The organism is Paraburkholderia sp. J11-2, from assembly GCF_905220185.1.
GTDB lineage: Bacteria > Pseudomonadota > Gammaproteobacteria > Burkholderiales > Burkholderiaceae > Paraburkholderia.
On sequence record NZ_CAJMYY010000028.1, the window covers coordinates 54981 to 111530 of the forward strand.

Annotated in this window: 55 protein-coding genes and 3 pseudogenes (2 of these 58 running past the window's edge); 17 read left to right on the forward strand and 41 right to left on the reverse strand. The window is 64.2% G+C overall.

The genetic code is table 11. From position 1 onward, the window contains the following. The 8 genes from U5A57_RS31880 to U5A57_RS31915 form a co-directional block, all read right to left on the reverse strand. On the reverse strand, window positions 1–398 hold the beginning of the coding sequence (locus U5A57_RS31880) for an LOG family protein (RefSeq protein WP_321915664.1). It extends 538 nt beyond the left edge of the window; only the first 398 of its 936 coding nucleotides appear in the window; the start codon lies at window positions 396–398; the stop codon falls past the left edge of the window. Between the two features lie 6 nt (window positions 399–404). Continuing rightward, window positions 405–1442, reverse strand: a complete 1038-nt coding sequence (locus U5A57_RS31885) for a zinc-dependent alcohol dehydrogenase family protein (RefSeq protein WP_321915665.1) — start codon at window positions 1440–1442, stop codon at window positions 405–407. 125 nt (window positions 1443–1567) lie between these two features. Further along, a complete protein-coding gene (locus U5A57_RS31890; RefSeq protein WP_321915666.1) occupies window positions 1568–2902 on the reverse strand; it encodes a nitrate/sulfonate/bicarbonate ABC transporter ATP-binding protein in 1335 nt (444 codons plus the stop codon). Window positions 2903–2927: 25 nt separating this feature from the next. Beyond that, window positions 2928–4670, reverse strand: coding sequence for an ABC transporter permease (locus U5A57_RS31895; protein WP_321915667.1), 1743 nt, complete (start codon window positions 4668–4670; stop codon window positions 2928–2930). Between the two features lie 67 nt (window positions 4671–4737). Further along, the gene (locus tag U5A57_RS31900; protein WP_321915668.1) at window positions 4738–6528 is read right to left on the reverse strand and encodes a PHA/PHB synthase family protein; all 1791 of its coding nucleotides are present in this window, start codon (window positions 6526–6528) and stop codon (window positions 4738–4740) included. A 135-nt stretch (window positions 6529–6663) separates the two neighbouring features. Next, window positions 6664–7491 (reverse strand): potassium channel family protein, encoded by an 828-nt coding sequence (locus tag U5A57_RS31905; protein ID WP_321915669.1) that lies wholly within the window; start codon window positions 7489–7491, stop codon window positions 6664–6666. 65 nt (window positions 7492–7556) lie between these two features. Then, window positions 7557–8384, reverse strand: coding sequence for a polyphosphate kinase 2 (ppk2, locus tag U5A57_RS31910; RefSeq protein WP_321915670.1), 828 nt, complete (start codon window positions 8382–8384; stop codon window positions 7557–7559). Window positions 8385–8473: 89 nt separating this feature from the next. Continuing rightward, window positions 8474–9505 carry a hypothetical protein gene (locus tag U5A57_RS31915; RefSeq protein ID WP_321915671.1) on the reverse strand — a complete coding sequence of 344 codons (1032 nt, stop codon included), beginning with the start codon at window positions 9503–9505 and terminating at the stop codon, window positions 8474–8476. Between the two features lie 426 nt (window positions 9506–9931). Between U5A57_RS31915 and U5A57_RS31920 the strand changes: the two genes are divergently transcribed. From U5A57_RS31920 to U5A57_RS31935, 4 genes are all read left to right on the forward strand, one after another. Continuing rightward, window positions 9932–10756 carry an NAD(P)-binding protein gene (locus U5A57_RS31920; RefSeq protein WP_321915672.1) on the forward strand — a complete coding sequence of 275 codons (825 nt, stop codon included), beginning with the start codon at window positions 9932–9934 and terminating at the stop codon, window positions 10754–10756. Further along, complete coding sequence (locus U5A57_RS31925; protein ID WP_321915673.1) at window positions 10753–11592, forward strand: universal stress protein; 840 nt, start codon at window positions 10753–10755, stop codon at window positions 11590–11592. Before U5A57_RS31920 ends, U5A57_RS31925 begins: the two co-directional genes overlap by 4 nt. 45 nt (window positions 11593–11637) lie before the next feature. Further along, the gene (locus tag U5A57_RS31930) at window positions 11638–12357 is read left to right on the forward strand and encodes a Bax inhibitor-1/YccA family protein (protein ID WP_321915674.1); all 720 of its coding nucleotides are present in this window, start codon (window positions 11638–11640) and stop codon (window positions 12355–12357) included. A 556-nt stretch (window positions 12358–12913) separates the two neighbouring features. Further along, window positions 12914–13591: a lipocalin family protein gene (locus U5A57_RS31935; RefSeq protein WP_321915675.1), complete on the forward strand. Its 678-nt coding sequence runs from the start codon at window positions 12914–12916 to the stop codon at window positions 13589–13591. Between the two features lie 146 nt (window positions 13592–13737). Here the strand turns inward: U5A57_RS31935 and U5A57_RS31940 are convergent, their stop codons facing one another. Then, the gene (locus tag U5A57_RS31940; protein ID WP_321915676.1) at window positions 13738–13929 is read right to left on the reverse strand and encodes a DUF2964 family protein; all 192 of its coding nucleotides are present in this window, start codon (window positions 13927–13929) and stop codon (window positions 13738–13740) included. 327 nt (window positions 13930–14256) lie between these two features. On the opposite strand from U5A57_RS31940, the gene U5A57_RS31945 reads away from it, so the two are divergent. Beyond that, complete coding sequence (locus U5A57_RS31945; RefSeq protein ID WP_321915677.1) at window positions 14257–14757, forward strand: universal stress protein; 501 nt, start codon at window positions 14257–14259, stop codon at window positions 14755–14757. A gap of 37 nt (window positions 14758–14794) precedes the next feature. Here U5A57_RS31945 and U5A57_RS31950 read toward each other — a convergent pair whose 3' ends face one another. Continuing rightward, complete coding sequence (locus tag U5A57_RS31950; RefSeq protein ID WP_321915678.1) at window positions 14795–16096, reverse strand: divalent metal cation transporter; 1302 nt, start codon at window positions 16094–16096, stop codon at window positions 14795–14797. A 51-nt stretch (window positions 16097–16147) separates the two neighbouring features. Next, window positions 16148–16390, reverse strand: a complete 243-nt coding sequence (locus U5A57_RS31955) for a hypothetical protein (protein WP_321915679.1) — start codon at window positions 16388–16390, stop codon at window positions 16148–16150. A gap of 847 nt (window positions 16391–17237) precedes the next feature. Between U5A57_RS31955 and U5A57_RS31960 the strand changes: the two are divergent. The 4 genes and pseudogenes from U5A57_RS31960 to U5A57_RS31975 form a co-directional block, all read left to right on the forward strand. Then, window positions 17238–17432: pseudogene (locus tag U5A57_RS31960) on the forward strand (hypothetical protein); the annotation flags it as partial. A 27-nt stretch (window positions 17433–17459) separates the two neighbouring features. Next, on the forward strand, window positions 17460–18725 hold the full coding sequence (gene phaZ / locus U5A57_RS31965) for a polyhydroxyalkanoate depolymerase (protein WP_321915680.1): 1266 nt from the start codon (window positions 17460–17462) through the stop codon (window positions 18723–18725). Between the two features lie 115 nt (window positions 18726–18840). Continuing rightward, entirely contained in the window at window positions 18841–19641 is an 801-nt protein-coding gene (locus U5A57_RS31970) for an ATP-binding cassette domain-containing protein (RefSeq protein ID WP_321915681.1), read from the forward strand. Then, window positions 19598–20458, forward strand: coding sequence for an ABC transporter permease (locus tag U5A57_RS31975; protein WP_321915682.1), 861 nt, complete (start codon window positions 19598–19600; stop codon window positions 20456–20458). Before U5A57_RS31970 ends, U5A57_RS31975 begins: the two co-directional genes overlap by 44 nt. Before the next feature lie 77 nt (window positions 20459–20535). On the opposite strand, the gene U5A57_RS31980 is transcribed toward U5A57_RS31975, so the two are convergent. The 19 genes and pseudogenes from U5A57_RS31980 to U5A57_RS32070 form a co-directional block, all read right to left on the reverse strand. Further along, window positions 20536–21498 (reverse strand): acetyltransferase, encoded by a 963-nt coding sequence (locus U5A57_RS31980; RefSeq protein ID WP_321915683.1) that lies wholly within the window; start codon window positions 21496–21498, stop codon window positions 20536–20538. Between the two features lie 35 nt (window positions 21499–21533). Continuing rightward, entirely contained in the window at window positions 21534–23849 is a 2316-nt protein-coding gene (locus U5A57_RS31985) for an FAD-dependent oxidoreductase (protein ID WP_321915684.1), read from the reverse strand. Window positions 23850–23869: 20 nt separating this feature from the next. Next, the gene (locus U5A57_RS31990) at window positions 23870–24394 is read right to left on the reverse strand and encodes a flavodoxin family protein (RefSeq protein ID WP_321915685.1); all 525 of its coding nucleotides are present in this window, start codon (window positions 24392–24394) and stop codon (window positions 23870–23872) included. Window positions 24395–24566: 172 nt separating this feature from the next. Then, window positions 24567–24899: pseudogene (locus tag U5A57_RS31995) on the reverse strand (CBS domain-containing protein); the annotation flags it as partial. Continuing rightward, on the reverse strand, window positions 24881–25111 hold the full coding sequence (locus tag U5A57_RS32000; protein ID WP_321915686.1) for a hypothetical protein: 231 nt from the start codon (window positions 25109–25111) through the stop codon (window positions 24881–24883). The gene U5A57_RS32000 and the pseudogene U5A57_RS31995, both read right to left, overlap by 19 nt. 16 nt (window positions 25112–25127) lie before the next feature. Continuing rightward, complete coding sequence (locus tag U5A57_RS32005) at window positions 25128–25778, reverse strand: BON domain-containing protein (protein ID WP_321915729.1); 651 nt, start codon at window positions 25776–25778, stop codon at window positions 25128–25130. A gap of 37 nt (window positions 25779–25815) precedes the next feature. Then, complete coding sequence (locus U5A57_RS32010) at window positions 25816–26421, reverse strand: NAD(P)H-dependent oxidoreductase (RefSeq protein ID WP_321915687.1); 606 nt, start codon at window positions 26419–26421, stop codon at window positions 25816–25818. A 115-nt stretch (window positions 26422–26536) separates the two neighbouring features. Beyond that, window positions 26537–27187 carry a BON domain-containing protein gene (locus U5A57_RS32015; protein ID WP_321915688.1) on the reverse strand — a complete coding sequence of 217 codons (651 nt, stop codon included), beginning with the start codon at window positions 27185–27187 and terminating at the stop codon, window positions 26537–26539. Between the two features lie 79 nt (window positions 27188–27266). Next, a complete protein-coding gene (locus U5A57_RS32020; RefSeq protein ID WP_321915689.1) occupies window positions 27267–28133 on the reverse strand; it encodes a FoF1 ATP synthase subunit gamma in 867 nt (288 codons plus the stop codon). Next, the gene (locus tag U5A57_RS32025; protein WP_415774293.1) at window positions 28130–29653 is read right to left on the reverse strand and encodes a F0F1 ATP synthase subunit alpha; all 1524 of its coding nucleotides are present in this window, start codon (window positions 29651–29653) and stop codon (window positions 28130–28132) included. Before U5A57_RS32025 ends, U5A57_RS32020 begins: the two co-directional genes overlap by 4 nt. Further along, complete coding sequence (locus U5A57_RS32030; RefSeq protein WP_321915691.1) at window positions 29640–30389, reverse strand: F0F1 ATP synthase subunit B; 750 nt, start codon at window positions 30387–30389, stop codon at window positions 29640–29642. Before U5A57_RS32030 ends, U5A57_RS32025 begins: the two co-directional genes overlap by 14 nt. Before the next feature lie 12 nt (window positions 30390–30401). Beyond that, entirely contained in the window at window positions 30402–30647 is a 246-nt protein-coding gene (locus U5A57_RS32035; RefSeq protein WP_321915692.1) for a F0F1 ATP synthase subunit C, read from the reverse strand. Beyond that, window positions 30644–31342: a F0F1 ATP synthase subunit A gene (locus tag U5A57_RS32040; RefSeq protein ID WP_321915730.1), complete on the reverse strand. Its 699-nt coding sequence runs from the start codon at window positions 31340–31342 to the stop codon at window positions 30644–30646. Before U5A57_RS32040 ends, U5A57_RS32035 begins: the two co-directional genes overlap by 4 nt. Next, entirely contained in the window at window positions 31342–31614 is a 273-nt protein-coding gene (locus U5A57_RS32045; protein WP_321915693.1) for an ATP synthase subunit I, read from the reverse strand. Before U5A57_RS32045 ends, U5A57_RS32040 begins: the two co-directional genes overlap by 1 nt. Then, a complete protein-coding gene (locus U5A57_RS32050) occupies window positions 31607–31912 on the reverse strand; it encodes an AtpZ/AtpI family protein (protein ID WP_415774292.1) in 306 nt (101 codons plus the stop codon). The genes U5A57_RS32045 and U5A57_RS32050 overlap by 8 nt, the downstream gene beginning before the upstream one ends. Then, on the reverse strand, window positions 31909–32364 hold the full coding sequence (locus U5A57_RS32055; protein ID WP_321915694.1) for a F0F1 ATP synthase subunit epsilon: 456 nt from the start codon (window positions 32362–32364) through the stop codon (window positions 31909–31911). Before U5A57_RS32055 ends, U5A57_RS32050 begins: the two co-directional genes overlap by 4 nt. 10 nt (window positions 32365–32374) lie before the next feature. Then, window positions 32375–33841, reverse strand: a complete 1467-nt coding sequence (gene atpD, locus U5A57_RS32060) for a F0F1 ATP synthase subunit beta (protein ID WP_321915695.1) — start codon at window positions 33839–33841, stop codon at window positions 32375–32377. A gap of 17 nt (window positions 33842–33858) precedes the next feature. Next, window positions 33859–34509, reverse strand: a complete 651-nt coding sequence (locus U5A57_RS32065; protein ID WP_321915696.1) for a BON domain-containing protein — start codon at window positions 34507–34509, stop codon at window positions 33859–33861. 45 nt (window positions 34510–34554) lie between these two features. Beyond that, window positions 34555–35043, reverse strand: coding sequence for a hypothetical protein (locus U5A57_RS32070; protein ID WP_321915697.1), 489 nt, complete (start codon window positions 35041–35043; stop codon window positions 34555–34557). Between the two features lie 260 nt (window positions 35044–35303). Between U5A57_RS32070 and U5A57_RS32075 the strand changes: the two genes are divergently transcribed. Together U5A57_RS32075 and U5A57_RS32080 are read left to right on the forward strand one after the other, a co-directional pair. Beyond that, entirely contained in the window at window positions 35304–35510 is a 207-nt protein-coding gene (locus U5A57_RS32075; protein ID WP_321915698.1) for a ChaB family protein, read from the forward strand. A 22-nt stretch (window positions 35511–35532) separates the two neighbouring features. Then, window positions 35533–38424, forward strand: coding sequence for an AMP-binding protein (locus tag U5A57_RS32080; protein ID WP_321915699.1), 2892 nt, complete (start codon window positions 35533–35535; stop codon window positions 38422–38424). A gap of 120 nt (window positions 38425–38544) precedes the next feature. Here U5A57_RS32080 and ppsA read toward each other — a convergent pair whose 3' ends face one another. Next, a complete protein-coding gene (ppsA, locus tag U5A57_RS32085) occupies window positions 38545–40980 on the reverse strand; it encodes a phosphoenolpyruvate synthase (protein ID WP_321915700.1) in 2436 nt (811 codons plus the stop codon). Between the two features lie 58 nt (window positions 40981–41038). Continuing rightward, on the reverse strand, window positions 41039–41491 hold the full coding sequence (locus tag U5A57_RS32090) for a universal stress protein (RefSeq protein WP_321915701.1): 453 nt from the start codon (window positions 41489–41491) through the stop codon (window positions 41039–41041). Between the two features lie 214 nt (window positions 41492–41705). On the opposite strand from U5A57_RS32090, the gene U5A57_RS32095 reads away from it, so the two are divergent. Further along, window positions 41706–42197: a carboxypeptidase regulatory-like domain-containing protein gene (locus U5A57_RS32095; protein WP_321915702.1), complete on the forward strand. Its 492-nt coding sequence runs from the start codon at window positions 41706–41708 to the stop codon at window positions 42195–42197. Between the two features lie 118 nt (window positions 42198–42315). After that, on the forward strand, window positions 42316–42492 hold the full coding sequence (locus tag U5A57_RS32100; protein ID WP_321915703.1) for a hypothetical protein: 177 nt from the start codon (window positions 42316–42318) through the stop codon (window positions 42490–42492). A gap of 145 nt (window positions 42493–42637) precedes the next feature. Here the strand turns inward: U5A57_RS32100 and U5A57_RS32105 are convergent, their stop codons facing one another. Continuing rightward, a complete protein-coding gene (locus U5A57_RS32105; RefSeq protein ID WP_321915704.1) occupies window positions 42638–43288 on the reverse strand; it encodes a BON domain-containing protein in 651 nt (216 codons plus the stop codon). A 337-nt stretch (window positions 43289–43625) separates the two neighbouring features. On the opposite strand from U5A57_RS32105, the gene U5A57_RS32110 reads away from it, so the two are divergent. From U5A57_RS32110 to U5A57_RS32125, 4 genes are all read left to right on the forward strand, one after another. Beyond that, window positions 43626–44132: a lecithin retinol acyltransferase family protein gene (locus tag U5A57_RS32110; RefSeq protein ID WP_321915705.1), complete on the forward strand. Its 507-nt coding sequence runs from the start codon at window positions 43626–43628 to the stop codon at window positions 44130–44132. A 197-nt stretch (window positions 44133–44329) separates the two neighbouring features. Then, window positions 44330–45439, forward strand: a complete 1110-nt coding sequence (locus U5A57_RS32115; RefSeq protein WP_321915706.1) for a lysylphosphatidylglycerol synthase transmembrane domain-containing protein — start codon at window positions 44330–44332, stop codon at window positions 45437–45439. A 152-nt stretch (window positions 45440–45591) separates the two neighbouring features. Further along, window positions 45592–47142: an NAD(P)/FAD-dependent oxidoreductase gene (locus tag U5A57_RS32120; RefSeq protein WP_321915707.1), complete on the forward strand. Its 1551-nt coding sequence runs from the start codon at window positions 45592–45594 to the stop codon at window positions 47140–47142. A 210-nt stretch (window positions 47143–47352) separates the two neighbouring features. After that, a complete protein-coding gene (locus U5A57_RS32125; RefSeq protein ID WP_321915708.1) occupies window positions 47353–47934 on the forward strand; it encodes a hemerythrin domain-containing protein in 582 nt (193 codons plus the stop codon). A gap of 186 nt (window positions 47935–48120) precedes the next feature. Here the strand turns inward: U5A57_RS32125 and U5A57_RS32130 are convergent, their stop codons facing one another. The 8 genes and pseudogenes from U5A57_RS32130 to U5A57_RS32160 all read right to left on the reverse strand — a co-directional run. After that, window positions 48121–48342, reverse strand: coding sequence for a glycine zipper domain-containing protein (locus U5A57_RS32130; RefSeq protein WP_321915731.1), 222 nt, complete (start codon window positions 48340–48342; stop codon window positions 48121–48123). A gap of 11 nt (window positions 48343–48353) precedes the next feature. Then, the gene (locus U5A57_RS32135) at window positions 48354–48731 is read right to left on the reverse strand and encodes a hypothetical protein (RefSeq protein WP_321915709.1); all 378 of its coding nucleotides are present in this window, start codon (window positions 48729–48731) and stop codon (window positions 48354–48356) included. Window positions 48732–48771: 40 nt separating this feature from the next. Continuing rightward, a complete protein-coding gene (locus tag U5A57_RS41720) occupies window positions 48772–48912 on the reverse strand; it encodes a Myb-like DNA-binding domain-containing protein (RefSeq protein WP_415774684.1) in 141 nt (46 codons plus the stop codon). A 451-nt stretch (window positions 48913–49363) separates the two neighbouring features. After that, window positions 49364–52297 (reverse strand): EAL domain-containing protein, encoded by a 2934-nt coding sequence (locus U5A57_RS32140; protein ID WP_321915710.1) that lies wholly within the window; start codon window positions 52295–52297, stop codon window positions 49364–49366. 655 nt (window positions 52298–52952) lie between these two features. Beyond that, window positions 52953–53081 (reverse strand): annotated as a pseudogene (locus U5A57_RS32145) (IS481 family transposase); the annotation flags it as partial. Between the two features lie 17 nt (window positions 53082–53098). Beyond that, a complete protein-coding gene (locus U5A57_RS32150; protein ID WP_321915711.1) occupies window positions 53099–54652 on the reverse strand; it encodes a methyl-accepting chemotaxis protein in 1554 nt (517 codons plus the stop codon). Window positions 54653–54869: 217 nt separating this feature from the next. Then, window positions 54870–55466, reverse strand: coding sequence for a DUF1269 domain-containing protein (locus U5A57_RS32155; protein ID WP_321915712.1), 597 nt, complete (start codon window positions 55464–55466; stop codon window positions 54870–54872). Window positions 55467–55723: 257 nt separating this feature from the next. Next, window positions 55724–56550: the 3' portion of a porin gene (locus tag U5A57_RS32160; RefSeq protein WP_321915713.1), read on the reverse strand. 322 nt of this gene lie beyond the right edge of the window; 827 of the gene's 1149 nt are visible here — the last part of the coding sequence; its start codon lies beyond the right edge, outside the window — the gene reads right to left on this strand; the stop codon is at window positions 55724–55726.

Genomic DNA, 56550 nt, shown 5'->3' on the forward strand with positions numbered 1-56550 from the left:
AGCGATTGCGCCACACGCAGTTCGCGTTGCGGTTCGGCTCCGGTGTCGGCCAGGGCGAGACGGCGCGCCGCGGCGAGGCGCTTGCGCGCGGCCGCCGGACTCGCGACGCGTGTGCTTCCGTAGACGACCACGGTATGCGCGATGCCGAGTTGCTGCAGTCGCGCTTCGGTTTTCCAGTAGTCGAGTTGAAGGCGCACACCGCACATTTCCGGGCGCCGCAGAAACGCAGCGTCCTCGTCGGCCTGAACGTAGCTCTGGCTTTCGATCAGCTGGCGCACGCGCGGTGCCAACCCTAGTGCTTGCTTATGTGCCGGCAGGCGCTTGCGCCGCGATGGGCGCGCCGCGCGACCCTCGACACGGCCGGCGCGCACTGCTGTGGGAACCCCACGGGTGCTCATGGAACGTCACATCTCAATGATGACTTTCAGCGCCTGCGTGCTCGCCGCGTGCGAGAACGTCTCATAGGCCTTGAGCACGTCCTCGAACGCAAAGCGATGCGTGATCAGGCGGCTCGGGTCGATTCGTCCGGCGCACACGGTCTTGAGCAACATGGGCGTGCTAACCGTATCGACGAGGCGTGTCGTGATCGCCACGTTGCGGTCCCACAGCTTGTCGAGGAAGATCGACGCCGGCACGCCATGCACGCCGACGTTCGCAATCGTGCCTCCCGGTGCGACGAGTTGCTCGCAGAGTTCGAACGTCGCAGGCACGCCAACGGCCTCGATGGCGCAATCCACGCCCACGCCTTCGGTGAGCTTCATCACCGCCTCCACGGCGTCGCCCGCGCGCGGATCGATGCACGCCGTCGCGCCGAATCGCTTCGCACATTCCAGACGGTTGGCATCCATGTCGATCATGATGATCTGCGCGGGCGAATAGAACTGCGCGGTCAGGAGCGCGGCCAGCCCGATCGGTCCCGAACCGACGATGGCGACCGTGCTGCCCGGTTCGACCCGGCCATTGAGCACGCCGCACTCGAAACCCGTCGGCAGGATGTCCGAGAGCATCACGAGCGCCGCCTCGTCGAGGCCGTCGGGAATGCGGTAAAGGCTCGTTTGCGCATGCGGGGTGCGCACGTATTCGGCCTGCGTGCCGTCGATGCGGTTGCCGAGAATCCAGCCGCCCGTCTTGCAGTGCGAGTACATCCCGCGCCGGCAGTATTCACACTGCCCGCAGCTCGAAATGCACGAGACGAGCACGTGATCGCCGACTTTCAGCGTCGACACGCCGCTGCCGATTTCATGGACGACGCCCACGCCTTCGTGGCCGAGAATGCGGCCCGGCTCGCAGCTCGGCACGTCGCCCTTGAGAATATGCAGGTCGGTGCCGCAGATCGTCGTTTTCGACATCTTGACGATGGCATCGCCGGGTCCCTGCAAGGCGGGCATGGGCCGCGATTCGACCGCGAACTTGCCCGGTCCGTTGTAGACCAGTGCTTTCATGGTTCCTCCAGGAATTTTTGGAACGACGGCCACTGTGGCCGCGACGGTATAAACGCCTGTCTCATGATGAAGGGCGGCGAGGCTACGCATTTGATATCGATCAAGCGTTTGCCCGCCCGCCAGATTCAATCGCCAAACGTACGCGTGTGGTCGTCGTAGCTGAACAGACCCGCGTACCGGCCCCAGTCGATCGCGGTGCGCAACGTCGTTTCGGCATCGGTGCGATGGAGGTGGTCCTCCAGTTCGAGCTCGAAGCGCGCACGCGGCGCGCGGTGCCCTTCCCGTTCGTCAAGGACCTCGCGGATGTGGGCCAAGAGCGGCACGAACTGCACCACATGTTCGCGAAAAAGCTGTTTGCGCTCGCTGTCGTCGGCGTGGGCGAACATGCGTCCGGCCGCCGTGAGCTTGATCGCGCGCTCCTGCAACTCCGCGAAGGCCAGCAGGTGCAACGCCGCAGCCACGGGAAAGAGCTCATCGGGTTTGAGCATCAGCGCCGCGGCCATCGAAGCCAGTTCAGCGTGGCCATCGTGCGTGGCCGCCGCGAGCGTGTCGAGGAAGCCGACAAGACGGTGGCTCGACACCGCCGGCAGTCGCAGGCCAAACGCGCCGCGCACGGCGCCTGCGCCGTTGGCCGCTTCGGCAAGACGAGCGGTCAGGATTCCGTAAAGCGTGTCGACGATGGCGCGAAACGCCGGGTCGAGCCGGTTGCGCGGGCGCGACAGCGGCACATTCAGCGTTGCCACGACATGGCCCGGATGGCCACCAAGCACATGGATACGGTCGCACATCAGCACCGCTTCCTCGATGTTGTGCGTAACCATGAGCACCGCCTCGATCGGTGTTTGCCGCTGGGTCCAAAGGTCGAGAAAGTCGCTGCGCAGCGTTTCGGCGGTGAGAACGTCGAGCGCCGAAAACGGTTCGTCCATGAGCAACAGTTTTGGTTCGCTCACCAGCGCCCGCGCAAAACCCACACGCTGGCGCATGCCTCCCGAGAGTTCGCGCGGAAACGCGGATTCGAAGCCGTCGAGCCCGATCATTTCGATAGCGGCCATCGCGCGCTCGCGCACCACGCCGGGCGCGAGTCCAGACGCGTCGAGCCCCAACTCGACGTTGGCGAGCACCGTGAGCCACGGGTAGAGCGCGAAGGTTTGAAACACCACGGCGATACCCTCTGCAGGGCCCTCAAGCGGCGCGCCCTGATACAGCACGCCGCCCGACGTGGGGCGCGCGAGGCCTGCGGCCACCCGCAAGAGTGTTGACTTGCCTGAGCCCGAGCGCCCGAGCAGCCCGAGGATTTCGCCCTTGCCCAGCGTTATGTCGATATCCACGAGCACCGGCAGGGGTTCGCCGGAGGGACGCGCGAACGCCATGCCTACGCGGTCGAGTTTTAGTATTGGCGCAGCAGGGCCATGCGGCTTCGCGCCGTCGAGCGCCATTGCGGGATGTGCGAGAACTGGCATTGCAGTGATTTCCATGGCGACAGGTTCAGGCGAGCCGCGTGCGGCGTTCGGCGAAAGCGTAGAGAGGCCGCCAGATCAAACGGTTGGCGGCGACGACCATGATCGACATGACAGCAATGCCGAGGGCGATGCGCGGGTAGTCGCCTCTTGCCGTCATCTGCGCGATGTAGGCGCCGAGGCCGCCTGCGCTCAGGGTGGTCGTCCCCCAGCTGACGGTTTCAGCCACGATGCTTGCGTTCCAGGCGCCGCCGCTCGCCGTGATCGCGCCCGTCACGTAATACGGGAAGATGCCGGGCAGCAGGACCTGCAGCCACCGCGCGCGCCGCCGCAGCCGCAGGCTCGTCGCCGCCTCGCGCAGATCGCTCGGCAAGGCTGTGGCGCCGGCTATCACGTTGAAAAGGATGTACCACTGCGTACCGAGGATCATCAGCGGGCAGAGCCAGATCTCCGGGGCGAGCCTGAAGCGCACGATGCAGAACGCGACGACGGGGAACAGCAGATTGGCCGGAAAGGCAGCGAGAAATTGCGCAGCCGGTTGGACCCAGGCGGCCAGCCGCGGACGCAGCCCGATCGCCACGCCTACGGGAACCCAGATCACGGAGGCGAGCGCAATGAGCACCGCAACCCGCAGCAACGTGAGCAAGCCGCTGCGCACCGCCTCTACCACGTCGGCCCACGCGAGCGCCGGCGCCGCGAAGCGCAGCACGGCTATACCCGCAGCACCGACGGCCGCAGCGCACAGCGCGAGCCAGAGTACGTCGCCCGCGCGCCGCGAGGAGGCGCGGTGTGCCCATGCGAAGCCGCCCCAACGGGCGCCGGGCGACAGCCGCAGGTGTGCGGCGCGCGTGAGCGCCGCGCCAGTCGGGCGGCACGCGCTCTGCATCCACGGAGAACGATGAAAGAGGTCGAGCAGCCAGCTGCGCGGACAAGCCTGGGCCGCGATATCGCCATAACGAAACCGGTCGGCCCACGCCACCAGCGGGCGAAACAGCAACTGGTCGTAAAGCAGGATCGCGAGGCTCATCGCGAGTATTGCCCAGCCCACTGCCGTCAGATCGCGTTTCATGATCGCCTGCGCGACCCACGAACCTACGCCAGGCAGCGCGACCTGCACGTCGCCCACCGAGATGGCCTCCGACGCGACTACGAAGAACCAGCCGCCCGACATCGACATCATCGCGTTCCATATGAGCCCCGGCATGGCGAACGGCACTTCGAGCCGCCAGAACCGTTGCCAGCCGGAGAGGCGAAAGCTGCGGCTCGCCTCGTCCAGATCGGAGGGCACGGTGCGCAGCGCCTGGTAGAAGCTGAACGCCATGTTCCACGCCTGACTCGTGAAGATCGCGAATATCGAGGCCAGTTCGGCGCCTAGCACGTTGCCCGGACAGAGCGACATGAAGAACACCACCGTGAACGACAGGTAGCCGAGTATCGGCACCGACTGCAGCACGTCGAGCAGCGGGATGAGGATGCGTTCCGCCCGGCGGCTCCGCGCCGCGAGCGTCGCGTACGTGAACGTGAAAATGAACGAAGCGACGAGCGCGATCAGCATGCGCAGCACAGTGCGCAGCGTATAAGCCGGCAGCGCCGCAGGCGAGAGCGAGATGGCCGCGCCGTGGCCACCGGTCAGCGGGCCGGACATCTGGCGCGCGCCCTCCCCCAGTAACACGATCGTGCCGAACACCAGAACCACGGCTGCCACGTCGCGCCAGCCCGGCATTCGTGGGTACCAGCGCAGTCCTCTCAGCACTTCGGCATGGTGTTCCACGGCATTCCTCCGCTTACCCGGCTGCGTTTGACCTCGATCCGCCGGTCCGCGAGCCCGCTGCGCCCGCTCACGGTTCGAGCACGTATTCGCCCGGCGCGGGACCGAGCCCGGCCTCCGGCGTGCGTGCCGGCACTTCGCCCGTCGAGTGCTCGCGCAGCCAGTCGCACCAGCAGGTCCACCACGATCCGCCGGTTACTGGCGTGTCGCTTACGTACTCGTGACGGCTGCGGTATGGCGCGTCGGGTTCGCGCGTCGCGCACCGGAAGTAACGCCGCGCATGACCAGGCTCGGACACGATGCCGGCGTTGTGTCCGCCCGCCGTGAGAACGAACGTGAGCGCGTTGTGCGTGAGCAGATGCAGCTTGTAGACCGAACGCCACGGCGAAACGTGATCGCGCTCGGTCCCGACGACGAACATCGGAACTTCGATGTCCGAGAGCGCGATGGGCCGTCCGTCCACGCAATAGCGTCCCGCCGCGAGATCGTTGTCGAGAAAGAGATGCGTGAGGTATTCGGTGTGCATGCGGTAGGGCATGCGCGTCGTGTCTGCGTTCCACGACATCAGGTCGTTCGGCTTCGTGCGCCGGCCGAGCAGATACTCGCTCATCATGCGGGACCAGATCAGGTCGCGCGCATTGAGCAACTGGAACGCCGCCGACATCTGCGCGCCATCCAGGTAGCCCTGGCGCCACATCAGCGCATCGAGCGCGGCGAGTTCGCTTGCGTCGATGAACAAGCCCAGCTCGCCGGGTTCGCTGAAATCGGTGAGCGCGGCCAGCAGCGTGACGGAACGCAATGTATCGTGCGGCGCGTCTCGCGCCAGCGCCGCCGCGCCGATCGAGAGCAGCGTTCCGCCGAGGCAGTATCCGACCGCGTGGACTGCCTCGCCGCACCGCGCACGAGCCGCTTCGAGCGCCGCAAAGAAGCCGTCGCGCAGGTAGTCGTCGAGGCCTAGATCGCGCGCTTCGGGGCCCGGGTTGCGCCACGATATCGCGAACACCGTGTAACCCTGTTCGACCAGAAAGCGGATCAGCGAGTCGTGCGGTTGCAGGTCGAGGATGTAGTACTTCATGATCCACGACGGCACGATCAGGATCGGCTCGCGTGCGACGCCGGGCGTCATGGGTGCGTACTGCAGCAGTTCGCACAGCGCGTTGCGCCAGACGACCCGGCCCGGTGTCACTGCGACGTCGCGACCAGGCAGCCAGGCCTGCGCCACGCGCGCTCGCGCGCCTCGCATCGTGTCGGCCATGGCGCTCGCGTCCTCTAGCCAGTTGCGCATGCCCGCAGCGAGGTTGGCGCCGCCAGTGCGCCACGTGGCCTGCAGCACCTCGGGATTGGTCGCGATAAAGTTGCCCGGCGAACACGCGTCGAGCCACTGGCGCGCGGCGAAGCCAACGAGGTCTTCGTGGTGCCGCTCGACGCCTGGAACGCCATGGGTCGCCTCGCGCCACCAGCGTTCGGTCGCCAGAAATGCGTCCCGGTACATCCGGAATGGCCAGTTCGACCATGCAGTGGCTGTGAAACGAGGGTCGGCATGACCGGCGTACACCGTCGTCCCGCCTCCATCTGCATCGACATCGGGGCGGCGGCGTGGCGCAAGCCATGCATGTGCAGCAAGCTCGAAGCATTTTCCGGGCGAGACTGTGAGGTGCCCGGCCCAGTCGAGCGCCGCCAGCGTGAGCGCCAGCGGCGAAAGCCCGAATGTCGCCGCAGCCAGACTGGCATGCGCCGCCCGGTTCCATTGATCGGCGGGAGCGTCGTCCGGCCGCCGTCCGCACTCCACGGCGCGCACAGGCGCCCCGCGAATTGCGCGGCTCGCATGCAGGGGTTCAACGCTAACGGCGGAATCGGTCATGATGGGCGCGCTCTTCGTTCGTCAGGCCGTCCGTGCGCGGTATGGCGCGGCGGCGTCAACCGCATCACTGTGCGTTGGAGACGCGCGCGTGCGATTGATCTGAATCAAGTACGACGAGCAAGGCCAGCCCCGCTGTCATGCCGCCCTGTGGCCACCGCCCTGCGAACCGCTGTGCGCGGACGCGGGCCGATCGCGCAGCCCTTCGAGTTCGCGATGCAGCAATAGAATTTCCGCATGCAGCGCCTTGATATCCCGATGCATCTCGCGCCTGAGCCGCCGCTCCTCCTTGCCGATGATCCAGGCGGCGATACCCGCAAATGCCAGCGAAAGCATCCCGTAGCCGAGCAACACGACGAACACGGCAAAAACACGCGAGGCGGGCGTTGTAGGCGCGTAGTCGCCGTAGCCGACGGTGGCGCTGCTTTCGAAAGCGAGCCACAACCCTTCCGCGTAGCTGTGCACATGCGGCTCCAACGCGTAAAAACCCGCACCGCCCAGCAACACGACAATCGCGCCCACGAGCGGCAGCAGCACAAGCCGGTTTGGCTCGAAATACGCACGCAGCGCAAAGACGATACGTAGCGCGATCATCCCCATGAACGCGAGTCTGAGCGCCCATTCAAGCGAAGACCAGGGATTCGCTCCGCCGATCATGCTGACGAGCGCGCCACAAGCGATCGCTACATCGAATGCATTGCGATCCAGAAACCGTGTGGGTTGTCGGCTTGACCAGGCCGTTCGCGCAATGGCGCCCGCACACGCCGCCGCCATGCCGCCGTACAGCGCCCGGGCGGTCAGGAGCATGGAATTCGAAGTCGCGAGGAGTTCGAGATAGAAGGCCGGTATGGCAATCAGGCAGCCCGCAAGCAAAATCCAGCGGGCGTGTGACCACGCGTGAAGCGCTGCCGCTCCGTCGTGTGAATCGACTCCACCGAGTCCTGCCTTGTGCCAGCCGACACTCATTTGCCCTGTTCCTCTTCATGCAAGACCTGGCGTGCTCCCGCTCGCTTTAGCGCTCAGAACGCCGGTCAGAACCGCTCCTCAATGAAGCGAAACGGGTAATCCGGATCCTTATACCCCACCGCCATATCCCGTTCAGGCAGCGTCACCTTGGCGCGCGGCACCGGCTTGTAGGGAATTCTGCTCAGCAAGTCGCTGATGAGATTGAGCCTCGCACGCTTCTTGCTGTTCGAGTTCACGACCAACCATGGCGAACACTCCGTGTCCGTTGCGGCGAACATGTCATCGCGCGCTTTCGAGTACGCGTACCAGCAGCGATAGGACTTCAGATCCATGGCCGAAAGCTTCCATATCTTGCGCTCGTCGTGAATGCGCGCCTCCAGACGCCGCGTCTGTTCCTCCTGGCTCACTTCGAGCCAATACTTGAGCAGGATCACCCCGGAATCGATGATTGCCTTTTCGACGAGCGGCACATCTTTCAGGAACGCCTTGACCTGCTTGTCCGTGCAAAACCCCATGACCCGCTCGACACCCGCGCGGTTGTACCAGCTGCGGTCAAAGATCACCACTTCCCCCGCAGCCGGCAGATGCGGAAGGTAACGCTGCACATACATCTGGGACTTTTCGCGCTCTGTCGGCGCCGGCAAGGCGATCACCCGAAAGATGCGCGGACTCACGCGCTCGGTGATCGCCTTGATGGCCCCGCCCTTGCCCGCGCCGTCGCGCCCTTCAAAGACGATGCAGATCTTCGCCCCCGTGTGCACAGCCCACTGTTGAAGCTTCACGAGTTCCACGTGCAGTCGCGCAAGCTCCTTCACATAGTCCTTGTTGCGCAGGGTGCCGCTCTCGTCGCGTTGTGCACCAGCGGCTCGTTTTGCTTTTCGGGAATCGTTCATGATCTCTCCAGCGCGGCCAGAATCGGCGTAGTGGGCCGACCACGCACTTGCCGCATGGCGCGTCGCGTGAATGTCTCCTCGCTCGAAAATCAGATGAGCGGGCGGTTTGCCTGATCGGCCAGGCGCGGCGCGGGCAGCAGGTCGCGTCGTGCAAAGCGGATGAGATCGAAGGCCTTGTATTGCGCGGGCAACGCCGGAATGCGCGCCACACGCAGATCCAGCACATGCGCAGGCGCCGACGACGTTGCGTCGACGACCACGTTCATTGCGTCGAGCCGCACCTGTCGGATCGTCACATCCATGTGCGCAGCGGGATCGTCCAGCACCTCGCCGATCTGTTCGAGCTCTTTTTGCAGCGCGTCGCTGCGCAGACCCAGCTTCGCAAGATGCTGTGCGTTCTCCTCGATCTGGGCCTTCAGCCGCGCTCGTTCTGCAGGGTCGGCGCTCGCCGCGCTTCCCACCACCAGCCCCATCCCTACGCCCTGTCGTTCGAGCAGGTGCAGCCGCGTTTTCAGGAGCGCGCGTTCCTGTTCGAGTGCGTCGCGTCGCGCGGTGGAGGCTGCGATGCGCGAAAGCCCTTCCAACGCAAGCTGTTCGAGCATGCGCAGCACGATTTCCCGCCTGAGCCTCGCGTCCGTGGCCCCGCAGATGCGTACCTGGTGGTCCGTGAAGCTGACGGTGGTGCGCACCGCATCCATGCGCACCATCTCGCCTTCCTGCTTTGCACCCAGCGTGCTTCGTTCAAGCATTGCCATGCCCAGCACCGCGAACGCCTCGTCCGCGCCGGGATTCTCCTCGAAGAAGCGTCGCAGATCTTCCGGACGGCTCAATGCCTGCGCCACGTCGTCCGGCGCAGCAAAATAAGCGTGGATACAAGGATCCGACGACCAGGTCTCGCGACTGGCTTTGCGCGCCGGCGGCAACTTGCCGATCAGATCGTTCAGATGGTGCAGCGAATCGCGCACAGCGCGCGATAGCCGCCGCTCGAATCCGGCAGCAAGGCGCAACGGTGGGTCCAGCCTGATGACGCGTTCAATTCCTTCGCGTATTAGCTCGCTGTCAATCGCGTCGTCCTCAGTGCCCGCCTCCTTGCGAGGCGTCAACCAGCTCAATATGCCCATGTCAGCGATCTCTCAAACGTGCAATGGCAATCGGATCAGGAAAGTACAGAGCGCTTGTGTGCCCAGTTTTCCCACTGGCGGCGCACGCTCCTCTCATTGCAGAGACATTAGCGAAGGAAATATTGTTAATGATTGACCTGGATCACATCCCCGAGAACGCGATTTCTATGTGCGCTTCATAAGCGGCACGAACAATGGCGGTATGCGACAACCAGGTCGCTCATTTCGTCAGACGAGCAAGAACCCCCACTGGGCCGCTCATCCTCCGGACGGCTTGTGGTGCTGACCTCCAACCGGTGCTTGACCTATATCAATCTGGGCTTCGCCGGCGGCCCTAGCCTTCACACAGGCTCCGCGATTTCTGAGCTGGGGGACGGCGCGACCGGGCTTCCTTTCCAAATCTGCACTGCTTGACGCGAAGCCGCGTTGAGCACGCCTGAAGAAGCCGATATGTGGATCTACCGTGTCAACGAACCGCGCCTCGGCGCGGTTCGCGTGCGTGAATGGCGTCGTCGTGCCCGGCACGCCATTGTCATGCTCGTGCTGCTGCTCGCGGCCGCCACCGCGGGCCTCATGTTGCTGGACCAGTCCGCGGCCCCTCTTCATACGCGCCTGTTCAATGCGCTGTGGGACGCGGCCAACCTGACGACGACGCTCGGAGACTTTTCGGATTTCGACGAGCGCCAGAAGATTTTTATACTCGCGGCCATGTTCGTGACAATGTTCGTCGCTGCGTTTGCGGTATCGAAGTTGACCGGGATTCTGTCCGGCGACGATGTGATCGCATACAGGGAGAATCGAGCCATGGAACGACAATTCGAACGGCTTGCCGGACATATCGTGGTCGTGGGCTACCGCTCGCTCGGGCAACGCATCAGCGCGAAACTCCGTGAGGCGGGTGAAACCGTCCTGGTGCTCGTAGCCGACGCGTCACTCGCTGACAAGGCCGCGGAACGCGGCAACCTCGTCATCCTGGGTGCCCCCGACGCATTTGACGACGGACTCCGGCGCGCCCGGCTCGACAGCGCGAAAGCACTCGTTGCGACGAGCCCCGACGGCGACGCCAATCTGGCCATCACGCTATTGGCGAATTCGCTGAACCGGTCGCTGCCGATCATCGTCCCTGGCGAAAACAACTTGAGAAAGACACTGCTGGAGAATGCCGGCGCGACCGCGGTTGTCATTGGCGATGAGATTCTCGCGAACGCATTGATCGGAAAACTCAGTGCTCACGCGGAGACCGCGCCATGACCTACAAGACCATGATGGTCCACCTTGACACCAGCAGAGGCACCCAAACCCGGCTCTCGTTCGCGCTAAAGCTCGCCCACAAATTCGACGCCCATCTCGACGGCGTGTTTGCCATGTTCGATCCGCATCCGGTGGGGTTCTACGCGATGACGGGCGCAGCCGACTTGTACAACGCTCATCGCACATTCCTGGCGCAAAAGCGCCGTGAAGTAGAAGGGCTGTTTCGTGCGGAACTGACCCGTGCCCAGGTGCCGGGCGGATGGAATGCACCGGACGGTTATCCCGTTACCACGGTCCTGCAGCGCGGCAGAACGTCTGACCTTGTGGTCCTCGGGCAATCCCGACCGCAGGACCCCGAATCCTGCGTGGCCGATAATTTTCTGGAGACGGTTCTGCTGGGTGCCGGCAGCCCTGTTCTTTTGATACCGGAAACCGGCTACTTCGAGGCGGTCGGCGACCACGTGCTGATCGGCTGGAACGGCAGCCGCGAATCCGCACGCGCCATTCACGACGCGATTCCATTTATCGCGCGGGCGGCGCATGTGACGGTCGCCGCCATTTCCACGGTGTTCAAGCCGGGGCCGACCGAAGCATCATGCGCCGACTTCGTGAGGATGCTCAGGCGACACACTACGTGCCCAGTGGACGTTGCCCGCTTCGAACGACCGTTGACGGTATCGACGGGTGACGCGCTGCTCAAATTCGCAATCGATGGCGAATATGACCTGCTCGTCACCGGCGCCTACGGTCACGCCCGGTTTCGGGAGTTCGTCCTGGGCGGCGTCACGCGCGCGATCCTTGCTTCGATGGCGCTACCGGTATTGATGTCTCATTGACCGGCCGTGCTCTAATGGGTCGCCGCCCACGAAAGGAGATGGACGATGGGAAATGACTTCGCTGGCCGCACGGGGCCAGGAAACTTGCCACGCGGGTGGGAGCAAGGCGATTGCGGCCTCAGGCGCCACTTGCTGCGCGTCTACAACTACATGGCCGGTGGCCTCGTGCTGACCGGCGTCATGGCCTATGTCGGGGCAGTGAGCGGAGTCTATGTCTCCATCGCCGCAACCCCCCTCTTCTGGATCGTTCTGCTCGCGCCGCTGGCCGTGGTCGCATTGTTGAGCTGGCGGATCGAGCGCATGACCGAGGCCGCGGCGCAGACAGGGTTCTGGGCCTATGCCGCCCTGGTCGGCCTGTCACTTTCCGGCATATTTCTTGTCTACACCGGGGAGAGCATCGCGCGCGTGTTCGTGATCGCTGCCGCTACCTACGCCGCAACGAGTGTCTACGGTTACACCACGCGAGCGGACCTTTCACGCTTCGGCTCGTTTCTGTTCATGGGGCTGCTCGGCATCGTGACCGCAGGTCTCGTGAACCTTTTCCTCGCTTCCACTGCACTGCAGTTCACCGTTTCCGTGATCGGCGTGCTTGTTTTCACAGCTCTCACCGCATACGACACGCAGCGAATCAGGAACCTGTATGTCGCGGACGAAGACGATGTCATCGCTGGCAAGACGGCTATCATTGGCGCGCTCGCGCTCTATCTCGACTTTCTCAACCTATTTCTGATGCTGCTACGCCTGTTGGGTTATCGGCGACGCTAGGCCTCTCTCATGCGCAAGGCCGCGGTGATCAAGGAGTGCCTCGTAAAACACGTCCGCCACATACTTTCCGCGGCGGTGCAGCGGGCTATAACGACTACCCCAGTCTGGCCGCACAGCACGCGCTCACATGACAATGCGCTACACGATTGACCTGGATCAGTTCATGCGCCGCGATCTGATCCATCCTGATACCAAGCGCCACGTTTCTGCGCATTCAAGCGGTCCCGGCAGCGGCAAGTTACGGGAACGCGCGTTCGCTGGCCGCGTGGGGCCTGACATGCCTGAGCACCGAAGGATGCACCCGTCACACTGTGCTCGAAGCGCGGTTGTGAGGCGGTCCTTCCGCTTAAGACGTGCGGCCCGGCCATGAGACACGCGTACCGATCGGGCCTGCAACCGCGTCGCGGAGACCCACCAGACGGTAGTCCGATCGTGAAACGTGGCGCCCCCTTCTTTTCGGAACCCGCCGTGTGCGTATCGTGCGCGGTGGCCGCTGAGTGTGCATTGCACCTCGCGCGGCCGACCTTCCTCGCGCAACGGCCACGATCGCAATACGATGCCAACGCACAGCGAATCTTCAGGCGAGCGAAGCATTGCCGGCACCGCAGCCGGGTCCAATGCCGGTACCGGCTATCTCCTGCGCGTTGCGGCAATAACAGGACTCGCTTTTCTCCTTGCGGCTTGCGCAACCCAAAGCACGGGCAACGCTCCGCAAGCGATCTTCGAAAAAACGCCGCCGCCGGTGCTGCAAGCCGTGCCGGTCGACCTGACGCGTTACATGGGGCGCTGGTACACCATTGCCACCGTGCCGTACTTGAACGAACGTGAGTACGTTGGCAGCTACGCGGACTGGGAACTGCGCCCGGATGGCAGGATCGACGACAACTACTACGGCAGGCGCTACGGCTTCGACCAGCCGTTGACCGGCGGCACACTGGTCGCGCACACCGTGCCAGGCAGCGGCGGCGGGAAATGGCGAGTCACGATCTTGTGGCCGTTCGATGTGGTCGTCCTCACGGTCTACGTGGACCCCGACTACCGCTACACCGTGCGCTGCGCAGAGGATGGCAGCCCGATCTGGATTCTGTCCCGTACGCCGGACATGGATGACGACGTGTACGCCAGCCTGGTACGCCGGCTTGCCGCAATGGGTATCCACACTGAAGGCCTGCGGCGCGTTCCGCAACACCCCGAACAGGTTGGTTTGCCGGGATTCATGGCGCCCAGCCAATAGCGCGAGTCAAGCGCGAACGGGGCGCTGCCGCGCGGCTATTTCCCTTCGACCATGATCACCTTGCATTCAGACGTTCCGACGTTCTGCACAGAACGCTTAAACATGGACGCGATCCGAAGTGCAGACCGCCGGCCGGGCGCGGCTGGCTATGCATGGTCGGTCGGGCCGGGATTGAGCAGCACGACGAAGCCAGCCACACCGGAAATCAGCATTGCGGCCCCATAGCGAAACTTCGCCCAGGCGTCGAACACGAGACCGTCGAGAACCAGATAGAGCCCAACTAGCGCAGCGAAGACGGCAATCGCGGCGAGCGCGATCCTGAATTCCGAGCGGATCATGATTTACCCTCTTTCACACGGGAACTGTGGGAGAAAAGTGCCGGGCATCTCGCTCTCCGGTTAGAACGTACCGATCTACGCAGCCAGGTACGACTGCACGTCTGGCACAGGCAAACCCATTTTCGGGCGCGCGAACGCCTGCCGGTTGATATACGTCAAGCACCAACTTGCGCGCGGCGACAAGATTCCTGGCATGCATTGCGCCCCGGCCGTGTGCGACGGAACTGCATGTCGGCACGTCTGACGGGTCACGCTCGATCCTCGCTCACGCTTGCCTGGCGCAGCGAGCAACCGCACTACCCACCCGCATTGAGTCAGGAGGACACCATGTATTCTCGAATCCTTGTCCCGCTCGACGGTAGCGAGACGGCCTGCGCCGCGCTCGATGCCGCCATGGATCTCGCTCACGCTACCGGCGCAGAACTCCAGCCGCTTTACGTGATCGACATCCCCGTTATCGTGTACGAGGTACCGGGCTTTGATCCGTCCGTCGCGCGGGATGCGTTCATCGAACAAGGCCGCATCGTCTGCACCGATGCTCAGGCGCGCATGACAAGCGAGGGGGTAACCGGCACGCCCCGTACGGCCGAAGTCGAACTGGGTGCCGAAGACGTCGCGGAGTGCATCGAGCGGGTCGCCGCAAACTGGCATGCAGACCTGATCGTCATGGGCACCCACGGTCGGCGTGGCGTGCGTCGGCTGATGCTCGGCAGCGTAGCGGAGCGCGTGCTGCGCCTCGCCCGTCGCCCCGTGCTCCTCGTGCCGTTGCGGGCGGCGCAGCTGCAGCATGAAACGCCAGCGAATCGCGCGGCGACCGTGTCGGCCTGACTCGCCTCGCGAGCGAGCGCGCCGACCACGGCATCCGCTAACGCGGAATGAACATTGAGAGGGCCGCGACGCCCATCACGGCGGTCGCGGCCCAACCGAGCGCGAGCACCGGCCGGCTTGCGGTGAACGGACCCATGACCGTGCGTTTCGACACGAGGACGATGACCACGACCATGAGCGGCACGGCGACCATTCCATTGATGACCGCACTCCAGAACAGCGCGCGCATGGGGCTGATTGGCGAGTACTGCAGGGCGAGCGCAACGAGCACGCTCACCGCGATGATGCCGTAGAAGCCGCGCGCGTCGGCCACACGGCGCTCGAGTCCCTCCTTCCACCCCACCGCCTCGGAGAGCGCGTAGGCCCCCGATCCGGCAAGCACAGGCACGCTGATCAGCCCGACTGCGAAAATGCCCACCGCGAAGAGGAGATACGCGAAGTCGCCGGCAAGCGGGCGCAGCGCGCTCGCTGCCTGTCCCGCCGTGTTGATGTCGGTTACGCCGGCGATATGCAGCGTCACACCCGTGGCGAGAATGATGAACCATGCCGTGATGTCCGAATAGAACATGCCGCTCCACGTATCCCAACGAATGCGCCGCAATTCGGTGGAAGCGGCACCGGGATCGGTCACGAGCGGCGCACTATCGCGTTTTGCCTGCATGTCCTCGACTTCTTCGGATGCCTGCCAGAAAAACAGGTACGGGCTAATGGTGGTGCCGAACACGCCGAGCACAACGGCCGCCGAAGACGCATCGGGCGTGAAGTGCGGCCACACGGTGCGTAGTGCCACTTGTCGCCAGGGCACGTGAACCGTAAATAGCACTGCGGCGTAGGCGAGCAGCGAAAGCGTCAGCCACTTCAGGAAGAACACGTAGCGGTGATAAGGCACGAACACCTGAAGCAGCAGCGTCGCCAGAACGAAGGATGTCGTCATCAGGCGGCGGTCGACGCCGGTCACCAGTTCAGCGGCTTCGCCCAAGGCGGCCACGTCGGCTGCGATGTTGAGCGTATTGGCGGCGAGCAGCAGCGCCACCACGCTGTAAAGCACGATCGGTGGAAACACGGCCTTGATGTTGGCGGCCAGCCCCTCGCCCGTAACACTGCCGAGATTGGCGCACATTGACTGAACCGCCGCCATCAACGGGAAGGCGAGCGGCATCGTCCACAGCATGCCAAGACCAAACTGCGCGCCAGCCTGGGAATACGCGGCAATGCCACTGGGGTCGTCGTCCGCCACACCGGTGATCAACCCCGGCCCGACCCGCGCGAGCGGGTGTTCCTTCAGGCGGCCGAGCCATTGCATCAAGATGTCGGACCGTGTCCTGCTTTCGACGTGCATCGGTTCTCCTCGGCCATTTCGTGCCGCGAATGGCGTACGACGTGTGTGATCTCAGCGCAGATCGTATTCACGCATCATTTGGGCGATCACCGCCTTCAAAGGCGCCATGCACTCCTGCGCAATCCCGCGAAACTCGTCGATGACCCAATTGCAGCCACCGTTCTCCACCGGATCGACTCTGCGCGGAATCGGGATCTCACAATCACGGCACCTATCGCCGAGATCCGCGTTTTCCTGAACTCGGCGCAGTATCTCCGTGCGGATTTTTTCAGCTGTATCAACGTTCTTGATCATGTCTACCTTCATCGGTCCACGAGCGTGTCTTTCTCGATATTTCACGGATGGGAAAGCGACGCGAGGCGTAGCCGCTCCGCCACCTGCTGCTCCATTCTTTCCCTGCGGAGACCCGGAGCGTTGATGCACGTCAATCGACACGCCCCTTCCCGGGATAAGGTTGGCCTACATGCAGGGTCTGGACGTCAAGCGAAGCCGCGGCGATTGAATTGATGCAGGTCAAGCGCTCGCCTGCTTCCCGGCGGTCGAATGACATCGAACGCCGACACGGCCGCGCTCGAAATGGCTACAGCAAACACGGAGAACGCACCATGAGCCGTGGATGGCGATGCAGTTTCCTTCTTGGCGCGGCGGCGCTCGCAATAGCCACGGCAGGCACGCCACAAGTGCAGGCTGAGCCAGGCGACAAAACCGCGCCGAACGCCGAGTCCGCGAACGCGTTTTCCGGCACCAGCGTCAAGCATGCGAAAGCGGTCGTCATGCCAATCGACACCGGACGCAACAGCATCACCCTGCTCGAAGGCAATGGCGAGTCGTACGAAGTGATGGTCGACCGCAATATCGGCAATGTCGGGAACCTGCAACTCGGCGACATGGTGTCCGCAACGTTCAGCCGTGCGCTGCTGCTACGCGCCGACAAGTCCAGTTCGAGTGGCATTCGCGAGCGCATCGACAAAGGGTACGCAACGGGCCCGTCCTTGCGGTCGTCACTGTCCATGTACCGCGTCGAAGCGGTGACGACCGCGGTTGAGGTCGATCGCGACAAACGCCTGCTCACCCTGCGCGGCCCAACACGCACGGTCGTGTTGCAGGCATCGTCCGACAGCCTGCTCGACGGCCTGATCATGGTGTTCTGGTTTCGATCGACTCCGACGCGCATCGCGTGGCCGAACTCGACAATTTGCGCTACGGCGTCAACCAGGCACGCCGTGGATGGCTGGGAAAACCTGACGTGCTGAACACGCGCTCGCTTGCGAGGCTGCGGCCGCTGCTTGCACGTACGATGCGCTCGTGTGTTCACGAAATCCCGGAAAGTCGGTAATCGGGATCGGATGGTCCGAGGCCAACAATGTGGTACGCCCTTCTCGAACAACAGCGTGAATGGCTGCGTGCATGGCGCGCCGCGGCGCAGTACGCGCGCCATGCGTGCGAGGCGTGGCCTGCGCCGCCGCTCGCGCATGCCGCCTCGTCCTGCTATGCGGATCTGTTCGAACCCCTGCTCGGCCTCGTGGAGGAGCCGCCGCCGTTTGCGATCCGCTCGATCGCGATCGATGGGCGCCATTGCGAAGTTGACGAACGTATCGTCGCGCATACGCCGTTCTGCGACCTGCGGCGGTTTGCGCGCGCGCGGTCCGCGCGCACCGTCCTGCTGTGCACGCCGCTGGCCGGCCACGCGGCCGTCATGATGCGGGAGACCGTTGAGACGCTGCTTGCCGACGGCGACGTCTACCTCACCGACTGGATCAATGCACGCGACGTACCGCTGTCCGCCGGCCGTTTCGGCCTCGAAGAATACGTGGCGATGCTCGACGCCTTCATCGACACGCTTGCGCGGGACTCCCGGCCCCTGCATATCGTGGCCGTGTGCCAGTCCACGTTTCCTGCGCTCGGCGCGCTGGCGCTGCGCGCGCAACGCGCTTGTGCGCCGCCCGCGAGCGTCGCGCTGATAGGCGGCCCGCTCGACGCGCGCGTCAATCCGAGCACGCTCGGCATCGCGGCCGCATCGCATTCGCTCGACTGGTGCCAGCGCCACCTGATCGATATCGTACCGGCCGCGTTCGCCGGGCATGGCCGGCGCGTGTTTCCAACCTACCTGCAGCGGGCCGAGATCGCGATCGTCTACCCGCATCGCTATGTGGCGCTGGTCGACCGCTATGCAAAGGCCACCGCGCACGGCGACGCCGGCGCGCTCGCCGAGGCACGCCGCGCATTGATCGAGTACACCGCGCTGCTCGACATGCCCGCCGAATATTTTCTCGATACCGTGGACATCGTGTTCCATCGCGCCATGCTCGCACAGCGCGCATGGCGTGTAGGCGGTACGATCGTCGACCCCGCCGCGCTGCGGGACCTCGAGTTGCTGACCGCCGAAGGCACGCGCGATGCCGTCACGGGCGCCGGACAAACGCATGCGGCTCTGCGGATGTGCAGTGGCATCGCGGCAGCAGCGCGCCAGCGGCTTGATGTAGAGGGTTGCGATCATTACGGACTCTTTACGGGCGATCGCTGGCGCGACGATGTGCATCCGGCGCTGCTGGCGCTGTTCATGCATGCGGAGGCGGCCCGGCTGCGGCAGCGCGCCATGCCGCGCAATTCCGGCGTCGTATCGGGGTGAGGCCGCACACGCGCCGCAGAGGTGGCTCGCGGTTGAGCCAGATCAACTGGCGCGCACCGGCGACTGCCACCATGCAAGCACCGTAGCCCTACACCGCCCGGCGCGCCAGCGAGCCATGTCCCCTCCCGTCATCGAAACCCACGCGCTTTGCCGCCGCTTCGGCGAGGTGACTGCGGTCGATGCGCTGACGCTTTCAGTCGACGCCGGCGAGACCTTCGGGCTCCTGGGCCGCAACGGCGCCGGCAAATCGACGGTCATCAAGATGCTCACCACCTTGCTGCCGCCAAGCGCCGGCTCGGCAACGGTATGCGGCTTCGACATCGTGCGCCAGTCCGCCCGCGTGCGGCAGATGATTGGTTACGTTCCGCAGGCCCTTTCCGCAGACGGCGATCTCACCGGCTACGAAAACCTGCTCGTGTTTGCCCAGCTCTACGATATTCCGCGCGCCGAGCGGGCCGAGCGTATTGGTCGCGCCCTTGCCTTCATGGGGTTGAAGGAAGCCGCGCACCGGCTCGTGAAGACCTACTCGGGCGGCATGATCCGCCGGCTCGAAATTGCGCAGTCCACGCTGCACCGCCCGCGCGTGCTGTTCCTCGACGAGCCGACGGTCGGGCTCGATCCCGTCGCCCGGCAGTCGGTCTGGGAGCAGGTCGAGCGCCTGCAGTCGCGCTTTAACGCCGCGATCTTGCTCACCACGCACTACCTGGAGGAAGCCGAGCACTTGTGCCGGCGCGTCGCCATCATGAGCCGTGGGCGCGTGGCCGCCATCGGCACGCCTGCCGCGCTACGCGCAGCGATCGGTCCGAACGCGAGCTTCGAGGACGTGTTCGAGCACTACACGCGCGACGAGGCACCCCTCATCGGAGCTTACGATGAAGTCTCCCAGACCCGCCGAACCAGTCAACGCCTCGGGTGACCCGATGCAAGCCAGTGTGGGCGACGCGCCACGCGCGCCGCTGGTTTCGTTCGTGGCCAAGACCCTCGCGATCGGCGCGATGGAGGTGCGCAAGCTGCGCCATGATCCGACCGAACTGGCGACACGCGCGGTGCAGCCCGTTCTGTGGCTGCTTGTGTTCGGGCAGGTCATGAGCCGGGGCCGCGTGATCGACACGGGCGGCGCGCCCTATCTCGACTTCCTCACGCCGGGCATCCTCGCGCAAAGCGTGTTGTTCATCGCGATCTTCAACGGCATTTCGGTGATCTGGGAGCGCGATCTCGGTATCGTTCACAAACTGCTCGCCAGCCCCACGCCGCGCGCGGCGCTCGTGCTCGGCAAGTCGCTAGGCGGTGGCGTGCGCGCGCTCGTGCAGGCCGCGGTCGTCATGCTGCTTGCGCTCGCGATCGGCGTGCATTTGCGTGTCGGCCCGGTTTCGATAGCAGGCGTCGGGTTCTTCGTCGTGCTCGGGGCGGCGGTCTTTTCCAGCTTCTCGCTCATCATTGCCTGCATCGTGAAGACGCGCGAGCGCTTCATGGGCGTCGGACAGGTCCTCACGATGCCGCTCTTTTTCGCGAGCAATGCGATCTATCCGACCTCGTTGATGCCGCGCGCGCTGCAGATCGTCTCCGAGGCAAACCCGCTGAGCTATCAGGTCGACGCATTGCGGCGGCTATTGCTGCCGGGCTTTGCGAGCGTCGCAGGTCCAGGACTCGTCCTGGACGCCGGTGTGCTCGCGGCCACCCTTGTCGTGCTCGTCGCGGTGTGCGCGCGGCTCTACCCCGATCTGGCGCGCTGACGCCCGCACGCGCGCAGCCACGCATTGCGCGTGCGGCCAGAGGATCAAGCGTGCCGGTCACGTCGACCCACGCCGACTCACGCTGACATTTCGTATGCCTGATGAAACGCGGCAACGAACGCATCGAACGCCACGTAAGGCAAGCGGCCTATGCCTGCAGCCCCCGCGCGCCCCGCTCCGCCAAAACGGCGGCAAAAACTGTCCGCGCCAAATGCCGTCGCAAGTGGCGCGCGCACGCTCACGGTCCAATAGCCCTCGGCTGTGGGTGTGAGTACCGCATGCGCGCGCTGGGGGGCCGCCAGCGCAAGCTGATTCGCGAAGGCGCCACGCACCCGGCGCGCCCAGCGCTCGCCCGGCAGCGTAAAGACCTCGATACCCGCCGATGTTGCCGCCGGGCGCTGCGCGCACGCGAGTGTCAGGTCCTCGCGCCGCGCTTGCCCAAGCGTTGCGAGCAGCGGGCAGGCCCCGGCGAAGTCGAGCGGCTGCGCGTACGGCTCGAGCAGCGTGTAGAGCGCCGCAGGTTCAATCAGCAGATCGCCGATCGAGTCTCCGTAGCCCGCGTAATTCACGTTCTCACCCAGTTCGCGCAGGGTTGCTTCGTCGTCCGGATCGATGCCCGCGAGCTGTGCGAGCCGGTGGGCCGCGCCCGGCAGATTGTCGCCGAACGTCGCGGCAACCGCCCACGCGCGATAGCGCCCGCGCAACCGCCGGTCGACGAGGACGCTCGTGCAGACGTCGGACGCCGTATCGATATCCGTATGCAGCAACGGGTGCCGCGGCAATTCGCGGGCGACGTGATAGTCGATATAGTCGATCGTCACGCCGCGCGCCAGCAGCGCGAGTACGGCGGCGCGATTGGCATCGAAAGAGAGGTCGAGGGCAGTCACATGGTCGCCGGGGCTCGCGGTGACCCGCGCTAGCAGCGCGTTGTCGCGCTTTGGCCCCGTGATCAGCACCGCATTGCGCGGTGTTGCGAGGCGCAGTTGATGCAGCGCGAACAAACCGTCCGCGTCGCCGTTGCACACGTCGAAATATTGCATCGGGTGCCTCGCATGCTCGTGCGCGTTGGCGCGCGCTATTGGCACACCTCGTCTTCGTAGTCCGAGGCCGCCTGCCCCATGCGCAACTCAGGTTCGTCCAGGTCGAGCACCGCCAGCGCCGCCGCGCGGCCAAGCGCCTGCAGCGACGCGATCGACTCCGCCGAAAAATCGAAGTCGCGCGCAAACGTCGATCTGTCCAAGGCCGCGCCATCGAGCGATATACGGTGGATTTGGCCCGGCGCGTGGTTGCCCATCAGACGGATGTACTCGGGCGACTGCCGCACGCGCGCGGCAGCCGCAGCGTCGAGCTGGGCGGTGACACGCTCGACGAGATCGCGGAAGTCATTGGCGTTCTCTTCGAAGCGCAAATCGTTGCGCACGCGGTCTGCATAGACAATCTCGTCGCGGCGCAGCATCACCTCGAAGAGATTCGACGGCAGCGGCCGCGCCCCGGAAAACAGATCGACGACGAATACGCGTCCCGCGACCTGGCCGCAGCGCTCGATCACGAGGTCGAGCGGCGAGTTGCTGACGACGCCACCGTCCCAGTATGCGCGGCCCTCCACCGTCGTCCACGGCATGGCAGGCGGCAGGCTGCCGCTTGCGAGCAGATGCTCGGGCGTCAACCGGTCGACGTAGCTGTCGAAAATGCGCCGCTCGCCGCTTGCGACATCCACGGCGCCAAGCAGCAGGCGCGTCGGGCTCGCAGCCAGCGCATCGAAGTCGACGTAGCGTCGCAAGAGCGCGAGCATCGGCTGCGTGTCGTAGTAGCTCGTCCACCACGGCGAGATGCTGCCGATGCGAGGCGCCCCCATCCACCAGCGCGGGCGCATGAAATTCGGTACGCCAAAAAGCGCGAGATGCCAGGCCAGTTCGGTCTGTCGCAGATGCGCGCACGTGCGCGGCGCGGCGAGCCCCTCGATCGACAGGTCGCGCCAGAAGGCATTGAGCGCCGCCACCGCCTCGCCAGGATGGCTTGCGACGATTGCGCCGTTGAACGCGCCAATCGACACAGCCGATACGATGTCGGGGCGAACCCCCTGCGACTCCAGTGCACCGATCGCCCCGCTTTCGAACGCGCCGAGCGCACCGCCGCCCTGCAGGATAAGCACGGTCTGCGAAGGTAGCGCACCGAGACGCGAGTCCGCATGCGCCAGCACCGCGCCGCAGTTCGCGAGATTGCGCCGGTGGCGGATCATCTCTTCGGCGGCGACCGCGTCGTCGGCCGGCGCGCCGATCGAGAACATCGCCCGCAGCACATTGTGCTTCATGAATAACAGCAAATATGGCGGCCGCGCAAACTCGCCACGCTCGACAACTGCCTGCGCATCGGACGGGTCGCCGATAAAGTTATAGGGCACGTCGAAAACGTCCCCATAGAAGATCGAAACATCGCGGTACGGCATACGTGCGCCGCGCATGTTGCGAGCGGCGACGCGTCCCTGACGCACCGCATTGTCCCAGTGCTCGACACGCCGGCGCGCACCTCGCACCGCATCGGGGAAGTTCGCCACATCGCCCGCGGCATAGATGTCCGGGTCGGACGATTGCAGGCACTCGTCGACGATCACACCGTCGTTCAGCTCGAGGCCGCTGCCCGCAAGAAATCCGCAGTTCGGCTCCACGCCCGTCGCAACTACGGCCAGTTCACACGCGAGCGCGCGGCCGTCGCTGAGCACCGCGCCCGCGAGTGTGTCGTTGCCCGTAAAGCGCTCCACGGTGAGCCCGGTCAGCACCTCGATGCCGTGATCCGCGCAGAGTTGACTGAAATGCGCCGAGAGCAAGGGGGAATGCAATTGCGGCAGCATCTGCCCGCCGCGTTCGATGAGCGTGACCTCGAGGCCCAGCTCGCACAACGCCGCCGCGGCCTCGACGCCCACGAATCCCGCGCCGACCACAAGCGCCCGGCGTTTTCCCGCCGCGTCCGTTCGCAACGCCGCTGCGTCCCCGATATCGTGCAGGCCGTGCACGCCCGCAAGCGCGGCACCGGGAACATCGAGCACGTGCGGGGAGGCACCCGTCGCGATGAGCAGCTTCCCGTAGCCCACCGTGGTGCCATCTTCGAGCTGCACGAGGTGCGCGTCACGATCGAGCGCCACGGCCCGCGCGTGCAGCAGCACGGCAATGTTCTGTTTCTCGTAGAAGTCCGCCGGGTGTATGGTGACCCGCGCGGCACCGGCCTTGCCCGTGAGGAAGCCCTTTGTGAGCGGCGGCCGCCGGTACGGGAGCACGGGTTCGCCACACAGGATCGCGATGCTCGCACCCGGCTCCTCATGCCGCAACGAGCGAGCAGCGGTCACGCTCGCAATGCCGCCGCCTGCCAGCACATAATCGAAACGCTGCTCGCGCATACCTTGCTCCTAAGCACGGCTCATCTGGGCACCGCCTCATGCTCGTGCGCGGCGAGTGCGTCCTTGATCGCCAGCACGAAGCCGGAAACCTTCTCGACTGCCGCGTCGGTCTGCAAGTCTCGCGTGGAGATCGCACAGGTTGCAATCGGCGCACGCCGCGCGAGCTGCGCCATCTGCGCGAATGCCTCTTCACTGCCGCGGCCGCCCATCGTGCAAAAGAACGCCACCGTGCGCATCTGGTGCCAGTGCAGCGAGAGCCACGTCGCCACCGGCGTTGAAGCGCGCGCCGCCCATACCGGCGTACCGACCAGGATGACGTCGTAGTTGGCGAGCGTATGGCTCATCGGTTGCAGGTGCGCGGGGCGCTTGCGAACCACGTCGAGGATCGAAAGCAGGAAACCCAGGGGACCGGCACGGCGCCGGACTTCGACTTCGTACAGCCGTTCGTAATCCCCTTCGAGTTCGGCAGCGAGCCGCCCGGCAATCTCCGCCGTCGTCTCGCTGCGCGAATAGAAGACCACGAGTATGCGAGATGGTGCGTTCAAGGCGACCTCCATCATGTTTCACCGATGCAAACCACGAGCACAACGTGCGGCGCTTCACTTCGAGATGAGGCTGGCGCGCCGAAATGAGGCGCAGCTCGTCAAACAGGCTGGCGGCCGCGTGCATCAGATCGTCGAGCGAAACGATGCCGATCAGTTCGCCGCCTGCGCCGACCACGGGCAACCGGCGCACCCCATGAAGGCGCATTCGCCTGGCGAGCAGCCAGATATCGTCGCCGTCATCGGCGACCAGCGCAGGCGTCGACATCACGTCGCCGGCGTACAGCTTGTCCGCGGCCGCGTCAGGGCTCACCACCGCCAGCACGATGTCCCGATCGGTCAGCACACCAAGCGGCACGCGCACGCCCCCGTCATCTCGCACGACGACCAGATCGCCCGCGTGCAGCGCGCGCATTCTCGCCGCGGCTTCGACGATGGAGGTGTGCGGGTCGCAGGTGGCGACTTCACGTGTACACAGCGTGGCGGCGTTCATTGCACCTCCGTCCATACGGCAAGCAACTGTTCGCACGAGCCAGCGTGACGCCCCTCTTTACACACGAGCGCGAACGGGCCGTCCGCGCTCGTCGCGTGCAAGGGCTCGAAGTCCCGCACCAGCGCGTCGCCGAACCGGTGGACCAGAAGAACGGCGGTACAGACGACGGCCGCGGCCGTTACCACGCCGAACGCGAGGCGCTCGAATCGGCGGAAGAAGCGTTCCATGCGAGTGTTTCCTCGTTCATTCGACGTTCAGGAGGTCAACGATCGTATGCACGCCCGGCGTGGCTTTGGCCGCTCCGTAGACGAGCTTGCGCTCCGCGTGCGAGGCGACTTTGCCGCTCAAGGTGACCGTACTGCCATCGATCTTGATCTCGACATGTTTCGCCTCCCGCTCCCCGTGCCGACTGATCGCGGCGCGAATCCCCCGTGCGATGTCTTCTGCCGACGTTTCGCCGCGGATGCGTATTTTGTCGTTCACGGCCCTCACACCGCGCAAATGTGCGATCGCTTGCTGCGCGGCATGGCTCTGGTACCCCCAGTCACACTCGCCGAGCAACGTGACACAACCCTTTTCGACCTCCAATTGAACATCCTGATTGTTCAGGCCAACGGTCCATTCGAGGATCGAGCGCGCCGTGCCGGCGATCTCTTCATCGCTGCGTTCGTCGTGCCGAGGCAGGCGCACTTCCATCTCCACGACGATGCCGCGCACACCCGCAACCCGGGCGGCCGCCCGTTGCGCGGCGAGCTTCGCCGCGTAGCTCGCCGGATGGCCCGACAGCGTCACCAGGCCATTCGAGACCTCCACGCCGATCGTCGCCGGTTGGATAGACCGATCGCACGCGATCTCAATCTCGACTTCACGCTTCAATTCCATATCTGATTTCATTGCATTCGACTCCTGATTGCTTGCCGCTGCGGTTTCACTACGCCGGTACCGAAGCGAAATGCCCGCGCACAAATTCACGCACCCGCGCGAGGTTGGCGGAGGCCGTAGCGGGAGGCATTGCCGGCCCGACTTCGTCGAAGTGCAGGTGTCCGATCACGTCGAAACCGTACGCACGAAAAACATGCGTATCCTGCAACAGCTGCATCGCCTGCCACCGGCCGTCCGCCACGAACGAGGCCAGCGGCGCGGCCGAGACCGTCACCACGACGGCACGGCGTCCCGACAGCAAGCCGTGCACGCCGTCCGGCTGGGTCTCGTACGCGAAGCCGCGGCTGAACACGCGGTCGATATAGCCCTTCATCATCGCGGGCATCGCCATCCACCAGAGCGGATAGACGACCGTCACGACGTCTGCCGCGAGCACGTCTTTCTGCGCGATCACGACGTCGGCCATGCGAACCCGCACATCGCTTCCCTCGGTCAGCTCCTCGGCGGAGAGCACGGGATCGAACCCCATCCGGTACAGGTCATGAACGCGCACGTCATGGCCAATGCGGACCAGTTCGCCAACATAGTCACGCGTCACGTTCATCGTGAAGCTGTCTTCCACCGGGTGCGCGACCACGATCAGGTGTTTCTGCATGGCGGTAGCTCCTTCTAAAAAAACCGCAGCACGAACAGGTTCATCCTGCGCGCGCCCGCCGCCATCCGATTGACACACGTCAACCATGCGAGGATCGCCGCGCGCGCGCTCCAGTTCACTCGACGACCAGTTCGTCCACTACGCGCCGCACGCCACGCGTCGCCCAGGCAGCGCCACATGCGGCGCGACGGTCGCGCAGCGAAGACACCTTGCCGCTGAGCGTCGCCACGCCGTCTTCGACCGTGACATGAATGCCGGCGAACTCCCGCTGTGCGCGGCGCGCGAGCGCCGCCGAGATGTGCCCCGCAACATCGGCCACGGCGTCGCTGTTGCGCACTGAGATCCGGTTGACCACGCCCATCACGCCGCGCATTCGGCTAACGACCTTCTCGGCCAGATTGCGCTGATAGCCCCAGTCCACTTCGCCCACGAGCGTCACGCATCCGCGATCCACCTCTATGTGAACCTGGCTTTCGGCAAGACCCGCCTGCCAGCGCAGTGCGACCACGATGGCTTCGGCGAGATCGATATCCGAATGCTGAAGCTTCGGCGGCGGCGCAACCGTAAGCTCGAAGACGATCGCGCGGCAACCCGCCACCCGCTCGACAGCTCGCCGGACGGCCATTTTTTGCGCGTAACCGGGCACCGTGCCCGACAACGTCACGATACGGTCCTGTACGCTGACATCGACGCGCGAGATATCCACCTCGGGGTCCCACGCGAGTTCGCGTGCCACCTCGTCTCTCAGTGCTTCATCGGATTTCATTGCGACCTCCTCTCGAGCTTTCCGACCGGTTGCTCCGCCTCAAGCATCGCTCGGCGCGACGCCGCGCGGCTGATATCGATCAATCCATTGCGCGCCGCGCCGCCTTGCGTCCGGTGGTCAGTTCGACGATTTCCGCGGTGATCTCGTCCTGACGCATCGCACGATACTGTTGCGAAAGGCTGGTGAGCCGCGCTTGCACGTTCGTGCGCGCAGCAAGCATGGCGCGTACGCGTGCCTCGTTCTCGGCCGCGAACGCGAGCATCAGCGCCTCGCACAGTTCGAACGACACATAAAGTCCGACGAGCCTCGCAAGAATCCGCGCGGGCGCCACGTTGACGAGCGGCGGCAACGCACGCGGCGTGACGTGAAAGCGCGCGAAATCGAACGGAATGAGTGTGCGCTGCACGACGTGCACGCGCGACTCGCCAGGCAGTGCGTGCGTGAGCGTGACGCATGTCGCGCGCTCGCCATCGGCAAGCCGGGCGTAAAGCGCATCGGACACGCGGGCCGCGAGATGGGGAACGGCTGCCGGATGCGCGGCCATCGGCGCCGACCAGGCCTGCGCGAGACCACGCTCCGCGCAGGCGCTCACGAGCCGGGTGCCGACCAGCAGCCAGTGACTGACGCGTTCGCGATGGCGGAGCAGGGCTTCATCCGCTATCCGGTCGTTGAGGCCGCCGACGAAGCCCTGCTCCGCACCGATGACGATGCGCACCTCGGTGCCGTCGCCCGTGTTCGCGGCGCCTGGCAACGCGCTCGATGGGTCAAACGCAAGGACGTCCCCAATCGCTGCACCCGCCGCTGCAGCGCAAGCGCGGATACCGGCGAGCCGTGCGTGCGCGTCGCGCGAGCGCGCCGCGGCAATCCCGCGCATGGCGCCGACCACGGCTTCGAGCTGATGGGTCGCGCCGATCCGGGCTTCGACCTCGCCGAGCTTGCCGCTCATATCGCCTCTTCGCCAGGCGCGATTCGGCCCGCGCTTGCTTCGTCGCCTGCAATGCCCGCGATGCATTCACGCACCCGTTCACGCAACGCGGCAACGTTTTGGGATGATTCGCCATCCGAATCGTCAACTACAAGACGCTCGCGGATCTTTGCAACGGCGCTCACGGGCAGCGCATCGAACTCGCCATCGGCGAGCGCTCCGAGCAGCGCGACCTGCCCGGCAGTGCCAAGCGGGTTGAAGCGCGGCTGCGCGAACAACGCGCGAATGCGCTCGCCGCGCGCAATCTGCGCACTCACACGCGCGTCCGTGAGACCGCCAAAGCGCGCGAACACCTCCAGCTCGAGAAACTGCGCGTAGTCGATCCTCAGCTGCCCCGCCACCTGCCGCAGTGCGCTCACTTGCGCCTTGCCGCCCACGCGGCTCACGCTCAATCCCACGTTGACCGCAGGGCGCTGGTTCGACGCGAACAGCGCCGCATCCATCACGAGCTGGCCATCGGTAATCGAAATCAGGTTCGTCGGAATGTACGCCGAGAGATTGCCCGCGTCGGTCTCGGCAATCGGCAGCGCGGTGAGCGAGCCGCCGCCCAGTTCGGAGTTCAATCTCGCCGCACGCTCCAGCAGCCTTGCATGCAGATAGAAGATGTCGCCGGGGTAGGCCTCACGCCCAGGCGGCTCGCCGGTGAGCAGCGCCAGTTCGCGGTGTGTCGCCGCGTGCTTCGAAAGATCGTCGATGACGACCAACGCGTGCTCGCCACGGTCGCGAAAATACTCGGCGACCGAAAACCCTGCGAACGGCGCGATCCATTGCATGCCAGGCGAAGCCGAAGAAGGTGCCACCACGAACACGCACCGCTGCGGCGTGCCGCGCGCACGCACGGCGTCGATCACGCGCTGCACGGCCGTGGCGCGCTGACCCACGGCGACGTACACGCAGATCACGTCGCTCGCGCGCTGGTTGACGATCGCGTCGACGGCAAGCGACGTCTTGCCAGTGGCTCGGTCGCCGATAATAAGCTCGCGCTGACCGCGCCCGATCGCGAACAACGCATCGACGATCAGCACGCCGGTTTCCAGCGGCTCGCTCACAGCGGCCCGCTCGACGATGGCGGGCGCGGGGCGTTCCACCGGCAGCCACGCCTCGGCGGCGAGCGGCTCGCCGCCGTCGAGCGGCCGCCCAAGCGGATCGATCACGCGCCCGAGCAGCGCCTCGCCCACCGGCACCTGAAGCACGGCGCCGGTACGCTCCACTCGCTCGCCGGCCTCCACACCTGTCGCGCCGTCGAGCAGCACCACATGCGCCAGATCCGCATCGAGTGTGCGCACATAGCCTGTCGCGCCGCTCGCGAAGCGCACCGTTTCGTCGAGTGCGACATCGGCGAGCCCCGCGACGCGTGCAACGCCGTCGGCCACGCTCGCCACGCTGCCGTTGGTCTGCGCCTCGGCCGCGATGTGCACGCGAGCGAGCGCGTCTTGCGCTCGCGCTAGCCAGTTCCGCGCGCCGGACTCAGCCGCGCACACCACCCTGCTCCAGCAATGTCTCGCGAATGGCGTCGAGATCGTGTCGCAGATGGTTGCGCACCGCCGCGTGCGCGCCCGTGAGTTCGAGCCCGGCAATCAGCGTGGGATCAGCGCGCACGCGCAGCGTGACGTCGCGCCCGAGCACCGCGCCGAAAGCTGCCTCGCAGGCTTGCTGTTCGGCGGCGCTCAGCGCGCGCGGCGCAGCCAGCGCAAGCGGCTCGCCCTGGGCGCCAAATTCGGCGCGCGTTTCGGGCGACAGTGTCGCCAGGGCCTCGGCGGTCGCGCCAATGAAGCCCTGCACGCGCGCCTCCGGTGGCATGCGATCGAGAAGACGGCCCGCAATCTCGACGGCAAGCCGTACGGCGTCGTCCTCGATGTCGCGCGCCTGCGCAGCGCGCCCGCGTTCGATTTCGCTCTCAGCTTGCGCGCGCAGTTGCGCGGCTTCGGCCCGCGCCTGCACGAGCAGGGCCGCCTTGTGCGTTTCGGCGTCCGCTTGCGCGGCCCGAAGCGCCGCGTCACGCGAGGCCGCGAGCCGCGTGGTTTCGTCACGTGCGGCGGCGTGCTCGGCCTGCGCTGCCCGGCGGTTTGCCTCCGCATCCGCAAGCAGCGCCTGCGCCGCTTTCTGACGCGCTGCAACGATATCCGCCACCGGGCGGAACAAGAATCGCGCGAGCAGCCAGACCAGCACGAGGGCATTGATCGTCTGCAGCGCGAGCGTCGACCAGTCGATGTGCATGGTGCTGCCCCGCTACTTGACGAACGGATTGGCGAACAGCAGCAGAAGCGCCAGCACGAGGCAGTAGATCGCCATGGTTTCGATCATCGCGAGGCCGACGAACAGCGTGCGCGAGACGGTGCCCGCGGAATCGGGCTGCCGAGCGATGGCGTCCATGGCGGCGGCAACGGCGCGGCCTTCGGCAAGCGCGGGGCCAATGGCGCCGAACGACACCGCGAGCGCGGCGGCCGCAATGCTGACGATTTCGATGAGATTCATGGCTTTTCCTGTGCGCGATGTCCGGAACCCGAGCGCTCGCCGGCCGCCGCGGCGCCGACGAACACCATCGCCAGCACCGCGAATATGTAGGCCTGCACGGCGCCGGTGAGGAGGTCGAGCGCCATCAGCGGAATGGGCACGAGCAACCCCGCGAGCGAGAGCACGATGCCGACCACGAACACACCGCTCATCACGTTGCCGAAGAGGCGCACGACGAGCGAAAAGGTGCGCGTGAGTTGCTCGACGACGTTCAGCGGGATCATGACCCACGTCGGCTCGGCGAAGGTCGCCAGATAGCCGCGCAGCCCGCGCGTGCGCAAGCCGTGAAAGACGGTCGCTGCAAGCACGATCAGCGCGAGTGCGACGTCGGTTTCGAGATGCGCGGTCGGTGGCTCGATACCCGGCAACAGCGACGACCAGTTCGCCGCCAGCACGAACACGAATAGCGTGCCGATCAGCGCGCGGTAGGGAGCGGGGTCGCCTTCGATCGTGTCGCGAATCTGGGCGTCGAGTGTCGTGACGAGCAGTTCCAGCACGGTCTGCGTCTTCGAAGGCGCAAGCGCGAGCCGCCGCGTGAGCAGGACCGCGACGGCGGCCATGCAGGCCATGATGGCCCACGTGACCACGACCGGCGCCGTGATCGAGAGCGCGCCAATGTGCCAGAGCGGTGTGGTGGCGAGCGGCGAGGCTTTCATCATGTCCGCACCGCCTGGCGCAGCACGACATGGCGAGCGAGCAGCAGGCCGGCCATACCTGTGAGCAGCGCCGGAATGCCCGCGCGCGCGAGTGCGAACAGGAGCAACGCGGTCAGCACGCAGCGCACGGCCTGTGCGCCGAGCGCAACACCCAGGCGGCCCACCGCAAAATAGCGCGCATTCCAGCGCAGCGCGGCGAAGTGCGCCGCCCCGGCCGCACTTCCCGCGGTAAGAGCCGCCGCGCATGCCCAGATCGTCGAGTGCTCAGTCATTCTGGTGACCCCGCTCCTGTCGATGCATCCATTTCCATGCGAACCAAAGACCCGCCGCCGCGCCAAGCATGAGCAGCGGCGCCGAGAAGAACACGCGCGTACCGAAAAACCGGTCGAGCATGTGGCCGATCGCGAGCCCCGCCAGCGTCGGCAACACGATCGTCCAGCCGAGAATGCCGATCTGCCCGAGCCGACTGCCGAGCGACGGCTCGGGTTGCGCGCGGCCACGCGCCTCGCGCTGCGCGGCGTCGCGTGCGGCCCGCGCCATGTGGTTGTGCTCCCCTGACGGATCGCTCATCGCCCTCGCTCCTGCGGCGCTGTAATCTCCTGTCCGTCCGGCATCGCTGGGCCGCGCAGATAACGCAGCATCTGCCGCACCGCCTGGGCATGCAGGCGCACAGTCTCCACGCGCATGCGCCGCTCGGCGTCGACCTGCGCCGCGCGCACACGGGCTACCTCGCGCTCGAGGCGCTCGAGCGAATCGCCGACGATCGCCTCGCGGCACGCAACGGCCACCGTGCGTCCGCCGGATACCGTCAAGAGGCCGCCGTCAACTGCGCAGTAGCGCCGCGTGCCGTCCGGCCCAATCCAGCGCACCACCGAAGGCACGAGCATCGTGATGAAGTCCGCGTGTGCCGGACGTATGCCGAACGAGCCGCTCTCGTCCTCGGCGCGCAACGAGCCGGCGGCCGCATGATTGACCACCATGTCCAGCGGCGTGGCGATCGTCAGGTCGAGTAACGCGGCCATATGCTTGCCCCTATGTGAGTGCGGGCGCAGTTGCCGCTGTTGCCGAAACGCGCTCTTTCTCGCGCGCTTCGTCGAGCGTGCCGACCATGAAGAACGATCGCTCCTGCCAGTCGTCGCACTCGCCGGCGAGTATTGCCTTGCAGCCCGCCAGCGTGTCGGCGATCGAGACCGAGCGGCCCGGCTGTCCCGAGAATGCTTCCGTGACCGCGAACGGCTGCGTGAGAAAGCGCTGCAAACGACGCGCGCGCTGCACGAGCAGACGGTCTTCGGCGCCCAGTTCCTCGACACCGAGCAGCGCGATCACGTCCTGCAGTTCGCGATGGTGCTCGATGAGCCGTCGCACTTCGATCGCAACCGCCGCGTGCTCCGCGCCCACCACGAGTGGATCGAGCAGTACCGACGACGACGCGATCGGGTCAATGGCCGGATACATGCCCTCCGCCGCCATGGCGCGCGAGAGTACGACCATGCTGTCCACGTGCGCCGCGATCGTCGTCACGGCGGGATCGGTGAAATCGTCGGCAGGCACGTAGACAGCCTCAACGGCCGTCACCGCCGCATCGCCCACCGAGACGATGCGCTCCTGCAGCGCGGCCACTTCGCTCGCGAGCGTCGGCTGATAACCGACCCGCGACGGCATGCGCCCGAGCGACGCCGACACCTCCGCCCCCGCCTGCACGAAGCGAAACACGTTGTCGATCATCAGCAGCACGTTCTGGCGCTTCTCGTCGCGAAAGTACTCCGCGATCGTGAGCGCCGTGAGCGGCACGCGCCAGCGCGCCCCCGGTGGCTCGTTCATCTGGCCATACACCAGCACCGTACGTTCGAGGACGTCCGATCCGCGCATATCCGAGAGCATCTCGTGGCCCTCGCGCGAACGCTCGCCGACCCCCGCGAACACCGAGATGCCCTGGTAGCGCTCGACCATCGCATGTATCAACTCCATCAACAGCACGGTCTTGCCGACGCCCGCGCCGCCGAACATCGCGGCCTTGCCGCCCTGCGCGAGCGGCGCGAGCAGATCGATCACCTTGATGCCGGTCGTGAAGATCTCAGTGGAACCGCGCAGCGCCGCCATCGGCGGCGGCGCGCGGTGAATGGGGCGGCGCAAAACGCCTGCATCGAGCGGCGCGCCGCCGTCGTGCACCGTGCCGCCCACGTCGAGCAGCCGGCCGAGCACCGCGTCGCCCACGGGAACCTCGAGCGGGCCGCCGTGCGCTTCGACGCGCGCGCCGCGGCGCAACCCCGCCGTGGACTGCAAGGCGAGCGCGCGCAGCACGGTGGCGCCGAGATGCGCCTCCACTTCCGCGGTGACGCGAGTGCCGTCGTCGCGAATGATCGACAGCGCGTCTTCGACAGGTGGCAGCGGCCCAGCTTCGAACATGACGTCCAGCACCGCGCCGCGCAACGCGCTCACGCGCCCGACGGCGTGCAGGGCAGATGCCGCAGTCTCGTTCGAGGGATGGTTGTTGGGCACAGGGCTTCTCCGCGGCATCATGCGAGCACGAGTTCGTCGATGACCGCGCTCACGCCAGGCTGTGCCCACGCCGCACCGCGCGCCACGGCACGTTCGGCTTCCGAGGCAACAGTACCCTTGAGCGTCACCACGCCGTCGCTCAGCTCGACATGGATGCGAGTGGCTTCGTCCTCGGCGTAGTACAGCAGCGCCCGACCGATACGCTCGCTGATCTTGCGGGCGTCCATACGCCGGTGCGCCGCCACACGGCTCGTGATCCCCGTCACGCCACGCAAGCGCACGAGCGAGCGGATCGCAAGCTCGCGCTGCCACTCCCATTCGACAGCGCCCCGCAAGAAAAGATGACCATTCACCGCCTCGACTTCCACGGCCCGTTGCGGCACCCCTGCCGTCCAGTGCAGGACGGCGCGCGCCATATCCGCGATCTCTTCGTCGCCGGGCGGGTCGGTAACCGGCACGTCGACCCGTGTACGCGCGACAACGGAACGCACGCCGCTCACGCGCCATGCGGCGCGTTCGGCGGCATGTGTCTGGGCAAGCGACGGAGCCGATCCCATAAGCGTCACGACGCCGTTCGCCACTTCGGCACGGATGCGCGATGCGTCGAGCGCGGAGTCGAACGTCAGTTCATCCAGCACGTCCTGCTTCAGTTGCGTATCGGATTTCATGGTGCGCTCGCGCGGGCGTCGTCTATCGAATCGGTCTCCTGATGATCAGGCACTCGCTGAGGCGGAGCCGCCTGCGGGTTTCGCCGGTATTGCCTCGCCGTTCGGGCGCAAGCCCACGAACTGGCCGAGATACGTCATCCAGTCGGCCGCCGGCGGCAGGGCGGCTGCCGGATGCGAGGCCTGCGCACGCACGCACGCTTTTTCGAAGTCGACCGTTAGTTCTCGCATCAAGGCCCCGTATGCCGCCTGGCTTCGCGCAGTCAGATCCTGACCTTGCTCGCATAGCGCCGTGCTGGCCGCGAAGTACTCGCGCATCAAGGTTTGCCACGTCTGCACGAACGCCCCCGATTCGTACGTGCGGGCATCCAGAAGGGCCTCGCAGGCGCGTTGCGCGGCCACACGGTCGCGCTCCACGCACTTCGCCTGCAGCCCCAGCGCGGCCTGTAGCTCCTCCAGACCCAGCTCCACCATGCGCGTGCCCGCGCTCATCATGCACATTGGCGCAAACTGCGTGCTCTGAGGGGTGTCTTTCATGTCGATCTCCTGGTCGATTGAGCACCGTTGCCTGATCTACCGCTCGTGGCATGGCACGGCGCCCCGGGTTCCTCCTCCAATCTAATGGGGGCGCTTCGCGCGCAATTGACCTGCATCAGAAGTTTTTGGGGGCGGGTTAGCGGCGCAGGTGCGCAGACAGGATCCGGCTTCTCTTGATTTGAATCAGAAGCAGACGTGCCCGGGCGCGCGAGCCTTTGAATTGCTCCGATTGACATGCGCGCGACCCGCGCCTCACCACCATGCCTTATCCGACCAATAGCGACTTGCCTCTGGGCGTACGCAATCATTTGCCGCTGCATGCCCAGGACATCTTCCGGGCCGCATTCAATCGCGCCTATGCCGACCACGCCCTGGACCCGCGCCGGGAGGAAGCCGCCCGCCGGATTGCGTGGGCGGCCGTGAAGCGCCTGTACGTCCGCGACGGGATGTACTGGGTATCCCGGTAGACAATCCCTCCCCAACGGCCCCATGAACACACTCCCCGACGACACCCTCGCGGTGCGCCTTCTGCGTCTTGTCGATACGCTCGCCGCGGAGCTGCATGGTGAAGCGCGGCACCCGGCGCGCGTTTCGATGACGACGCAGCTGGAACGGGATCTTGGCTTCGACAGCCTCGCGCGCGCCGAACTCGCAGAGAGGATCGAACAAACCTTCGCCGTGCGCCTGCCGCCCGACGCGTTTGCGGCCGACACGCCCGCCGACCTGCTCAAGGCGATCGAACAAGGCGCCCAGTGCGTGCCGCATGCGGCTGCGCCGCATTTCCAGGCGCAGGCCGAAGTGCGAGACGAACCCACGCTGGCGGTGCCCGAGCAGGCCCAGACGATGGCCGACGTGCTTCGCTGGCACGCGCTCCGCCACCCTGACCGGCTGCATCTCACGCTGATCGAGAACGGCGCTTCTACGGTGCTCTCCTATGGCGCGATCTTTCGGCGTGCCTCGCACGCGGCCAATGCCCTGCGCGCGCTCGGCGTCGATCCCGGCGCGCGAGTCGCGCTCATGCTGCCAACCGGCGCCGACTATTTCGTTGTCTTCGCTGCGCTGATCCTCTGCGGGGCCGTGCCGGTGCCCATCTATCCGCCCACGAGCCTCGCGCAGGTCGAGGAACACGTCGAACGCTACGCTTTGATCCTTGCCAATGCGCAAGTCTCGGCGCTGATCGCTTCGGCATCGCTGGGCACAGTGGCACAAATCCTCAGGTTGAACGTGCCGACGCTGCGTCAACTCGTCACCAGCGCGGCGCTTGTCCCGTCCCCGGCTGAAAGTGACGAGCCCGCGCCATTCGTCAGAACCGCACCGCACGACCTCGCATTGCTCCAGTACACCTCCGGCAGCACAGGTGAGCCAAAGGGCGTGATGCTGAGCCATGCGAACCTGCTTTCAAACATCCGCGCGATGGGCGAGCGCATGCATGTGCAGCCCGGCGACAAACTGGTGAGCTGGCTGCCCCTTTATCACGACATGGGACTCATCGGCGCGTGGCTCGCCCCGCTCTACTTCGGCTTTCCGCTCGTCGCCATGTCGCCGCTTGCGTTCCTCGCGCGTCCCGCGACCTGGCTGGAAGCGATCTCGCAATACCGTGCGACGATCACCGCTGCGCCTAACTTCGCGTACGAGTGGTGTGCGCGGCGCGTGCCCGAGCGCCAGCTCGCCGGGCTCGATCTTGGGTCATTGAGATTTGCGTTCTGCGGCTCCGAGCCGGTGAATCCCGACACGCTTCGGGCGTTCGCCGAGCGCTTCGCCCCGTTCGGGTTCGACGCGCGCGCCATCACGCCGGTCTACGGGCTCGCCGAAAACACGCTCGCCGTCACGTTCCCTGCGCCGTCGCGTGGCCTGCGCGTCGACCTCGTGCAGCGCGAGGCGCTCAGCATGTGCGGTGAAGCCATAACGGCGGGCGCACAAGACGGGCAGCTTGCGCTTGTCGCGTGCGGCTATCCGCTCGCGGATACCGGGCTGCGCATCGTGGACGACAACCGGCAGCCGCTCGCCGAGCGCCGTATCGGGCATATCGAGTTTCGCGGCGCAAGCGCGACGACGGGCTACTACCGTAATCCCGGGCAAACGGCACGTCTCGCGCACAATAGCTGGCTCGACAGTGGGGATCTAGGCTATCTCGCCGATGGCGAGCTGTTTGTGACGGGGCGGACGAAGGATCTCATCATTCGCGCCGGCCGCCACATCTTCCCCGATGAGCTGGAACATGCGCTCGGGCAGCTGAGCGGAGTCGAACCAGGCGGCGTGGCGGCCTGCGGCGAGCCGGATCCCCTGGCAGGCACCGAGCGCCTCGTCCTGATCGTCGAAACGTCGATGAACGAGGCCGCCGGGCGCGCTGACCTTCAGGCCCGAGTCAACGCTGTCGCGAGGCGCCTGTGCGGCGCGCCCGCCGAGCGGGTCTTGCTCGTTGCACCACAAAGCATTCTGAGAACGCCGGGTGGCAAGATCCGTCGCGCCGCGACAATCGAGCGCCTGCGCCAAGGCGGTGCCCCTGAGCAGCCGACGCGTGCGCTCTCGCCGTGGCGTCGGACATTCGCTCTCGCCGCCGCCAACGCAGTTCCGTTCGTGCATGCGGTCGGCGCGTGGCTACGGCGCGCTGTCCGCGGAACCTGGTGCTGGTCGATCGTCGGACTCGCGTTTTCGGCGGTCTGGCTACTGGTCACGCTCGATCGCAAGCCCGCGCGCCGCTGGCGCACGGCCGCTCGCGCGTGCCGGATGGTACTGCGCGCGGTCGGCCTGCGCACGACGCTGCGTGGCGCCGAACATCTCGACGCGGCAACGCATCCCGTACTGGCCACCAATCACACGAGCTATCTCGACGTGGTCGTGCTGCTGGCCATGCTGCCTGAGCCAGTGCATTTCGTCGCGAAGCGGGACCTCGCACGGCGCCCGTTTGTCGGCGGCCTGCTGCGCGCGCTGGGCACCCGTTTCGTCGCGCGCGAGGACTACGGCCAGAGCCTGGCCGACGAAGCGAAGCTGGTCGAATGCGCCCGCGCCGGCGAAACGCTGCTGTTCTTCCCGGAAGGGACATTCGTCGCCGCCGCCGGGTTGCGGACGTTCAGATTGGGCGCGTTTCGCGCGGCTGTCCTGGCAGGCCGTCCGGTTCTGCCCGTCGCCCTGCGCGGCACACGCGCTGCGCTGCGCGATGGAAGCTGGATACCGGAGCGCGGCGAAATCGAGATCGAAATGCTGGACCCGATCTACGCACAGGGAAGCGATTTCCGCGCGATGGTCAGCTTGCGTGAGCGTACCCGCTCGGCGCTCCTCGCGAAATGCGGCGAGCCTGATGCAGGGGCTCAGGCCGCGCCCGTGGAACCACCGTTGGCCGCTCACAGCCTGACAGGCAGTGACGCCATGACGACACGTTGAACTGGAGCTTCGCGCGGCGCAAGACGGCTATCCGTCTTACGCCGCGATCGATGTGACAGCCGCTGCGCACCACGAGAACGTGGGAAACGCCGACACCCGACACGATTCAGCATGCGCAGGTCACAACGGCAAGCGCTCCGCCAGGGTCACAGGCATGCCAGCATCTGCATCGAGCGCCGGCTCGCTGTCCGCGACGCGCCGCTTGACAGCAACGAAACTGTCGGGGCTCACCGAAATCGAGTCGATGCCGCACTCAACGAGGAAAGCGGCGAACTCGGGATGATGCGCGGGAGCCTCGCCGCATAAGCCGACTTTCGCGCCGGCGTGATGCGCCTCGGCGATCACCCTGCGCACCATCCATTTGACCGCTTCGCTTTGCTCGTCGAAGAGCCCGGAGAGCTGCGCCGAGTCGCGATCCACACCCAGTGTGAGTTGCGTAAGATCGTTGCTGCCGATCGAAAAGCCGTCGAAGCGCTGCGCAAACTGGCGCGCAAGCACGACATTCGACGGAATCTCACACATCACATAGATCTCCAGACCTTGGTCCCCGCGCTCGAGGCCGTTCTCCCTCATCACCGCCAGCACGCGGTCGGCTTCCTCGGGCGTACGGCAGAACGGAATCATCACGACGACATTGGTGAATCCCATCGCCTCGCGCAGGCGGCGGATCGCGCGGCATTCGAGGGCGAAACCTTCGCGATACAAAGGCGAGTAGTAGCGCGAGGCCCCACGAAAGCCGAGCATCGGATTCGCTTCCTTCGGCTCGAACTGGGCGCCGCCCACGAGATTTGCGTATTCGTTGGTCTTGAAGTCGCTCATGCGCACGATGACGGGTCGCGGATATTGCGCGGCCGCAATGCGCCCCAGTGCGCGCGAGAGATTCTCGACGAAGTACTCCGTGCGGTCCTCATAACCCGCGGTCAGATCGCGGATAGTGCGCTTCGCCGGTTCGTCCTTCAGCTTGTCGAAGTGGACGAGCGCCATGGGATGCACGCGGATCTGGTTGCTGATCACGAACTCCATTCTGGCGAGCCCTACCCCATCGGCCGGGATACGCCACCAGCGAAACGCCGCCGCCGGATTCGCGAGATTGAGCATGATGCCGGTGCGCGTAGGCGGCAGGTTCGAGAAGTCAATCTCGTCAGCGTGAAACTCCGCGATGCCCTCATACACCATGCCTTCCTCGCCCTGCGCGCAACTCACCGTGACCGCCTGACGGTTGCGCAGCACGCGTGTCGCGTTGCCGGTTCCAACGATCGCCGGCAGGCCGAGCTCCCGGCTCACGATCGCCGCGTGCGAGGTACGGCCGCCGTGATCCGTGACGATCGCCGAAGCGCGCCGCATGATCGGTACCCAGTCGGGGTCGGTCGTTTGCGCGACCAATACCGCGCCGTCGACGAAGCGCGCCATGTCGCGGGGCTGCTCGATCACGCAGACCTGGCCCGCGCCGATGGCTTCCCCAACACTCACGCCCGAGAGCAGCTTCGGCCCGGTCTTGCCAATGCGCCACGTTTTGAGCGCCCCGGCATCGCGGCGCGACTGCACGGTTTCCGGACGCGCCTGCACGATGAATATTTCCCCGGTGATGCCGTCTTTTGCCCACTCCATGTCCATTGGGCAGCCATAATGCGCTTCGATCAGGCATGCCCAGCGCGACAGATGGAGGATTTCGTCGTCACTCAGCACGTACGCCGTGCGCTCCGCGCGCGAGGTCCGCACATTCTTCGTCGGCTGCATCCGGCTACGCGTGCAGGTCATCTTGAGCGTCTTCGCGCCGCACGTCTTGCCGACAATGGGCATCAACGCAGGATCGTCCAGCAACGGCTTGAAGACCTCATACTCGTCGGGGTCGACGATGCCTTGCACCACGTTCTCACCCAGCCCCCAGGCCGCGTTGATCAGCACGACGCGGTCGAACCCGGTTTCGGTATCGATCGAAAACATCACGCCCGCGCCGCCCAGATCGGCGCGCACCATCTGCTGCACGCCAACCGAGACTGAGACCTCAAGCGCGTCGAAGCCCTTGGCCTGGCGATAGCTGATCGCCCGGTCGGTATAGAGCGACGCGTAGCAGCGCTGGCAGGCGTCGAGCACCGCGTCGGCACCGCACACGTTCAAAAACGTTTCAAACTGGCCCGCGAAGCTGGCCTCTGGCAGGTCTTCGGCCGTCGCGCTCGAGCGCACGGCAACGCTGAGTCTCTCGTTGCCGGTCTGGCGGCAAAGGTCCGCGTATGCGACACGGACGCCCTGAGCGATCGCAGCAGGCCAGACGCCTCGCAGGAATGCCGCGCGGATCAGCGCACCCGTTTCCTCTAGCGTGCGGCGGTGAGCGGCGAGATCGTCGAGCGCATTGGCAATGACGTCGGCGAGACCGTTTGCTTCGATAAAGTCGCGATAGGCCTGCGCCGTGGTGGCGAAGCCGGGGGGCACCTTGACCCCGTGCGGCGTGAGTTTCGCGATCAACTCGCCGAGCGAGGCATTCTTGCCGCCCACGCGTGCAAGATCGGCGCGCGTGACCTGTGCGAGCGAGACAACGGACGAGGAAGCGCATTCCATGAGTTGCTCCGCGTAGAGATGGGAAGACATCGACACAACGAATGCGGGCCGCCGCGGCTCACGCGGGCTCGCCGCGCACGAGCAGCACGGGGCACGGCGCATTGCGCACGAACTCCTCGGCCACGCTGCCGAGGAAGGCGCGCCTGACGCCGCGCCGGCCATGCGTGCCTAGCACCACGAGCTGCGCGCCAAAACGCGACGCACAGGCTTGCAGACAGTCCGCAACGCTTTGCGTGACGCCGCCCACTTCCTCGAGTTGCGTCTCGCAGTCCACACCCGCCGCCTTCGCTTCGGAGCGTGCCGCTGCGAGCCGCCCTTTGGCCTCTTCGCGATACGACGCGAGCAGCTCGACCGGAACGTAGGTTAGCCCCATGCCGAACGGCGCAACGACGTCGATCACGTGCGCGACGCAAAGCCGGGCGCCGGTCAGTTGCGCCATGCGCAGCGCCTCGGCGAGGGCCAGCTTCGAAGTCTCACTACCATCGAATGCAACCAGAATCTTCTCGTACATGCTCCGCCTCCTGACCCGCGGAATATCCCGCACCACATCGCGTTGCCTGACGCACATCTTCGGAGCGAGCCACATCACACGATTGATTTGCATCAAGAGACATCCGATCGCGTGGCATCGGCATAGCTTGATTTACATCAGATCCGGCAATGCCAGGAGCGGGATGATGCGGTTGCCGTGCCAACCCGGCCGCTTCCCGTGCGAGGAGAGTTCCGTGAAACTTGCCTGTGAAATTACCTTGACCGTCGCCCTCGTCGCGGCAACAAGCCTTGGACCTAACTATTGCGCGGCGCAGAGCACTCCCGCTGAAACAGAGGCGGCTGCGACGCGTACCGTGCAGAACGGCGTCGCCTATGTCACCGGGGGAGTGGGCAGCGATGAAGCGGCCGCGATGCGCAGCGTGGCAGGCCAATACAGCCTGAGGATGACCTTCCTGACACAAGGCGGCCAATTTCTCTCGGACGTGGACGTGGAGATCATCGGGCCTTCCGGGGCTTCGGTACTCAATACGCGTACGCTCGGTCCGTTCCTCTATGTCTCGCTGCCAGCCGGCAGGTACCAGGTCACCACGTACGCGGCGGGAACGAGGCAGACTCGCGTCGTGCTCGTGAATGCGCGTCAAGGCACGAATGTCCAGTTCGATTTCCCGACGCTCGTGCGCCGTGCCGCTGCACCGTGTTGCCACGTTGGCCCTGTGCGGGAATGAGACTGCGCGCGACGATGGCGGCGCAGCGAGCTGGTTTTCCCCTGATACAGGTCAAGCCGAAGACTCGCTCCATGCCTAAGCTGATTTCATATTCGTTGCCCCGTTAGCGAGATCCATCATGTACAAGCGACTGATCTTCCTGGTCATCCTCGCACTGCCCGGTTCGTTCTTCGTCATCGCCGCCGTTGGCGCGCATCCGCGTGGCCGCGCCCTTCTCGCGCAAGCCGCGGGCTTGCCCGTGCTGCGCACGAAATACGTCGCTTGCGCAGTGGCGCACCACGTTGACCGTTTGTGACCGTTTGTGACCGTTGGCATTCGCCGCTCAACCGCTCGCAAAATCGCGCCGTCTCGCCCGCTGTCTCGCACTAGCTAGCGCGCGCCGTCGGCAAATTCGTGCTCATCGGCACGCGCACAAGACACACAAGACAGCAACCGCCGCCTCACTCCACAGTCAGATCGTCCACCACAGCGCGCACGCCCGGCGCAGCCCATGCCGCCCCTCGCGCCACGCAGCGTTCGGCGAACGAGTGAACCTTGCCGGACAACCTGACCGTCCCCTCATGCACAGTGACCTGAATATGCCGCGCCTCACGGTCGGCATGCCGCCGCATCGCGTCCAGAATGTCATGGCTGATCTTTTCCGGCGCCACCTTATTGCGAACTTCGATGTGATCCGTCACGCCCGCGACGCCGCGCAACTGGGCAATCGCGCGCACGGCGGTCTGGCTCTGCCACGGCCAGTCAACCGTGCCCCTGAGCGCCACGTGACCGTGCTCGACCTCCACCTGGACCGCGTCCGCGCTCAGTCCGGCCGTCCAACGCAAGACGGAACGCGCGATGTGCGCGATATCCTCGTCGGTGCGGACGTCGTCGCCCGGCAGGCGCACATCCAATTCGACCACCAGGGCGCGCACGCCGCCTACACGGCGCACCGCCTGTTCGGCCGCGATCTTCTCGCCAAGGCTTGCGAGATGCCCAGCGAGCGTCACAACCCCGTCCTTCACCTCGACCCCGATATTCGCGGCGGTCACTGCAGGTTCCCATTCCAGCTCTGCTTCCACGTCATGCTTGAGTTGCAAATCGGTCTTCATTGTCGCCTCCATCCAATGGCCCAACGCGGGCCGTTGAGGCGAGCCTGACATGAAGCGCATTTCTGCGACTGATCTGCATCAACTGGAAGATCGCCCCCCGCGAACCGGCGCCCCGATCGACTCAGCATTTCGCCCTCCTCGTGTCAGTCTTTTCTGACACACCGCGCACAGATCACACATCAATCTCAGCCGGGGCTGATTGTTGTCATCCGGGCCAAAACCAATACTTCAGGCGTGGCGAGTGCAGAAGTGTTCGGTGGTCACGCGGCAAGCCAATCCAGCATCGGAGGCGCTGCGCCCACTGGTCAGACACCGCCGCAGTGCCCGGGAGCGAGTCATGAGCCAGCACGAACAATCCAGCTTCGCAGACGGCGCATCCGCGCGCGATCTGGCAATCGGCGCCCACCTCGTCACGAAGCGTCCGGGCTATATGCATCACGGCATCTACATCGGGAGCGGCCGAGTCATTCACTACGCCGGCCTTTCGAGCCATATTGGTCGCGGCCCGGTCGAGGTGGTTTCAATCGAGCAGTTTTCGGCGAAATCCGGGGTCCAGGTCGTTTCGCACCCACACGCGCGATACACGGGGTTCGAGGTAGCTCGCCGCGCGGTATCCCGCCTCGGCGAACAAAACTACCGATTGCTCACCAACAATTGTGAACATCTCTGTCTCTGGTGTGTGGTCGGGCAAGCGAAGAGTGACCAGATTGATGCCTGTATCCGCAACCCGGCTCGTGCCGTTCAAGTCATTTTCACGCTGTTGGTCAGCAAACTGCTCCGCGACTGGATCCTTACGTCGTTCGCCAGAACGTTCGAAGTCCGCGTCTCCGCGCTGAACGGCTGATTCGGGTGGGAAACACTCGCGCCACTGTGATTTACGCGTGCCTCGGTCCTTTCGGGTCTGCGCGGGGCCGCCCAAGCCGGCCGCGGCCGCCAGGTTGATGTGAATCAAGCCCGATGGAACGCGCGTATGGACAATCTGTGTGCCAAAGTGCGATCACGACGCATCGCGTCAGTGCCTCATCCCCGACACAGGCTTCGATGAACGCTGGCCCCTCGCCCTCAGAGCGCCATGCAGATGGCGAACCGGCTACGCTGCAAACAGACGGGCGCCTCGCGCCACGTGTGGCGAGGCTCGTCGGCGTTGCGCCCGGGCAAAATGCGCGCGCGCGGGCTGCCTGGGCAGTCGGTCTCCTTTGTTTGTTCGTGCTGGTGCTCGTAGTCGTCCATGCCGGGTCACTCGAACGCAGTCTTGCGCTCGCGCGCGCAGCGCGCCCGGGCTGGCTGTTGATCGCTTTCGCGGCCCAGGTCGCAACCTACGTGAGCGCCGCGCTCGTGTGGCGCCAACCGCTTCAGGATTCCGGCAATGCGTTGCCGATGCGCGTGCTCGTACGTCTTGGCATCGTGAAGGTCTTTACCGATCAGGCGCTGCCGAGTGCAGGGCTTGGCGGAAGCCTGATGGCGATTCGCGGGCTGCTGCGCCACGGCATCCCGCGCTCAATTGCGTTGACCGCACTGTTGTCGAGCCTGCTCTCGCGCGACATCGCTTTTTTGATCGTCGTGTTCGTGAGCGCCGCGATCCTGTGGCTGCATCACGCCGCGGGCACCACGCTTTTCGTTGGCATCGCGGTATTCCTGCTGGTGCTCCTGCTCGTCCCTGCCTTTCTGGTCGCGTTGCGTCGGTGGAACGGCGATCCGCGCGTCGCGGTGCTCGGCAAATGGCTTCATCTTTCGCGCCTGATTGAATCGTTTCGCGAGGTCCCGCTCGATCTCCTGCTGAACCGACGCCTTCTCACGCGCATGGTCGCCCTGCAACTTGCGATCTTTCTGCTCGATGCAGGCACCTTGTGGGTGTCCCTTGGCGCCGTCGGCGCCCCAACGCAGTTCTGGGTGGCGTTCGCGAGCTTCGCGGTCGCCTCGATGGCGGCGACCATCGGGCCTGTTCCCGTCGGGCTCGGCACCTTCGAGGCGACATCGGTCGGCATGTTGAAGCTGCTGGGTGTGCCGATCGAAGCGGCACTCGCGGCCACGCTGTTACTGCGCGGTTTCACATTCTGGCTGCCCATGCTTCCCGGCTTCTGGCTCGCCCGCATCGAGTTACGCGCGGGCCGCCACAAAGCGTCGGCTCGGCACGACACGCCGAGCCATTAACCTGCGCGGCGCGCGCTCCTGCGGGATTCCGAACCCTGGGCCCACCGCGAATTGATATGAATCAATTGTTTCGGCCTTCAACTGACATAGCGTTCCGATACTGGCTTGAAGGGTGGCAACGTGCCTCGCCTCGGCCCGTGACGGAGAGGAACATGTCATCAAGCTGGAATCGCTTTGACGTGATCGTCATTGGTTCGGGAATCGGCGGCCTGGCTTGCGCCGCCGCCCTGGCGCGATGTGGTAAAGCCGCCCTGGTGCTGGAACGGCAGCACGTCGCCGGCGGCCTGACCCAGTCATTCAGCCGCGACGGCTTTCAGTGGGACGTAGGTCTTCATTATCTCGGCGAGATGGGTCCCGAAGGCGAAGCGCGCAACGTGCTCGACTGGCTCACCGGCGGGGCCATGACGTTCGCGCCACTAGGCAACGCCTACGATATCGTCCATTTCCCCGACAATTTCACCGTGCCGTTCACACGCCCGAGGGCTGCGCTCGAGGGTGAACTGAAATCCCGATTCCCCGATTGCACGACAGAGATCGACGCGCTTTTCGCCGCACTCGATGAGGCCGTCCATGCAGGAAGAGCCCTCTTCACACGCAGAGCGCTATCGGGATTGCTCGGTGATATTTATGGACTCTGGCACAGTCGCGCGATTCACAAGTGGTGGGGCCGCACCACCGCCGGCGTGCTCGCCGATCTCGTGAGCGATCCGCGACTGCGCGCCGTCCTTCTCGCGCAACAGGGAGACCATGGCGGCACGGACCCTGCAAAAACCAGCTTCGGCATACATGCTGTCGTGATGAACCACTACCTGAACGGGGCATGGTATCCGGTGGGCGGCGCAAAAGTCTTCGCCGACACGCTTGTGCCCATCATCGAACAGGCTGGCGGCGCGATCAAACTCGATACCCGAGTGGAGGCGCTGCGCATCGAGGACGGAGAGGCAACAGGCGTGGTGCTCGATGATGGAACCGTATTGCAAGCCCAGGCGATCTTCTCTGATATCGGTGCGCACAATACGGTTGGCTTGTTGCCGGCAGAACTGCAGGAGAGTGCCTGGGCGAAAGAAATACGCTCTTTCCAGCCCTCGGTCAGCCACGTCACGCTGTACCTCGGGCTCGAAGGGGATATCGGCTCGCATGGGGCATCGGCATCGAACTACTGGTTCCACGAAAGCTGGGGGACGAGCGATGGCGTTTGGCGAATTTCAGATCAGGCCACGTCTGCTCCCGTGCTATTCGTCTCTTTCCCCTCGCTGAAAGATCCGGAGAGCCCTTCTCGCGGCCATCAACGGCACACGGCGGAGGTCGTTGCGCTCACCGACTGGGAGCCATTCGCGCGCTGGTCCCATTCCACGCTGCAAGACAGACCCGGCGAATACGCGGCATTGAAGGCGGTGATCGAGCAGAGTCTGCTTGCGCAGTTCGCGCGCCATTTCCCTGAACTGGCGCCGATGGTGGCGTTCCATGAAGTCTCCACCCCGTTGAGCCTGGCGGCCTATTCGGGAGCGTATCGAGGCGCAAGCTACGGGCTCGAAGTCAGCCCTCGGCGATTCCTTTCGGAGAGTTTGAATGTCCGCACACCCATTCCGCGACTGTTTCTTGCCGGACAGGATGTCACGAGCCCCGGGGTTACGGGGGCCATGATGGGTGGCGTAATCGCCGCCGCGTCGATTGCGAACCAGATCTATTCCCATCTCCGTTAGACAAACTGACTCAAGCAGCCGATCGCCGCCCGCGGTGTGCGGCGAATGAGAACGCGGTGGCGTGCGGGCCGCATACAGATTGATAAAGATCAATGCTTCCTGCAGCCCCCGTTACATAGTGAACAACTTGAGGCCGACCACAAGGCGCCTTCCCGGCGCCCTCAACTTCGCATTCCCACCCGGTTGGCGGAGCCTGTCACGGAGCCTGCCATGGAACCCGCCACGCGACGCAGCGCGATACAAGTCATATTGAGCGAACACAGGCGCCTTAGGAGCGTCGTTCACGGCATGCTTCGGGTGACCGATCGCATGGCGTCTAATGCCGATTCATCGGGCCCAATGCTCATGCGCGCGATGCTCTACTACATACACGAATTCCCCGAGCAGATTCACCATACGAAGGAAGAACGATATCTGTTCGCACGGCTTCGCGAGCGTACGAACGACCTTGACCCCACGATCGAGGAGCTTGGGCGCCAGCACGAGGAAGGCGAGCGGCGTATCCAGGCACTCGAACGCTCTCTCACGCGGTACGAACTGGAGGGCGCCAGCGCCTTGCCCGCGCTGCGTGGCGAAGTGACCGCCTATGCCGAGTTCTACGCCAATCATCAGCATCTTGAGGAGACCGTGATCCTGCCTGGCGCGCAGCGCTATCTGACACTAGCCGACTGGGTGGAGATCGACGAGGCATTCGGCACAAATCGCGATCCATTTGAGAGCCTCGAGACCGAAGACAAGCTTGACGGCCTTTATGCGTTGATCGTTCAGACGATGCCTGACACGCAATCCTGAATGCTGAAACGCCGACCGTGGCGAACATCGCGATGGCAAGCCGTTCGCGTGACAGGGTCCAGAATGCGCGCGAGGTTCTCTAACATGGGTTTCTGCCCTTACCGCTGCGTATTGACGCTCACTCTCCTGCCGGTGTCGCGAGCGCCAACGTGACAGGGGAACGGCCTTCGAACCCGGCCGGCAACTTTACTGATGGCCACCACGTATATTGCCAGCTACGCCACCCGCGACACCGCCGATAATCGCGCCGGTCAACGCGTCGCCACCTGCGATCGCCGCAATGCCGGCGCCGCCGGCCGCTCCGATCGCCGCTCCGCTCATCGTGCCCTGCTGACGAGGAGTCATATCCGTGCAGCCGACGATCGCAACCAGGGTTCCCATACCTACTAACCATCCAAAGCGTTTCATGATCAGCATCCTCACTGACTCTTGTTCAGGCCGGGCAAGACCATTTGAAACCAGAGGGTTTCAATCACCGGGTGCTGGATCATTGCAGGATTCGAGGCGTAGTAGTTGTCCAGCCCCTGGCGCACGCTGTCGAGCGTCTGGCCCTGCATGCCCTTGCCAAAGCGCAGCGAAATATCGCTGTTGCTCCCACTATTGCCGGCGTAGGCACGCTCGACCTCGAGCAGATTGGCGATGCCGACGAGGTACGCTTTCTTTTCAGCTTCCGAGGACGCCGTCCACTGCTGCCCCGTGACAATGGGAACAGTCTGTGCATGAGCGACATCGCCCAGCATTGACAGAGGCAGGAGACTCAGAGACAACAGAGCTCGCCATTGCGGTTTGGTTGCCATCACTCACTCCATGAATATTGTCATGATGTCCGCCGCCAACTTAATCGGACCACCTTGATTGTGTTCTCAGGCCTAGATGTCGGTGTATCTTGTTCCAAACATTGCCGTGCAACGCACGCGCCTGCACCAGGCGCTGCTCATCGCGTCCGCCCGCATTTTTCGTTTCGACCTTACCATTGATACAGCCTGTTTGCTAACGATGCTCTGATTCATCAATTAGCAAGCATTGGGCATGCGATGGCTAGTGGCGAATCATCCAGATTCATCATCTGGGCACCTCATGAATATTGCGAAATACGAATAGATCACTAAGTATACAACCCTGCCATCTGTTCAAGAATAGATCAGAAACTCAATGAAACGTACATTATTGATTCGAGAATTCCGGCGCTCACATTGCGACAGGTCGAGTCTGAGAAAAAAGACAATAGAGCCAAACCGGTAGATCACCAGAAGCACTCGCTGTCCATTCTGCCCGCCTCGGTCGTCGGCCCGGTAGTCGGTGCAGGTATCGATTCGGTCCCATGCGACTTTGCCGTCGAATCGGGACCCTCTGCCGCTGCCACTATATGGCACATCGCTGGAGGCGCCCTGTACGGCAATACGCCAACCGCGATTGCCATCATGCGCCCCTAAGGTTTGCCGTCGGACGCAAGTTTAAGATAACGGGGAAGTGAAGAAATTTCAGCCTTCGCCAGCGGCTTGCTGTAGAGGAACCCTTGCGCGACCTCACAACCATGAGCATCGAGAAATGTCGCCTGCTCTATCGTCTCAACGCCTTCCGCAACGACCCGCTGCCCAAGGCAGCGTGCGATGGAAAGGATTGCCTTCACGAGCTCGGCATGACGCCGGTCGGAAGTGACGCGCTGAATGAACGTACGATCGATCTTGAGCGTATCAATAGGAAAACGGGTCAAATAACTGAGTGCGGAGTAGCCAGTGCCGAAATCATCGATCGCGATCGATAACCCCATATCCTCGAATGCCAGAAGCGCGCTCATGACCAAATCATTCTCCGCAAGCAGCAGGCTTTCGGTAATCTCAAACTCCAGCCACTGGGGTTGGCAGCCTGTTTCCTCGAGGATCTCTTTTATCACCAGCACCAAGTCGCGCGACTGAAACTGCCGTGCAGACAGATTGATCGACACCTTGTGCCGCACGCCTCCATCCGTATTCCATTCGGCGGCTGCACGACAGGCCTCGCGAAGCACCCATCGCCCGAGATCGACGATTAGACCGGTTTCCTCCGCAAGCGGTACGAACTGACCAGGCCGAACGAATCCCTCGCCGGGACGTTTCCATCTCAGCAATGCTTCCGAGCCGATGACCTCCGCACCCTGGAGCAACACCTGCGGCTGGTAGTGCAACTCGAACCCACCTTGATCGATCGCGCGGCGCAACTCCGACTCCAGCAACAGACGGGCGGTGGCCTCGATGGTCATGTCTTTCGTATAAAAACGAAAACCTCTGCGCCCTGAGCGCTTCGCCTGGTACATTGCCGAATCTGCATATCTCAGCAAATCCTTTGCATCCGTGCTGTCGTTTGGATAAAGCGCAATTCCAATGCTGCATGAGATGAACACCTCTCTCCCATCGAGCAGGAACGGCTCATCGAGCCGCTTGATGATCATCTCCGAAATCTGTTCGAGAATGCCGTGATCGCAAACCTCGGGCAGCAGAATGGCGAACTCGTCGCCCCCAACGCGGGCGACCGTATCGCCGGCACGCACGCAGTCGAGCAGACGACACGCCGCCTCGCGCAGCAATTCATCACCGACCGCGTGGCCCAACGTATCGTTGACACCCTTGAAACGGTCCATGTCGATCATCATGACGGCTGTAAAGCGATCGTCTGCACTGGTGGTCAGCGCCTCGCGCAACCGTTCGTTGAACAGGACGCGGTTCGGCAACGCGGTCAGCGAATCGAAATACGCCATGCGATGGATTTTTCCTCTGGACGCGTGAAGTTCCGAGATGTCCCGCCCCACGGCAAGAACCGTTTCCACTGTACCGTTCGCTCCCAACTCCGGCGTCAACCTGAGCAGGTGAGTGAGTTGTCTTCCGTCGGAAGCCTCCCAGGTCAGCTCGAACTCCCTGTCGCTTGCCGTTGCGAATACTTCCCCAAGTTGCCGCTCGTAGAGAACGGTACCTCTCCCCCCTGGGAACTCACTAGGCGACTTGCCGAGCAGCGCGTTTGCCCCTCCCCTGGTGAGCGAAGCGAAAGTCGGATTGACGTACAGGCGTCTGAAGTCCCCTCCGTAGCGGGCGACGGTATCGGGCGAGTTTTCAACGAGGGTTCTGAATTCGCGCTCGCGACGGGCCAGTCTTTCGTCGAAACGGCGCCGCTCAGTCATGTCTCTTGCCACGCCGAGCACGCCCGCTACCGCGCCTGCCGCATCGAATACCGGTAGCCGTCGAGTCTCAAGCAGCGTACGTTCTCCGGTCGCGGGTGCGACTACCCACTCTTCGTCGACGCAAACATGCATTGCGTCGATGGCCGCCTTGTCGCGCTCCAGGAAGAAGTCGGAAAGCTCGGCATCGAAAATGGCGTAATCGGTTCTCCCAAGAATTTCAGCTTTCGATTTACCAACAAAACGCTCGAAGCTCTGATTGCACAGCAGGAAAATTCCGGTCGTACTCTTTAGCCACACCATGTCGGGTATGGTGTGCAGCACGGTGATCAGCTGCGCGCGGGCCTCTGACAGTTCGAGTGCCTTGTCTTCAAGGCTTCTGTTGAGCAGAAGAATCTTCTCGTATTGCGCCCGCTGCTCGCACTCCGCCTGCTTACGTTCGGTAATGTCCTGAATCGCCCCGATCAAGCCAGCCTGGCGGCCCTGATCGTCGTGGAAAACGGCCTTGCTGAATTCCACGTCGCGCGCCTCTTGCCCCGCGTTCTGGACCTTGAATTCGTAGCGCTGAATCCCGCCTTGCGCGAAGAGTTCCTCGTCCTTGGCGAAATAGGTTTGCGCCAACGCGTGCGGGCTCGTCTCGAAGACGGTCTTGCCGACGAAGCGCTCCTTCGGGACACCCAGAAATCCTTCAAAGGCCCGATTCAGGTGCAGGTACCGCCCCTCTCGATCCTTTGAGAAGACGGGAATCGGGATGGTATCGAGCAACGATTCGAGGAACGACTCGCGCTCACGGAGTTTTGCCTCCGCGCGTTTGCGCGCAGTGATGTCGAAATAGACTGCAAGCACCCCGCAAGGGCCCTCCTGAACCGGATCGCTTATGAACTGCACCAGGTAGTGCGCGCGCTGCGGCTCGGGCAGGCCATCGAACGACAGTTCGAGTTCGCGCGCGACGCCCGTGTTAGCGACCTCCCGAATGGCGTCCACGTACTGCTGCAGCGCATTCGGCGACAACAATCCGGTTTCGGTACCCGACGCGCAGGAACCGCCAGATACATTTCCCAGCATCGCCAGGGCCGCGCTATTCATGTAGCGCCGTTGACCATGTGCGTCGTAGCGGATGACCGGCATAGGCAGGTCACTAACCGGCACGCAGTAACCGTTTCCGGCGTCCATCCCAAGGTTTTTCATGCTGTCAAAGAGACTGAGTGCCCGCATAACGCCATCGTCTACGCAGTCGTCCCCGGAATCGGCAACTTCCTCAACGCGCAACACGGCATGCTATCAGCTAAGTATCGGCCAGACACAAGAATTCTGAAGTGTCGATGGCAAGATGATCGTTTCGCTATCTGGATTGGAGGCGTCCTGACATCGGGTGAACGTTCTGTATTCCTTAACCGGATAGTCAAAAGCGTAGGCATCCGTTCTCTCGGGTCAGTTTCGGCTTCGCGATTTTTTTGGGCAGACAGCGACCGGATGAAGCGTCAACGAAGGCGTGCGGCCAGCCACAGATGCTGCGTGCGCTGCGCTGGGAATCGGGAGCACGTTCTGATTGCTATCTCACCCGCCGCCGGGTCACAACTTTCACGCTGAAAGATTCGGCGGGACGCATCCCGATATGCCATCTGCAATCCGCGCACACGGAAGGACCCGACTACCGAACCGGAAAAGCATAGAAGGCGGCGGTTTTCCCGGCCGACTCGTAGCGATCGCCCCGGTCGGATGAGTGGTTGCGATTGCAGCCGGAGCTGGCGCAATGTCGGGACCCATCGACACCCCGTGTACGATATCGATAGAGGCACGCAACGCGTCCCGGCATGCGGCTGCGGGTTCGATGGTCAAGGTAAAGGCCATGGAATGCTGATGACTATTCGCAGTATTCCGCGCCGCAATCGATTAGCACGCGCAGCAACGGGGTGCCGAAACTGTCGGAGAACGGAACGACGCGACCGTTAAGCAGGTCAGCCGCCGGCAGGGGTGTCTTGCGATCGTAGAGGGTAGCGACTCGCCTGACCTTCCTCAATCCTTGACAACGAGAAATATCGACACCACGTTCTCCAACTTCCCCGCCTGCTCCTTCAGCGACAGGGCGGCAGCTGATGCCTGCTCCACCAGCGCAGCATTTTGCTGAGTCACATGATCCATCTCCGACACGGCTTGATTGACTTGTTCGATATCCTTCGATTGTGCTTCCGACGCGGTGGTGATCTCGTTCATCAAGGCGCTGGCTCTCCTGACTGAATCCAGTATTGCCTCCATTGTGCCGATCGCGCTATCGGCTTGCCTCGCGCCCGCTTCAACGCGTTGTAGCGAGTCGGTGATGAGATCCTTGATTTCCCTGGACGCTGTTGCACTGCGCTGCGCAAGCGAGCGCACTTCGCTGGCGACCACAGCAAAGCCTCGCCCCTGCTCGCCTGCCCGGGCTGCCTCGACGGCTGCGTTCAGTGACAGGATATTGGTCTGAAAAGCGATGCCTTCAATGGCGCCAATGATTTCAGCGATCTTTCCCGATGAGTCGGAGAGGCCTCGCATCGTTTGCACGACTTCCTGCGTCGCCTGATTACCCCGTTCCGTGAGTTCCGCTGTATTCCTCACCACCTCGTTCGCCTGCTTCGCATTATCAGCATTCTGGCGCACGGTCGAAGTCAGTTCGTTCATCGACGCGGCCGTTTGCTCAAGCGACGCTGCCTGCTCCTCCGTACGTTGCGACAGATCCAGATTGCCGGCCGAAATCTCCTGAATGGCGGTTGTGATCGACCGTGATCCTTCTCGCACCGCACCGATTGTCCGAACGAGCTTGCTTTGCATCACATCCAGGCCCGACATCAACTGCCCCATCTCATCGCCCGAATGAACTTCCACTTCCGTCGTCAGGTCTCCCTCTGCAATCGCCTTGAAGTGGTCCAGTGCCCTTGCAAGGGGCAAGCCGATTGCCCGTTGCAGCGACCACCATGCGAAAACAGCCGCAGCCAGGGCAATCGCGATACCGATGATCGCTACTCCAACAAACCAGTGAAATCGTGATTGTGCGGTGTCAAACATCGCACGTGCGGTCGTGATCTGGATCGCGCCGAGCGCGTCCATGCCGTCGGACACGTCAATAAACAGTGAAGGCGGAAGGTTCTTCCATACTTCGGGAATCTTCGTGGCGTCGTGGGTTGCAATCGCGCTGAACATGAGGTCAAGCCCGTTTGCGACGAGTGCGTCGTATTTGCTGTTGACGTCCGTCGCGCGCTGTGCCTCTTCCGGACCCGAAAAAGGCAGCTCACGGTAGGCGTCCCATGCCTTCTTCGAGGTACCAAGCAAATCATGGGCCGTCTGGGTCTCCTGTTCAACTTCCGGACTGGCTGGATCGAGCGCGATGCGATACAGCCAAAGACGCGCCCTGGACAGCGCTACATTCGACTGACCCAAAGCCTCTGAAGAGGCCAGACGGCTGGCATACAGCTGCTTTACATCGCCGTTGCTCATCAGAACACCCATGACTCCCATGAGTCCGCCGATAACTAACAGTGCTGCAAGGAAGCCCATCGCCAACGCGAGGCGGGTGCGAATGCTGGCATTTTTGGTCATAGTGACAGTAGTTGGAGCAAGTGTTTGAACTCTGATGCGTGCGCTCGCGCCCGTTCAACGCGGTGCGGGATGCGAAGATCACAGGTATCACTAACGTCCAGAATCGCCATTGCATTAGGAGGGAATCCAGAAGAGACATTATTCACGCGTTATCTTGTAGTGATCTCTGCATGGTGATATAAGAAGGACGCGGAGCGCACAGGCAGAACCAGCGCGTTCAATGAACTAGGGCAACCGTGTCGCTGCCTGACTCGAACAGTGCATAGGGATGTTTGTCTCCCACGACACGTTCAATTAATTCAATGTGCTCTGGTGAATGTGTCTCTACGATCACAAGGACGTTTCCGCGTCGGACCGCTTCGACAAACTGCCTGTAACGCTCGCAGCTCTCGTCGATACCCAACGTGGTCGAGAGCCACTCTCCAAAAACCATTCCCACCAGCGTCAAGGCAAACACTGCGCTGCCCGCAATTGTTATGCCTTCGGGTGAGAGCAACATTGTGGCGAGTCCCGCAATTGTTCCGACAATTACGCCTGCAGCCATGCCGCGTGAAGTGATTGCCTTCAACTCACTCCCCTCGACCAGTGATGCTTCGGGCAACGCATCCATTTCGATGCGCTGATTCGCAACGACGCGAATATTGCGTCGCTTGATCCCGTGCTGCTCGATAGCGTCAACAAGGGAGCGCGCCGCCTCGGCGCCCGGGAGAAGGAAATACACTCGATGCATGGTTGCGCCTAGACTCGTCATGGGCTTACCTTCAGGGTAGCGACCAATTTCCGTGTTACGTTGATCTGGCTCAATCGAGATCATCGCGGCTTGCCGGACTGGCTTAGCGGCAAGTCGCGGCGTCGATGACAACCAGTTTCGCCCTGCAGGTCGTCCAGCACCATCCACAGGAATTGAGGGGCGTGGAGGCGCGCCTTGTCGGCGAACCTGCCGTGGCGCATCGGGCGCGTGTCTCGCCGACGTTCATCCCTCCATGAACTGCGACGCTGCGACCCGGCTGCGACTCAAGCGACGTTTTGCAGCGCTGTTGCGAGCCGGGCGCGAGGCGTCCCCTGCCGCAACTAGAACATCTGGCGCATGCCAATCGCTACACCGACGTTGTTGGTTCGACCGATCTTGTCGACATTGCCTGTGGCAGGGTTGGTCACGCCCGGATAGTCGGCGGCAAAAGCACCGTTGCCTCGCGCGAAATCCGCGGTGCCGTACACCTCGGTGTGCTTCGACAGCGAGTACTCGGCGAGCACGGTGGCCGAGTAGTTGATGCCCGACCCGAGCGTACCGTCGAGTCGTTCCGCATTACGCGTGTGACCGTAGTAGCCGGCCACTGTGATCAGCAAGGGATCGGTCACCTGCCAGTTGCCACCGACGTAAAGCGTGTCGTCGATACGGTTCGGGCTGCTGCCCCGAAGCGTCGGCGCACCGGCTTGCTGCATGTTGAGATCCGTTGTGCCGGTCTTGTCCTGACCGTGCAGCCAGCCGGCCAGCAGACGTACGCTTTTGGTGATCTGATAGGCGCTGCTCACATGCAGGAAGTTGACCTTTGCGCCATTTACCGAACTGCCGTTCAGTGACGAGACGGAGGTCTGCTGGAACCCTGCGTTGATCGACGCCGGCCCGCGCGAATACGTCAGTTCCACGCCGTACGTGCTGTCGAGGCCCATCGCGCCGGCATGGTTACCAAAGCCATAGATTGCGTCGATCGCCAGTCCGTTGGACGAGAACTTGTATTTGACAGAGTTCGGAACGGTAAGGTAGTCTCCGATTCCGTTGTACATCCAACTGTCTTGCCAATAGTCGCCAACTGTCATCGGGTCGAAGATATCGCCCATGGTGTCATAGAGAGGCGCGTACTGGTTACCGAACGTCACAGCGCCGAAATGGGCACTTG

Bases quoted from the DNA above. Each gene is read 5' to 3' on its own strand.
- U5A57_RS31885 (WP_321915665.1), bottom strand. From the start codon at position 1,442: ATGAAAGCACTGGTCTACAACGGACCGGGCAAGTTCGCGGTCGAATCG.
- U5A57_RS31890 (WP_321915666.1), bottom strand. From the start codon at position 2,902: ATGCCAGTTCTCGCACATCCCGCAATGGCGCTCGACGGCGCGAAGCCG.
- U5A57_RS31900 (WP_321915668.1), bottom strand. From the start codon at position 6,528: ATGACCGATTCCGCCGTTAGCGTTGAACCCCTGCATGCGAGCCGCGCA.
- U5A57_RS31905 (WP_321915669.1), bottom strand. From the start codon at position 7,491: ATGAGTGTCGGCTGGCACAAGGCAGGACTCGGTGGAGTCGATTCACAC.
- ppk2 (WP_321915670.1), bottom strand. From the start codon at position 8,384: ATGAACGATTCCCGAAAAGCAAAACGAGCCGCTGGTGCACAACGCGAC.
- U5A57_RS31915 (WP_321915671.1), bottom strand. From the start codon at position 9,505: ATGGGCATATTGAGCTGGTTGACGCCTCGCAAGGAGGCGGGCACTGAG.
- U5A57_RS31925 (WP_321915673.1), top strand. From the start codon at position 10,753: ATGACCTACAAGACCATGATGGTCCACCTTGACACCAGCAGAGGCACC.
- U5A57_RS31930 (WP_321915674.1), top strand. From the start codon at position 11,638: ATGGGAAATGACTTCGCTGGCCGCACGGGGCCAGGAAACTTGCCACGC.
- U5A57_RS31935 (WP_321915675.1), top strand. From the start codon at position 12,914: ATGCCAACGCACAGCGAATCTTCAGGCGAGCGAAGCATTGCCGGCACC.
- U5A57_RS31940 (WP_321915676.1), bottom strand. From the start codon at position 13,929: ATGATCCGCTCGGAATTCAGGATCGCGCTCGCCGCGATTGCCGTCTTC.
- U5A57_RS31945 (WP_321915677.1), top strand. From the start codon at position 14,257: ATGTATTCTCGAATCCTTGTCCCGCTCGACGGTAGCGAGACGGCCTGC.
- U5A57_RS31950 (WP_321915678.1), bottom strand. From the start codon at position 16,096: ATGCACGTCGAAAGCAGGACACGGTCCGACATCTTGATGCAATGGCTC.
- U5A57_RS31955 (WP_321915679.1), bottom strand. From the start codon at position 16,390: ATGATCAAGAACGTTGATACAGCTGAAAAAATCCGCACGGAGATACTG.
- phaZ (WP_321915680.1), top strand. From the start codon at position 17,460: ATGTGGTACGCCCTTCTCGAACAACAGCGTGAATGGCTGCGTGCATGG.
- U5A57_RS31970 (WP_321915681.1), top strand. From the start codon at position 18,841: ATGTCCCCTCCCGTCATCGAAACCCACGCGCTTTGCCGCCGCTTCGGC.
- U5A57_RS31975 (WP_321915682.1), top strand. From the start codon at position 19,598: ATGAAGTCTCCCAGACCCGCCGAACCAGTCAACGCCTCGGGTGACCCG.
- U5A57_RS31980 (WP_321915683.1), bottom strand. From the start codon at position 21,498: ATGCAATATTTCGACGTGTGCAACGGCGACGCGGACGGTTTGTTCGCG.
- U5A57_RS31985 (WP_321915684.1), bottom strand. From the start codon at position 23,849: ATGCGCGAGCAGCGTTTCGATTATGTGCTGGCAGGCGGCGGCATTGCG.
- U5A57_RS32000 (WP_321915686.1), bottom strand. From the start codon at position 25,111: ATGGAACGCTTCTTCCGCCGATTCGAGCGCCTCGCGTTCGGCGTGGTA.
- U5A57_RS32005 (WP_321915729.1), bottom strand. From the start codon at position 25,778: ATGAAATCAGATATGGAATTGAAGCGTGAAGTCGAGATTGAGATCGCG.
- U5A57_RS32010 (WP_321915687.1), bottom strand. From the start codon at position 26,421: ATGCAGAAACACCTGATCGTGGTCGCGCACCCGGTGGAAGACAGCTTC.
- U5A57_RS32015 (WP_321915688.1), bottom strand. From the start codon at position 27,187: ATGAAATCCGATGAAGCACTGAGAGACGAGGTGGCACGCGAACTCGCG.
- U5A57_RS32020 (WP_321915689.1), bottom strand. From the start codon at position 28,133: ATGAGCGGCAAGCTCGGCGAGGTCGAAGCCCGGATCGGCGCGACCCAT.
- U5A57_RS32030 (WP_321915691.1), bottom strand. From the start codon at position 30,389: ATGCACATCGACTGGTCGACGCTCGCGCTGCAGACGATCAATGCCCTC.
- U5A57_RS32035 (WP_321915692.1), bottom strand. From the start codon at position 30,647: ATGAATCTCATCGAAATCGTCAGCATTGCGGCCGCCGCGCTCGCGGTG.
- U5A57_RS32040 (WP_321915730.1), bottom strand. From the start codon at position 31,342: ATGAAAGCCTCGCCGCTCGCCACCACACCGCTCTGGCACATTGGCGCG.
- U5A57_RS32045 (WP_321915693.1), bottom strand. From the start codon at position 31,614: ATGACTGAGCACTCGACGATCTGGGCATGCGCGGCGGCTCTTACCGCG.
- U5A57_RS32050 (WP_415774292.1), bottom strand. From the start codon at position 31,912: ATGAGCGATCCGTCAGGGGAGCACAACCACATGGCGCGGGCCGCACGC.
- U5A57_RS32055 (WP_321915694.1), bottom strand. From the start codon at position 32,364: ATGGCCGCGTTACTCGACCTGACGATCGCCACGCCGCTGGACATGGTG.
- U5A57_RS32065 (WP_321915696.1), bottom strand. From the start codon at position 34,509: ATGAAATCCGATACGCAACTGAAGCAGGACGTGCTGGATGAACTGACG.
- U5A57_RS32070 (WP_321915697.1), bottom strand. From the start codon at position 35,043: ATGAAAGACACCCCTCAGAGCACGCAGTTTGCGCCAATGTGCATGATG.
- U5A57_RS32075 (WP_321915698.1), top strand. From the start codon at position 35,304: ATGCCTTATCCGACCAATAGCGACTTGCCTCTGGGCGTACGCAATCAT.
- U5A57_RS32080 (WP_321915699.1), top strand. From the start codon at position 35,533: ATGAACACACTCCCCGACGACACCCTCGCGGTGCGCCTTCTGCGTCTT.
- ppsA (WP_321915700.1), bottom strand. From the start codon at position 40,980: ATGGAATGCGCTTCCTCGTCCGTTGTCTCGCTCGCACAGGTCACGCGC.
- U5A57_RS32090 (WP_321915701.1), bottom strand. From the start codon at position 41,491: ATGTACGAGAAGATTCTGGTTGCATTCGATGGTAGTGAGACTTCGAAG.
- U5A57_RS32100 (WP_321915703.1), top strand. From the start codon at position 42,316: ATGTACAAGCGACTGATCTTCCTGGTCATCCTCGCACTGCCCGGTTCG.
- U5A57_RS32105 (WP_321915704.1), bottom strand. From the start codon at position 43,288: ATGAAGACCGATTTGCAACTCAAGCATGACGTGGAAGCAGAGCTGGAA.
- U5A57_RS32110 (WP_321915705.1), top strand. From the start codon at position 43,626: ATGAGCCAGCACGAACAATCCAGCTTCGCAGACGGCGCATCCGCGCGC.
- U5A57_RS32115 (WP_321915706.1), top strand. From the start codon at position 44,330: ATGAACGCTGGCCCCTCGCCCTCAGAGCGCCATGCAGATGGCGAACCG.
- U5A57_RS32120 (WP_321915707.1), top strand. From the start codon at position 45,592: ATGTCATCAAGCTGGAATCGCTTTGACGTGATCGTCATTGGTTCGGGA.
- U5A57_RS32125 (WP_321915708.1), top strand. From the start codon at position 47,353: ATGGAACCCGCCACGCGACGCAGCGCGATACAAGTCATATTGAGCGAA.
- U5A57_RS32130 (WP_321915731.1), bottom strand. From the start codon at position 48,342: ATGAAACGCTTTGGATGGTTAGTAGGTATGGGAACCCTGGTTGCGATC.
- U5A57_RS32135 (WP_321915709.1), bottom strand. From the start codon at position 48,731: ATGGCAACCAAACCGCAATGGCGAGCTCTGTTGTCTCTGAGTCTCCTG.
- U5A57_RS32140 (WP_321915710.1), bottom strand. From the start codon at position 52,297: ATGCGGGCACTCAGTCTCTTTGACAGCATGAAAAACCTTGGGATGGAC.
- U5A57_RS32150 (WP_321915711.1), bottom strand. From the start codon at position 54,652: ATGACCAAAAATGCCAGCATTCGCACCCGCCTCGCGTTGGCGATGGGC.
- U5A57_RS32155 (WP_321915712.1), bottom strand. From the start codon at position 55,466: ATGATCTCGATTGAGCCAGATCAACGTAACACGGAAATTGGTCGCTAC.